The organism is Absicoccus intestinalis (genome assembly GCF_033971885.1).
Lineage (GTDB): Bacteria > Bacillota_I > Bacilli_A > Erysipelotrichales > Erysipelotrichaceae > Absicoccus > Absicoccus intestinalis.
Window position 1 is genome coordinate 1 of the sequence record NZ_JALBUS010000005.1, and the last position, 56635, is coordinate 56635.

General features: G+C 39.1%; 68 protein-coding genes, 5 pseudogenes and 1 riboswitch. Of the genes and pseudogenes, 16 read left to right on the forward strand and 57 right to left on the reverse strand.

Features of this window, described 5'->3' with window-relative positions:
• The 13 genes and pseudogenes from MOZ64_RS04205 to MOZ64_RS04255 form a co-directional block, all read right to left on the reverse strand.
• On the reverse strand, positions 1–1093 hold a 1093-nt coding region (locus tag MOZ64_RS04205), incomplete at its 3' end, for a Cna B-type domain-containing protein (RefSeq protein ID WP_320325357.1).
• Positions 1057–2133 carry a hypothetical protein gene (locus MOZ64_RS04210; protein WP_320325358.1) on the reverse strand — a complete coding sequence of 359 codons (1077 nt, stop codon included), beginning with the start codon at positions 2131–2133 and terminating at the stop codon, positions 1057–1059. The genes MOZ64_RS04205 and MOZ64_RS04210, both read right to left, overlap by 37 nt.
• Before the next feature lie 494 nt (positions 2134–2627).
• Positions 2628–3353: an NAD(+)/NADH kinase gene (locus MOZ64_RS04215; protein WP_320325359.1), complete on the reverse strand. Its 726-nt coding sequence runs from the start codon at positions 3351–3353 to the stop codon at positions 2628–2630.
• A 124-nt stretch (positions 3354–3477) separates the two neighbouring features.
• Entirely contained in the window at positions 3478–3663 is a 186-nt protein-coding gene (locus MOZ64_RS11605; protein ID WP_370659453.1) for an aldehyde dehydrogenase family protein, read from the reverse strand.
• Positions 3594–3983: an aldehyde dehydrogenase family protein gene (locus tag MOZ64_RS04220; protein WP_320325503.1), complete on the reverse strand. Its 390-nt coding sequence runs from the start codon at positions 3981–3983 to the stop codon at positions 3594–3596. The genes MOZ64_RS11605 and MOZ64_RS04220 overlap by 70 nt, the downstream gene beginning before the upstream one ends.
• Positions 3984–4122: 139 nt before the next feature.
• On the reverse strand, positions 4123–4362 hold the full coding sequence (locus MOZ64_RS04225; RefSeq protein ID WP_320325360.1) for a hypothetical protein: 240 nt from the start codon (positions 4360–4362) through the stop codon (positions 4123–4125).
• 10 nt (positions 4363–4372) lie between these two features.
• Positions 4373–4924 (reverse strand): SDR family NAD(P)-dependent oxidoreductase, encoded by a 552-nt coding sequence (locus MOZ64_RS04230; RefSeq protein WP_320325361.1) that lies wholly within the window; start codon positions 4922–4924, stop codon positions 4373–4375.
• Positions 4925–5334: 410 nt separating this feature from the next.
• Positions 5335–5562 (reverse strand): nuclear transport factor 2 family protein, encoded by a 228-nt coding sequence (locus MOZ64_RS11675; protein ID WP_502547940.1) that lies wholly within the window; start codon positions 5560–5562, stop codon positions 5335–5337.
• The gene (locus MOZ64_RS04235) at positions 5496–5699 is read right to left on the reverse strand and encodes a hypothetical protein (protein WP_320325362.1); all 204 of its coding nucleotides are present in this window, start codon (positions 5697–5699) and stop codon (positions 5496–5498) included. The genes MOZ64_RS11675 and MOZ64_RS04235 overlap by 67 nt, the downstream gene beginning before the upstream one ends.
• A 47-nt stretch (positions 5700–5746) precedes the next feature.
• Positions 5747–6718 (reverse strand): alpha/beta hydrolase, encoded by a 972-nt coding sequence (locus MOZ64_RS04240; RefSeq protein ID WP_320325363.1) that lies wholly within the window; start codon positions 6716–6718, stop codon positions 5747–5749.
• An 8-nt stretch (positions 6719–6726) separates the two neighbouring features.
• A pseudogene (locus tag MOZ64_RS04245) lies at positions 6727–7131 on the reverse strand (cupin domain-containing protein); the annotation flags it as partial.
• Positions 7132–7157: 26 nt separating this feature from the next.
• Positions 7158–7526 carry a cyclophilin-like fold protein gene (locus tag MOZ64_RS04250; RefSeq protein ID WP_320325365.1) on the reverse strand — a complete coding sequence of 123 codons (369 nt, stop codon included), beginning with the start codon at positions 7524–7526 and terminating at the stop codon, positions 7158–7160.
• Positions 7525–7842: pseudogene (locus MOZ64_RS04255) on the reverse strand (carboxymuconolactone decarboxylase family protein); the annotation flags it as partial. The gene MOZ64_RS04250 and the pseudogene MOZ64_RS04255, both read right to left, overlap by 2 nt.
• 143 nt (positions 7843–7985) lie before the next feature.
• On the opposite strand from MOZ64_RS04255, the gene MOZ64_RS04260 reads away from it, so the two are divergent.
• The 5 genes from MOZ64_RS04260 to MOZ64_RS04280 all read left to right on the forward strand — a co-directional run bounded on the left by MOZ64_RS04260 (position 7986) and on the right by MOZ64_RS04280 (position 11227).
• Positions 7986–8564: a TetR/AcrR family transcriptional regulator gene (locus tag MOZ64_RS04260; protein ID WP_320325367.1), complete on the forward strand. Its 579-nt coding sequence runs from the start codon at positions 7986–7988 to the stop codon at positions 8562–8564.
• Positions 8561–9076, forward strand: a complete 516-nt coding sequence (locus tag MOZ64_RS04265; RefSeq protein WP_320325368.1) for a nitroreductase family protein — start codon at positions 8561–8563, stop codon at positions 9074–9076. The genes MOZ64_RS04260 and MOZ64_RS04265 overlap by 4 nt, the downstream gene beginning before the upstream one ends.
• 41 nt (positions 9077–9117) lie before the next feature.
• On the forward strand, positions 9118–10044 hold the full coding sequence (locus tag MOZ64_RS04270; RefSeq protein ID WP_320325369.1) for a YARHG domain-containing protein: 927 nt from the start codon (positions 9118–9120) through the stop codon (positions 10042–10044).
• A 152-nt stretch (positions 10045–10196) separates the two neighbouring features.
• The gene (locus MOZ64_RS04275; protein ID WP_320325370.1) at positions 10197–10637 is read left to right on the forward strand and encodes a hypothetical protein; all 441 of its coding nucleotides are present in this window, start codon (positions 10197–10199) and stop codon (positions 10635–10637) included.
• 233 nt (positions 10638–10870) lie between these two features.
• The gene (locus MOZ64_RS04280) at positions 10871–11227 is read left to right on the forward strand and encodes a hypothetical protein (protein ID WP_320325371.1); all 357 of its coding nucleotides are present in this window, start codon (positions 10871–10873) and stop codon (positions 11225–11227) included.
• On the opposite strand, the gene MOZ64_RS04285 is transcribed toward MOZ64_RS04280, so the two are convergent.
• The 10 genes from MOZ64_RS04285 to MOZ64_RS04330 form a co-directional block, all read right to left on the reverse strand.
• Positions 11199–11375: a hypothetical protein gene (locus tag MOZ64_RS04285; protein ID WP_320325372.1), complete on the reverse strand. Its 177-nt coding sequence runs from the start codon at positions 11373–11375 to the stop codon at positions 11199–11201. The genes MOZ64_RS04280 and MOZ64_RS04285 overlap by 29 nt on opposite strands.
• Positions 11376–11489: 114 nt before the next feature.
• Complete coding sequence (locus MOZ64_RS04290) at positions 11490–12626, reverse strand: tyramine oxidase subunit B (RefSeq protein ID WP_320325373.1); 1137 nt, start codon at positions 12624–12626, stop codon at positions 11490–11492.
• Positions 12627–12628: 2 nt separating this feature from the next.
• Complete coding sequence (locus MOZ64_RS04295; protein ID WP_320325374.1) at positions 12629–14038, reverse strand: APC family permease; 1410 nt, start codon at positions 14036–14038, stop codon at positions 12629–12631.
• A gap of 5 nt (positions 14039–14043) precedes the next feature.
• Complete coding sequence (locus tag MOZ64_RS04300) at positions 14044–14391, reverse strand: P-II family nitrogen regulator (protein WP_320325375.1); 348 nt, start codon at positions 14389–14391, stop codon at positions 14044–14046.
• 117 nt (positions 14392–14508) lie between these two features.
• A complete protein-coding gene (locus tag MOZ64_RS04305) occupies positions 14509–15351 on the reverse strand; it encodes a helix-turn-helix domain-containing protein (protein ID WP_320325376.1) in 843 nt (280 codons plus the stop codon).
• Positions 15352–15353: 2 nt separating this feature from the next.
• Complete coding sequence (locus MOZ64_RS04310; RefSeq protein ID WP_320325377.1) at positions 15354–16484, reverse strand: NAD(P)/FAD-dependent oxidoreductase; 1131 nt, start codon at positions 16482–16484, stop codon at positions 15354–15356.
• Position 16485: 1 nt separating this feature from the next.
• Entirely contained in the window at positions 16486–16815 is a 330-nt protein-coding gene (locus MOZ64_RS04315) for a (2Fe-2S)-binding protein (RefSeq protein WP_320325378.1), read from the reverse strand.
• A complete protein-coding gene (locus tag MOZ64_RS04320; RefSeq protein WP_320325379.1) occupies positions 16808–18397 on the reverse strand; it encodes an FAD-dependent oxidoreductase in 1590 nt (529 codons plus the stop codon). Before MOZ64_RS04320 ends, MOZ64_RS04315 begins: the two co-directional genes overlap by 8 nt.
• Complete coding sequence (locus tag MOZ64_RS04325; RefSeq protein ID WP_277633746.1) at positions 18394–18723, reverse strand: (2Fe-2S)-binding protein; 330 nt, start codon at positions 18721–18723, stop codon at positions 18394–18396. Before MOZ64_RS04325 ends, MOZ64_RS04320 begins: the two co-directional genes overlap by 4 nt.
• Positions 18724–18881: 158 nt before the next feature.
• Entirely contained in the window at positions 18882–19040 is a 159-nt protein-coding gene (locus MOZ64_RS04330) for a hypothetical protein (protein ID WP_320325380.1), read from the reverse strand.
• A 72-nt stretch (positions 19041–19112) separates the two neighbouring features.
• Here MOZ64_RS04330 and MOZ64_RS11610 point away from each other — a divergent pair, with 72 nt between their 5' ends.
• Positions 19113–19187, forward strand: a complete 75-nt coding sequence (locus tag MOZ64_RS11610) for a hypothetical protein (protein WP_370659458.1) — start codon at positions 19113–19115, stop codon at positions 19185–19187.
• A gap of 26 nt (positions 19188–19213) precedes the next feature.
• Here MOZ64_RS11610 and lon read toward each other — a convergent pair whose 3' ends face one another.
• A complete protein-coding gene (gene lon, locus MOZ64_RS04335) occupies positions 19214–21487 on the reverse strand; it encodes an endopeptidase La (protein ID WP_320325381.1) in 2274 nt (757 codons plus the stop codon).
• A gap of 183 nt (positions 21488–21670) precedes the next feature.
• On the opposite strand from lon, the gene MOZ64_RS04340 reads away from it, so the two are divergent.
• A complete protein-coding gene (locus MOZ64_RS04340) occupies positions 21671–22357 on the forward strand; it encodes an AzlC family ABC transporter permease (RefSeq protein WP_320325382.1) in 687 nt (228 codons plus the stop codon).
• Entirely contained in the window at positions 22350–22676 is a 327-nt protein-coding gene (locus MOZ64_RS04345) for a branched-chain amino acid transporter permease (RefSeq protein ID WP_277634224.1), read from the forward strand. The genes MOZ64_RS04340 and MOZ64_RS04345 overlap by 8 nt, the downstream gene beginning before the upstream one ends.
• Here the strand turns inward: MOZ64_RS04345 and MOZ64_RS04350 are convergent.
• The 4 genes from MOZ64_RS04350 to MOZ64_RS04365 all read right to left on the reverse strand — a co-directional run bounded on the left by MOZ64_RS04350 (position 22673) and on the right by MOZ64_RS04365 (position 25227).
• The gene (locus MOZ64_RS04350; RefSeq protein ID WP_277634223.1) at positions 22673–23041 is read right to left on the reverse strand and encodes an alpha/beta hydrolase; all 369 of its coding nucleotides are present in this window, start codon (positions 23039–23041) and stop codon (positions 22673–22675) included. The two genes, MOZ64_RS04345 and MOZ64_RS04350, sit on opposite strands and share 4 nt — an antisense overlap.
• 29 nt (positions 23042–23070) lie before the next feature.
• Positions 23071–23406: a hypothetical protein gene (locus tag MOZ64_RS04355; RefSeq protein ID WP_277634222.1), complete on the reverse strand. Its 336-nt coding sequence runs from the start codon at positions 23404–23406 to the stop codon at positions 23071–23073.
• A gap of 106 nt (positions 23407–23512) precedes the next feature.
• Complete coding sequence (gene cysK, locus MOZ64_RS04360) at positions 23513–24445, reverse strand: cysteine synthase A (RefSeq protein ID WP_320325383.1); 933 nt, start codon at positions 24443–24445, stop codon at positions 23513–23515.
• 41 nt (positions 24446–24486) lie between these two features.
• Positions 24487–25227 carry an MmcQ/YjbR family DNA-binding protein gene (locus tag MOZ64_RS04365; RefSeq protein WP_320325384.1) on the reverse strand — a complete coding sequence of 247 codons (741 nt, stop codon included), beginning with the start codon at positions 25225–25227 and terminating at the stop codon, positions 24487–24489.
• A 123-nt stretch (positions 25228–25350) separates the two neighbouring features.
• Positions 25351–25465, forward strand: a riboswitch (FMN riboswitch).
• Positions 25466–25557: 92 nt separating this feature from the next.
• Between MOZ64_RS04365 and MOZ64_RS04370 the strand changes: the two genes are divergently transcribed.
• Positions 25558–26175 carry an ECF transporter S component gene (locus tag MOZ64_RS04370; protein WP_277633644.1) on the forward strand — a complete coding sequence of 206 codons (618 nt, stop codon included), beginning with the start codon at positions 25558–25560 and terminating at the stop codon, positions 26173–26175.
• Positions 26172–26927: a creatininase family protein gene (locus MOZ64_RS04375; protein WP_320325385.1), complete on the forward strand. Its 756-nt coding sequence runs from the start codon at positions 26172–26174 to the stop codon at positions 26925–26927. The genes MOZ64_RS04370 and MOZ64_RS04375 overlap by 4 nt, the downstream gene beginning before the upstream one ends.
• 19 nt (positions 26928–26946) lie before the next feature.
• On the opposite strand, the gene MOZ64_RS04380 is transcribed toward MOZ64_RS04375, so the two are convergent.
• The 7 genes from MOZ64_RS04380 to MOZ64_RS04410 form a co-directional block, all read right to left on the reverse strand.
• Positions 26947–27852: an ABC transporter permease gene (locus MOZ64_RS04380; protein ID WP_277633642.1), complete on the reverse strand. Its 906-nt coding sequence runs from the start codon at positions 27850–27852 to the stop codon at positions 26947–26949.
• An 11-nt stretch (positions 27853–27863) separates the two neighbouring features.
• On the reverse strand, positions 27864–28763 hold the full coding sequence (locus MOZ64_RS04385) for an ABC transporter ATP-binding protein (protein WP_277633641.1): 900 nt from the start codon (positions 28761–28763) through the stop codon (positions 27864–27866).
• 85 nt (positions 28764–28848) lie between these two features.
• Positions 28849–29271 carry a DUF3021 family protein gene (locus MOZ64_RS04390; RefSeq protein WP_277633640.1) on the reverse strand — a complete coding sequence of 141 codons (423 nt, stop codon included), beginning with the start codon at positions 29269–29271 and terminating at the stop codon, positions 28849–28851.
• The gene (locus MOZ64_RS04395; protein ID WP_277633639.1) at positions 29271–29705 is read right to left on the reverse strand and encodes a LytTR family DNA-binding domain-containing protein; all 435 of its coding nucleotides are present in this window, start codon (positions 29703–29705) and stop codon (positions 29271–29273) included. The genes MOZ64_RS04390 and MOZ64_RS04395 overlap by 1 nt, the downstream gene beginning before the upstream one ends.
• A 9-nt stretch (positions 29706–29714) precedes the next feature.
• Entirely contained in the window at positions 29715–30704 is a 990-nt protein-coding gene (locus MOZ64_RS04400; protein WP_320325386.1) for an NAD(P)-dependent oxidoreductase, read from the reverse strand.
• 60 nt (positions 30705–30764) lie between these two features.
• Positions 30765–32009: an AI-2E family transporter gene (locus tag MOZ64_RS04405; RefSeq protein ID WP_277633637.1), complete on the reverse strand. Its 1245-nt coding sequence runs from the start codon at positions 32007–32009 to the stop codon at positions 30765–30767.
• Positions 32010–32044: 35 nt separating this feature from the next.
• Complete coding sequence (locus MOZ64_RS04410; RefSeq protein ID WP_277633636.1) at positions 32045–32401, reverse strand: DUF1304 domain-containing protein; 357 nt, start codon at positions 32399–32401, stop codon at positions 32045–32047.
• Positions 32402–32829: 428 nt separating this feature from the next.
• On the opposite strand from MOZ64_RS04410, the gene MOZ64_RS04415 reads away from it, so the two are divergent.
• A complete protein-coding gene (locus MOZ64_RS04415) occupies positions 32830–34011 on the forward strand; it encodes a hypothetical protein (protein ID WP_320325387.1) in 1182 nt (393 codons plus the stop codon).
• A 75-nt stretch (positions 34012–34086) separates the two neighbouring features.
• Here MOZ64_RS04415 and MOZ64_RS04420 read toward each other — a convergent pair whose 3' ends face one another.
• From MOZ64_RS04420 to MOZ64_RS04455, 8 genes are all read right to left on the reverse strand, one after another.
• Positions 34087–34602 (reverse strand): pyridoxamine 5'-phosphate oxidase family protein, encoded by a 516-nt coding sequence (locus tag MOZ64_RS04420; RefSeq protein ID WP_320325388.1) that lies wholly within the window; start codon positions 34600–34602, stop codon positions 34087–34089.
• Positions 34603–34720: 118 nt separating this feature from the next.
• Positions 34721–36760, reverse strand: a complete 2040-nt coding sequence (locus tag MOZ64_RS04425) for an FAD-dependent oxidoreductase (protein WP_320325389.1) — start codon at positions 36758–36760, stop codon at positions 34721–34723.
• A 159-nt stretch (positions 36761–36919) separates the two neighbouring features.
• Positions 36920–38311: a rubredoxin gene (locus MOZ64_RS04430; protein ID WP_320325390.1), complete on the reverse strand. Its 1392-nt coding sequence runs from the start codon at positions 38309–38311 to the stop codon at positions 36920–36922.
• 115 nt (positions 38312–38426) lie between these two features.
• On the reverse strand, positions 38427–38993 hold the full coding sequence (locus MOZ64_RS04435) for a TetR/AcrR family transcriptional regulator (protein ID WP_320325391.1): 567 nt from the start codon (positions 38991–38993) through the stop codon (positions 38427–38429).
• A gap of 28 nt (positions 38994–39021) precedes the next feature.
• Positions 39022–39387 carry an ACT domain-containing protein gene (locus MOZ64_RS04440; RefSeq protein ID WP_320325392.1) on the reverse strand — a complete coding sequence of 122 codons (366 nt, stop codon included), beginning with the start codon at positions 39385–39387 and terminating at the stop codon, positions 39022–39024.
• A gap of 27 nt (positions 39388–39414) precedes the next feature.
• Complete coding sequence (locus MOZ64_RS04445) at positions 39415–40425, reverse strand: NADP-dependent oxidoreductase (RefSeq protein WP_320325393.1); 1011 nt, start codon at positions 40423–40425, stop codon at positions 39415–39417.
• A complete protein-coding gene (locus MOZ64_RS04450; protein ID WP_320325394.1) occupies positions 40422–40871 on the reverse strand; it encodes an Rrf2 family transcriptional regulator in 450 nt (149 codons plus the stop codon). The genes MOZ64_RS04445 and MOZ64_RS04450 overlap by 4 nt, the downstream gene beginning before the upstream one ends.
• A 2-nt stretch (positions 40872–40873) precedes the next feature.
• Positions 40874–41686 (reverse strand): nitroreductase family protein, encoded by an 813-nt coding sequence (locus MOZ64_RS04455; RefSeq protein WP_320325395.1) that lies wholly within the window; start codon positions 41684–41686, stop codon positions 40874–40876.
• A 280-nt stretch (positions 41687–41966) separates the two neighbouring features.
• Between MOZ64_RS04455 and MOZ64_RS04460 the strand changes: the two are divergent.
• A pseudogene (locus MOZ64_RS04460) lies at positions 41967–43511 on the forward strand (IS3 family transposase).
• Between the two features lie 64 nt (positions 43512–43575).
• Here MOZ64_RS04460 and MOZ64_RS11680 read toward each other — a convergent pair.
• A complete protein-coding gene (locus tag MOZ64_RS11680; RefSeq protein WP_502547941.1) occupies positions 43576–43686 on the reverse strand; it encodes a hypothetical protein in 111 nt (36 codons plus the stop codon).
• Positions 43687–43910: 224 nt separating this feature from the next.
• Between MOZ64_RS11680 and MOZ64_RS04465 the strand changes: the two are divergent.
• Positions 43911–45150 (forward strand): annotated as a pseudogene (locus MOZ64_RS04465) (IS256 family transposase).
• A gap of 123 nt (positions 45151–45273) precedes the next feature.
• Here MOZ64_RS04465 and MOZ64_RS04470 read toward each other — a convergent pair.
• The 3 genes from MOZ64_RS04470 to MOZ64_RS04480 all read right to left on the reverse strand — a co-directional run bounded on the left by MOZ64_RS04470 (position 45274) and on the right by MOZ64_RS04480 (position 48008).
• Positions 45274–45711 (reverse strand): flavin reductase family protein, encoded by a 438-nt coding sequence (locus tag MOZ64_RS04470; protein ID WP_320325504.1) that lies wholly within the window; start codon positions 45709–45711, stop codon positions 45274–45276.
• Between the two features lie 60 nt (positions 45712–45771).
• Positions 45772–46932, reverse strand: a complete 1161-nt coding sequence (locus MOZ64_RS04475; RefSeq protein WP_320325396.1) for an iron-containing alcohol dehydrogenase — start codon at positions 46930–46932, stop codon at positions 45772–45774.
• Positions 46933–47045: 113 nt separating this feature from the next.
• Positions 47046–48008: a helix-turn-helix transcriptional regulator gene (locus tag MOZ64_RS04480; protein ID WP_320325397.1), complete on the reverse strand. Its 963-nt coding sequence runs from the start codon at positions 48006–48008 to the stop codon at positions 47046–47048.
• 145 nt (positions 48009–48153) lie between these two features.
• On the opposite strand from MOZ64_RS04480, the gene MOZ64_RS04485 reads away from it, so the two are divergent.
• The 3 genes and pseudogenes from MOZ64_RS04485 (at position 48154) to MOZ64_RS04495 (ending at position 50722) form a co-directional block, all read left to right on the forward strand.
• Positions 48154–48765, forward strand: coding sequence for a sugar O-acetyltransferase (locus MOZ64_RS04485; RefSeq protein WP_320325398.1), 612 nt, complete (start codon positions 48154–48156; stop codon positions 48763–48765).
• Positions 48766–48805: 40 nt separating this feature from the next.
• Positions 48806–49327 carry a sugar O-acetyltransferase gene (locus tag MOZ64_RS04490; RefSeq protein WP_320325399.1) on the forward strand — a complete coding sequence of 174 codons (522 nt, stop codon included), beginning with the start codon at positions 48806–48808 and terminating at the stop codon, positions 49325–49327.
• Between the two features lie 208 nt (positions 49328–49535).
• Positions 49536–50722, forward strand: a pseudogene (locus MOZ64_RS04495) (IS256 family transposase).
• A gap of 292 nt (positions 50723–51014) precedes the next feature.
• On the opposite strand, the gene MOZ64_RS04500 reads toward MOZ64_RS04495, so the two are convergent.
• From MOZ64_RS04500 to MOZ64_RS04545, 10 genes are all read right to left on the reverse strand, one after another.
• Positions 51015–51638 carry a sugar O-acetyltransferase gene (locus tag MOZ64_RS04500; RefSeq protein ID WP_320325400.1) on the reverse strand — a complete coding sequence of 208 codons (624 nt, stop codon included), beginning with the start codon at positions 51636–51638 and terminating at the stop codon, positions 51015–51017.
• Positions 51639–51842: 204 nt separating this feature from the next.
• The gene (locus MOZ64_RS04505; protein WP_320325401.1) at positions 51843–52271 is read right to left on the reverse strand and encodes a DMT family transporter; all 429 of its coding nucleotides are present in this window, start codon (positions 52269–52271) and stop codon (positions 51843–51845) included.
• Between the two features lie 82 nt (positions 52272–52353).
• On the reverse strand, positions 52354–52671 hold the full coding sequence (locus MOZ64_RS04510) for an EamA family transporter (protein WP_320325402.1): 318 nt from the start codon (positions 52669–52671) through the stop codon (positions 52354–52356).
• Between the two features lie 124 nt (positions 52672–52795).
• The gene (locus MOZ64_RS04515) at positions 52796–53182 is read right to left on the reverse strand and encodes a VOC family protein (RefSeq protein WP_277633603.1); all 387 of its coding nucleotides are present in this window, start codon (positions 53180–53182) and stop codon (positions 52796–52798) included.
• A 352-nt stretch (positions 53183–53534) separates the two neighbouring features.
• Positions 53535–53813: a nucleoside triphosphate pyrophosphohydrolase family protein gene (locus tag MOZ64_RS04520; protein WP_277633604.1), complete on the reverse strand. Its 279-nt coding sequence runs from the start codon at positions 53811–53813 to the stop codon at positions 53535–53537.
• 25 nt (positions 53814–53838) lie between these two features.
• The gene (locus MOZ64_RS04525) at positions 53839–54666 is read right to left on the reverse strand and encodes a PrsW family intramembrane metalloprotease (protein ID WP_277633605.1); all 828 of its coding nucleotides are present in this window, start codon (positions 54664–54666) and stop codon (positions 53839–53841) included.
• Positions 54667–54674: 8 nt separating this feature from the next.
• Positions 54675–55535, reverse strand: a complete 861-nt coding sequence (locus MOZ64_RS04530) for an ATP-grasp domain-containing protein (protein WP_320325403.1) — start codon at positions 55533–55535, stop codon at positions 54675–54677.
• 30 nt (positions 55536–55565) lie between these two features.
• Positions 55566–55913: a DUF2200 domain-containing protein gene (locus tag MOZ64_RS04535; RefSeq protein ID WP_320325404.1), complete on the reverse strand. Its 348-nt coding sequence runs from the start codon at positions 55911–55913 to the stop codon at positions 55566–55568.
• 13 nt (positions 55914–55926) lie between these two features.
• Positions 55927–56211 (reverse strand): DUF1905 domain-containing protein, encoded by a 285-nt coding sequence (locus MOZ64_RS04540; protein ID WP_277633608.1) that lies wholly within the window; start codon positions 56209–56211, stop codon positions 55927–55929.
• The gene (locus tag MOZ64_RS04545) at positions 56208–56621 is read right to left on the reverse strand and encodes an iron chaperone (RefSeq protein ID WP_320325405.1); all 414 of its coding nucleotides are present in this window, start codon (positions 56619–56621) and stop codon (positions 56208–56210) included. Before MOZ64_RS04545 ends, MOZ64_RS04540 begins: the two co-directional genes overlap by 4 nt.
• Between the last annotated feature and the right edge of the window lie 14 nt (positions 56622–56635).

The following is a 56635-nucleotide window of genomic DNA, read 5'->3' on the forward strand; positions in this document are numbered from 1 at the left end:
ATGTATATGTCCAGTCCCCAGCTATTTCTTTGGATTGCACATCTTCTCCGTTAGCCATCAAAGTAACGGTGATCTTATCTGGACGTTTGCCATCCTGGTTGTCGTTATCTTTCCAGGTCTTTGTTCCGCTGATATCTACCGTTTCCGTCTTATGCGTATTTGTGATAGTAAATCCATCTGTCGCATTGCCACTAATGGAAGCATCGTACCCATCTACTTTGTCTTCTTGTACAGTATAGGTAATGGCTTTACCACTCTTTTTACTATCAAGATCAGTAAAGGATCCATTCCAATTATTGTCTGCATTCAATTCAACTGTCTTGTTCGTATCTTCACCATCCGCAAATAGATGGACAGTAACGCTATCCGGGCGTTTACCATCTTTGTTGTTGGAATCGTCCCATTCTTTCTTGACAGATACACTTGTTTTTGTCTTCGGCCGATTGGTTGGAGACACTAAATGGTGATTATGATAATGCCATTCACCGCCTTTGGAATTATACGAATTGGCAACCAAGATTCCTGCACAAGTTTTATCTTTTGTTATGGTTGCATTTGGAAAAATGAATACACCGGCTGTACTATTACTACTACCAATTTTAACAGATGTTGCATTTGGTCCATAGAAAATGACTGAATTGATGATACCATCTGCACTAGGGTTTGTATCCGCAACATAATTGGCCATTTGAACCCCGTTGATTTGATAATCGTCTATTTCTAAAGACATACTTGTACAATAAATGATGATATTTTGATCTGCATTCTTTTTGATATTGAATCCTTGATTTCCATTTCTAGAAAAGGAAGAATCATCAAATTGAAGTACATAGGTACCAGGACCTTTATTTGTGATATCAACGGCAACACCGTCATTACCAACCGTTTCCTTGATGGTTGGAATATTGGATGGTAGTGTGCTACTTACATTACTGCCTATGGCATTAATGATACCGCCTACATCCATTGGCTGATGAACGATTTCTGTTTTTGGATCCAGATGATCTTTCGCAAAAATATCGTTATTTTTTTCATAACTTGCCCATGCATCATCCCCTAAATAAATATGATCTGGTGGCAGTTTGAAACGCAATGGTGTTCCAGAAACAATACGACCGATGTAATCATCCCCACCCGCATTGGCATAGTTAGCAGATGCACCTGATCAAGCGCATTCGATGCATAACTTCCTACCATTAGGTTTGTTTCCGTATCACCATCTTGAGAATAAGTATTGGCAATCACACCATAATTGTTTCCTGCTCCCAATACGGTTTCTAAGTTAAACCCATTGGCAGCAACCGGATCTAAGGTTTCTCCAGTTTTTGTGACGGCAACCACGCTAAAGCTGTTCAAGCTAAACGTTAAAGCCTCATTACCAATCGAGGCATTTGCGGCAACATTTTCTACCTGTACATCATGCGCACTAATTGCCGTTGCCTGTGCTGTCGAATCCACACTTTCCTTTACCGATGGGGTCAATGGCAAATGTTTTACTTGGACATCCGCATCATCTTTCGCTTTGATTGCATCAGCCAATTGTGCATTCTTAAAAGATACATTGATCGTTACCGCTCCATCGGCAGGCTGAACTTCCACTCTTTTCTTATTTTCATCCTCATGATAGAAAGCGATATCATACAATAACGTATTTTTCTCTGAATGTTCTTTTTCTGCATTCGCATTCAATGCATCCATATACGCTTGATAATTATAACCATTTGAATGGTTGGTTACCGGGGTAACGACAAACTCTGCATCATCAGGAATAGCCGATGCATCCGATAACGTAGCCGTTACTTTCACCGCACCATCTTCATAATCATACGTTGTCTTTGTATCGGCTTGTTCTTTGTCTTCGGTTTCCGTATCGGTTGTATCCGCTTTTTCGGTTTCCTCTGTTTCTGCAGTCTTACTTGCATTACTTGTTTCACTCGATGCATTTTCATCACCCGCATCCGTTGTGGCCGTGGTCTGCTCATTTGCAGCATCTTCACCCGTATTTTCAGTCGTCAAATCAATGGGTGTCGAATCTTGGGCAATGGCAGAAACTTGCATATTGCCAAACACCATACCAAAACAAAGGGTAATACTCGCAAATCGTCGTACCATATCTTGCCATCTTGTTTTCATGATTTTCTCCTTTTTCTCTCTCAAAATAAACAAATTGAATTAAACATTTAATTTATTTATTGTATACAATCATTTTACCATTATCTAATAAAATGTTAATTATGTTTTTCATTTAATCACAGTGAATATATGATACACATAAAAAATATTGTTTTCTTAATAAAGAATAGAGCAAAAAAAAGAAGGAAAGGAACATCCTGAGATTCCAGCAACAAATCACTATATGCCATTCTTCAAATAACCAAGAAAAAAATATCATTAAGGCATCTCACCAACATCTTTTCTTAATTTTTTCTCAAATGGTTTCGGCAAAATTCATTTGGTGCTCGTGTTGTGCCATACAGATAGGCTCAAGACAAGAGTTTGCTGGTAGCATCCTCAATTTTCTAAGCGATCATCCCCAAAAATAAGTTTGGCCATCCTTACACGATTGGTATGATCTTGTAGAAGATTACCCATTTTTTTCTATTTTTCATTTTTTCCTCTAGGATCCATCAAGACAGACGTGCCAATCTTTCAAAATATGAAATCTTGCGACCTCTTAAAATACGCAAGATCTTTTCTTTTGACTCCTGAATCTTGATTTCCTTACATTCGGAAAGTTGTGCCACATGTACATCGGCACCAATGATTGCCCCTTCAAAATTGTCGGAATCAAGACGTATCTTGGTATTGTCCACAATCACAAACGGCGCCCCCAATGAGCGAAACTGACTATGGTGAATACCTGCCATTTCGGTAATCTCAAAAAGGGGCAATCCCTTCTGTAATACCGCTCCACCCAATGAACGATTAAAAGCTGTACTCCCAAGCTGGGTACAGACACATAATCCGGTTCCACGAAATTGTTCAAAAGATACATTATCCAGATACAAGTTCAAATTCTGGGTTCGCATAGGATTTTCAATACGGATTTCATTGACCGCATAAAATGTTTGTACTCCCACTTGTGCTTCCAAAATGGGATACTCTTCTACAGGTAGATTACCTGGAATGATATCCGTAAGAAATTCACTAATTTCGGTATCACGATAATCCATATAAAAGCCAAGTGTACCTGAGTGTATGCCAATAAATACCGTTTCTTTCAGAATATCCATATATTGATGCACAGCGAATAGAAAGGTTCCATCTCCACCAATGACAATGACGCCATCTGGATGTTTATTTTCTTCCCTAAATCCACAAGTCAATAGGGCATTGCGCACACCTTCTGCCAATTTTTATGATCGTGCATCGGGCCTTGTAACAATTGAAAATGTCCTCATCGAAGTTCTCCTTTATAAAAAGAGCCGATCGTTTATATATACCAACGACCGGCAAAACAGGATTTCATCTACTGGCTCAGCAATATTGTACGTATACTTCATCCATATCGATCTGCGCACTATTGATGTACTTCTGATTTGTGAATTCACGAATACCTTCTGGCCCCATTTCTCTACCAAATCCGGAAGTCTTCACCCCACCAAATGGAATGGCTGGACTAGCCATGGTTGGCTGATGGATTGATACAGCACCCGATTCCATCCAGAAGCTACCCAGGCAGCATGTACTGGATCTTCGCTATAGACCGAACTGCCCAAACCAAAATCCGTTCCATTGGCAAGCTTGATGACCTCTTCTTCGGTCTCATAGGAGAAGAGCATCAAAACCGGTCCAAAGATTTCTTCATGGAAGATTGGATTGTCTGGTGTCACCCCAGTCAAAATGGTTGGTTGTACAAATGCGGAATCTTGTGGTACTTTCGGTCCGACTTCGGTAGCGGTTGCCCCGTTTGCCACGGCTTTTGCGATTTGGCAAGCTTGCTCTCTAATTCCTCTTGAATTCTTTCGTAACTTCTTGTGTATAAGGGTTTGTTGTTTTGTAAGCCATTTTCTTTTCCTCGCTTTCTTTTGTGTTTAAATAGCGTTTTTACATCATTATTGTAGATAATGGAACTTTGATAAAGAACATCTTCATATACCAATTGACAATCACTTTATGCCATCAAAGCATGTGATGCTTTTTCATCCGTTCTTCAAATATATCGTTTCCGATCTTTCGCATCTGGTCTTTGGCTTCATTCGATATCTGCTCCTTTTCAAATTCTGCATAGATATCCGGAAATTCCCTTTCGATCCAACGACAAGTATTCCCTGTCGCATGAGACCGAACAAACAATGAAATCTTTTTTATGTACTCTGGATCGACCAGTTCCAAGATCTTTTTGTCTGCGCTTGTTGACATTGTGTTCCTCCTACTTGTTGGCACTGCCACGAAGCTGCATACCGTATACATTATTCATCAACATCTTCTTTGGCATCATTGGTGAAAGTGGCATGAAGATCTTTTGTGCACCAACTAGACTAGCAGTCACATTCAATTCGCCTTTTTCCATGCCTTCATAACCCGCTTTGGCGACTGGCATCAATGTTGTTACGGTGACACCCGTATCTTTCAATTCACACCATAACGCATTGGAAAAGATGGTCATGTAAGCTTTTGTCGCATAATAGACAGCCTGTAATGGTCCAGGCATCACGGCTGCGGTTGAGCTGACATTCAAAACCTTGCTACTCCCTCGTTGGATCATATCTTTAAGGAACAACTTCAAGATACGAGTTGGTGTTTCGACATTGACCGCAATCTCCGGAATCCAATCCTTTTTCTGGCAGGTATCATAAATGATCTGTGCTGCTTCGGGTTTGGATAGATCTACCACAATCGTGTGGATCTCTACATGATATTTGGCTGTCGCTTCCTTCGCTTGCGCATCCAATTTGTTCTGGCTTCGACCGACAAGGATCATGTCTCCCCTTTTTGTCCGTGAATATTTACAAAGCAAGTTCCAAGTCCGCCATACGATCCGGTAATCAATGCTACATTTTTCATTTGTGTTCTGCTTTATGAGAGGAAAGAAATCATACATTTCTTTCCTGTCCTCTTTACAGGGATAAGAATACAAAAGAAAAGACCACAAATGAACATCATAAGATTCCATCTTTCTATCACTTTGTGCCAAACAATAAAAGCCCTTTGCAGGGCATATCCCACAAAAGGCAACTCTGATTCAATCATCAACTGGTTTTTCGTAGAACTGAACCATTTCTTTTTTTCAGTAAATTATGGAAAGAACAAATACCCGAATCACTCCTCCATATTTAAACCTATTCAACAATGCATTCGCTATCAATCTTTTTGACACAAATGGTAGACCGCTTATTCCCCTTCCCCATAGGTTTCAGATTTTGACCACATTATATTTGCCTGTCGCTTAACGATCAACCACTTTTCATCCACTTTTTCATATTGATCCTGATATACGATTCCACTCGTTGTCAGGATATCAATGCCTTGTTCATTGTTGCCAACACATACAGTTACAACATAAACCGTTCCGGTGGCATGGGTGGCATATAACCTTGATCCACCACATCTTGAAACGATCCTATATAGGGTTGAATGGTATCTCTGTTTGCCAAATTCGCATTCGTTTCTTTGGCAACCTTTTCAGCCATTTGCTGCGTATGACCATGAATAATAAACAACCAAAACTTGACGCATTTTTTTCCTTTCGCAATCATTTTTTTACTGATTCCATGGATTTAAGATAGCTTCTTCTGCCCTTCGTCTATTTTAAATATTGATGCAAGAAAGCTTCTATTTTATCAAAGGGAATCACATCCAAATTGTCATACAAATCCGTATGTACAGCATTGGGAATGATCACCAATTCCTTATTGTCACCTTTCAATTTTTTGAACGCATCTCTTGAAAAGTAACAAGAATGCGCTTTTTCGCCATGAATAACCATTACCGCATTGCGAATCTCACTTGCATAACAATGAATAGGCATATTCAAGAAAGACAAAGAAGATGTTACATTCCATCCACCATTGGAATTCAAAGAACGAGGATGATAGGCACGATGTTTATAATATGCCACATAATCTTTCACAAAGAATGGTGCATCTTCATCCGCTTCTTCCGGTAAGCCACCAGCCAATGCATACGTGCCTGTCTTATAGTCTATGGTACGTTGGGCATTCAATTGTTCTCTTAAAGCATAGCGATCTTCTTCGCTCATCGCATCAAAATAACCATTGGCCGTCACCCGGCTCATATCATACATCGTCGAAGTAATGGTCGCTTTGATTCGTGTATCCATAGCAGCGACATTCAAGGCCATACCGCCCCAACCACAAATACCAATGATACCAATCTTTTCTGGATCGACATTATCTTGTACCGATAAGAAATCAACAGCCGCACTAAAGTCTTCCGTATTGATATCTGGTGAAGCAACATAACGAGGTTGTCCACCACTTTCACCCGTATAAGAAGGATCAAAAGCAATCGTTAAGAAACCGCGTTCGGCCATAATTTGGGCATACAAACCAGAAGCTTGTTCTTTGACAGCGCCAAAAGGACCGGCAACCGCTAATGCCGCAAAGGGTTCCTTTCCTTCTTTAGGAATGTACATATCAGCAGCTAAAGTAATGCCATATCGATTATGAAATGTGATCTTTTTATGATCGACTTTATCACTTTTTGGAAAGGTTTTATCCCATTCTTCAGTTAACTTCAATTTTTCGTTTTCCATGTTTCCTCCTAAAGTGCTTCATAAGCATCGGCATCGACAGGTTCTAACCATTCATTCGAAGTATTTTCACCCGGTACTTCCAAAGAAATATGAGAGAACCAACTATCTTTTTTTGCTCCATGCCAATGTTTCGTTTCCGCTGGAATCACAACAACCGTTCCTGGTGTTAATGATTGAGCAGGCTTGCCTTCTTCTTGGTACCAACCTTCACCAGCTGTACAAATTAAAATTTGTCCACCACCTTTCGAAGCATGATGAATATGCCAATGATTTCGACATCCGGGTTCAAATGTGACATTTGCCAAAAATAAAGGCGATGTCTTTGGATCCACCAATACATTCAAGAATGAATTTCCGACAAAATATTGTGCAAATCCATCATTAGGTTCACCCGTTCCAAACATATTCATCTTTTCAAATTCTTCTTTGTTTAAAGTTTTCATTTTGTTTCCTCCATTTTAATTTTTAAACTCACTTTATTCGGTAAAGCTTTTACCTTTTCTAATGCATCTTCTTCTAAATGACCAATGATCATCATATTTCGATACGAAGAAGATATTTCTTGTCCACCATACAATATCGCAAACCATCCATCACAAAGACTAATATCGCCATTGTGCCAACCATCTTGGGTTTCTAAAGGATCATAGATACCATTGGCTGCCATACAACAATAATCCATGCCCGAATCTGCTCCACTCAGACATAAGGGCAATCGCTTTTTAAAATCCTTTGCAGCCAATGTATCATTTAAACGAGCATATAATATCGTATCGCCTATATGAATAGATATCCGATTATTCTCCATATACTTCTTTCGCTAAATGGAATACTGCCCATGCTTTTGGCCAACCAGCATAGAAAGCCACATGGGTGATGATTGCCACCATTTCCTTTTGAGACACACCCTGTTTTTTCGCATTCTCAATATGATATTTCAAAGAATCATCCGTGATTCCCTGTGCCATCAAAGCAACCACAGTAATGATGCATCGTGTTTTTATATCGATATCTGGATCGTTCCAATTTTCACCAAATAATACATCATCATTAAAATGCGCAAACGCAGGCGCAAATTCACCCAACGCTTTTCTACCAGCAGTTTGTACAATTTTTTCTGCCATATGGCCACCTCCTGTTTCTATCCATGTGTTGATTATTTCTTGCAAGGATATTATTATTTATTTGATAGAAGAAAACAATCTCCAGATTTTTGATCCTGGTGTTTATGCCACACATTCAATAATGTGGATAGAAAAGAGGTCCCATGCCCCAAAGAAAACCTGATCTTCGTGTCATAAAAACACGTAAAGCCATCAAAAATGCCTTTAAAGAAATGGTCATGGAAATGGATGCGTCCAAGATCACGGTGAAAGAATTATCCGAACGAGCCCAAATTCATCGCAAAACCTTTTATCTTCATTACACGACCATTGAAGCTCTTTATGAAGATGTATTAAAAGAAGTTTCTGAAAGCTATTATCAAGCCATTGATCAAATCGCTCCTGATGCTCCCTTTTTTGAAGTCAATCGTGTCTTTTTTACCTTTATGTCCAGACAAGAACCGTATGTAGAAAAAATGGTTTGTGACCCAAGCTATCGGGATTTTGCCGATAAACTCTTTCTCGCTACCCTTTCGCATAATCGCCATCGGTATAATCCGTATCAAAACTATTCACGACCGGAACAAAATATCATCAATACCTTTTTAGCGTTGGGATCGGTCAATATTTATCGTCGCTGGGTCGCCGATAAAAAACAGGTTCCCTTAGAAAAGTTGATTGACCTAACCAATGAACTATTCATGCATGGAGTCGCATCTATACGCAAGGAGGAAAACAAATGAATTTCGAAGATCTCTTATTCCAACGTCGCAGCATTCGCCAATATACACATGAATCCATTCCTAAAGAAAAACTACAAAAAATCTTGCAGGCCGGTTTATTAGCTCCATCCAGTCGAAATAAAAAACCTTGTCAATTTTATGTGATCCATAAGAAAGACATCTTAGAACAATTAGGTCAAATCAAACCATCAGGTGCTTTTATTGGTGATGCCAATGCCGCCATCATCGTAATGGTCGATACCTCCCTTTCTGATGTTTGGATCGAAGATTGTTCCATTGCGATGAGTTATATGCAGTTGATGGCTACCGCATTAGATATTGGTTCTTGTTGGGTTCAAATGCGCAAACGCAAAAACGAACATGGAAAAGACGCTGAAGAAGTGGTTAAAGAAATGATTGGTGTTCCCAATACCTATCATCTTGTCGGTATACTATCTTTGGGCATACCTGCACAAACGGTATCCCCACATACAGAGGCTGAATTGGATATTTCTAAAATCCATGAAATATAGTACATTATTATTGATATTATAAAAAAATCAGGAAAGAGAGAATGAAGAAATTACTAACAACCTTTTTTGGATTGGCTTTGGTTTTTTCAATGATCACCGGTTGTTCAAGTGCCAGTCAACCATTGAAATCCATTGCGATTTATCCCAAAACATTGAATTTAAAACCTAAAGATACCAAACAATTAAAGACGGTATTAACACCAAAAGATACCGAGGATACATCTCTGATCTGGTCAAGCAGTGATGAAAATGTAGCCAAAGTGAGTGACAAAGGCAAAGTCACCGCAGTCGGTAGTGGATCTTGTACCATTACAGCCGCATCTTCAAAATATTCCAAGATATCAAAAGACATTGCAGTGACTGTCAAAGCAGAAGAAACAACAAATACGAATAATACCATTACCACTACAAGTGATACAAGCAATGTCATTACCTATGTTGCTCCAGCCGATACAACACAAGTGTATCCATCGTATTATTTATCCGAAGCCGAAGTATCCGCCATGGATAAACAAACGATTCAATTTGTGATCAATCAAATTTATGCCAAAAATGGTTATATTTTCCAAACCCAAAGCTATCAAGATTACTTTAGTCAAATGTCTTGGTATAAACCAATATCTCATAATATTTCACCATCCGATATGTCAGCCATGGATCGAGCTAATGTGAATTTATTAATCAAATATCGTGATACTTCCATTAATGATGTGGGTTATATTTGGACATATTATGCAACAAATAGTCAATTAACGGAAAGCTATGTCCGTCAATTATCACAATATGATATTCAATTATTGATCAATACGATCTATGCGAAAAATGGCTATTTATTCCATACACCAGAAATCTTGGCCATGTTTAATAGTCAACCTTGGTATCATGGTACACAATCGGATCAAAGCAAGATTTCTCTCTCATCACTTGATCAATCCAATTTAAATCTATTAGTTGCCCATCGACAATAGATATATAAACCAGAATTTCAAAACAATTCTGGTTTTTTTGTACATTGTTTTTATCAATCTTTCAATTGTTGTTTACAACAACATTGACAAGAATTCACATTTTCCTCCTAGACTATGAATAGAAGGGATTCTTAGAGGAGGGTAAACACAATATGAAGAATTCACACATAACAACATTTTTTCTTGCAACAACCTTGCTCATACCAAATGGTATGGTCAATGTAGCTGCGCAAGAACCTACAACCGAACCAACAGCGGAACAAACAAATACAACAGAAACCGCTCAAACAACACAACAGGCCAATACGGTAGATACCACACAACAAGCAACCGTAACCTATGGAACTCCTACATGGACCTGGGCCAATGACTATAGCTATGCCTATGCAACACAAACAAGCAGTAATGGATCACAAAAAACAACCAAATTCACAGCCACTTCACAAGTTATCAAACCCGTTTTATGTATCCAAGATGGTACCACTCGATATACAGTCAAACTTTCAAATGGCAATGGCGGATACTATGTCGATCAAAAAACGGTTACCATTTCGAAAAATACAGCTACCCATCATTTTGGAAACCCGGTTTAGACTTGGAAACAAAAGAGTGATGGATCTTATAGTGTGACTTGCCAATTAACTTGTTCCCTTTGTGGAAAGAAAGAATATGTGGCACCAAAAGTAACGAAAATGGTGACAGAAACAACTTGTGAAAAAGAAGGTAAGATCACATATACAGCCACTTCCAAATTTGATGGTAAAACTTACACTGATACAAAGACCGTTACTACACCAGCAACCGGTCATAATTGGAAAGCACAATCATGGAATTGGAACCAGCAACATGTACGGATGAAGGAAAAGTTCAATACACCGCAAAAGTTGCGAATCCAGATAAACCAGGTAGTACTTTTGTAACCTTTAAGACAGTTAAGACACCAATTGATCCAAATGGACATGCCTTTGATGTTGACGAAAATAAATGGGTATGGAGCGATGATCATCAATCTGCTACCTTGATCAAGACTTGCTTCTTTTGTGGTAAAGAAATCTCTTATGAGGCAAAAGTGACAAAACAAGTCACAAAAGAACCAACTGCTTCATCAAATGGTGAAAAGACATTTACAGCTACTGTTTCTTTGGATGGAAAGACTATACAGAATCGAAAACGATTACTCTAAAAAAGAAAGCTTCGTCTACTACATCAACAATAAAAACGACATCGGCAACACCAACAAAAGCAACCGTTACTAACACAACCAAAAAGACAACGGATGTCAATACCGGAGTCAATCGAATGACTGGGCTCTTTGCTGGACTTGCCGCCATTTCTAGTGGACACTTTGTTGCATTCAATAAACGTAAAGACTAATTGTATTTTGCCAGGCAATATGCCTGGCTTTTTTGTGCACTAAAAACTAAAAAAAGCTCGATTTCTCGAGCTTAAACCATTTGAGGCGTATCCCAAAGATTCAATGTTTGACCAATGCCTTTTGCCAATGCATTTCGATAGACGATTGTTCCCCACGCAATATCTTCAATGGGCATACCACCAACTGAATAAATAATGACTTCATCATCTTTTCGATGCACAGGAATATTGCCTAATAAAACATCACCCAAATCATCCACTTGATCAATTGACATCTTGCCTTCGGCAATTAGATCCATCACATGCACGGCCGGAATCGGTACCGTCTTATACGCATCGGGTTTCATTTCTTCTTCCCAGGCTTCATATAATTTAATATTATCGGTTACCGTTCGGGCACGATTGATCACAAAATCATCATCGAATCGTAACGCGGCGGTGGACTCAATCACTGCACCTGGCTTGATCCAGTCTTCGGCAATATATGGATAAATCGATGTATCCCCCGTTGTTGGTGTGGAAGTGGAAACCGAAACAATATCGGCATCCTTAACAGCTTCTTCGATCGTTTCGACAGGATATACATCCACATTTGGATAGGTGTCTTTGACATGTTGTACAAACCGATCCAAAGAAGCTTTTCCACGACCTTTGACCTTGACCGTTTGTAGACTTGGACGAACTGCCATCGCTGCTGCTAATGCCGTCTTGCTCATGACACCTGGCCCGACAATACCAATTACTTTGGCATCGTCTTTCGCAAAATATTTAAAGCCAACTCCAGGTACCGCACCCGTTCGATAAGCGGATAAAATATTGGCTGACATGAATGCTTTGGGCGCTCCCGTATCTTTATCATTCAAGATCAAAGTCAAGATGGAACGAGGCAAGCCCTTCTGCTTATTTTCCGTGTTCGATCCATACCATTTCATTCCGGCCATATCAAATTTGCCACCTAAATAAGCTGGCATTGCCATGAATCGACGATCCGGTCCATCCACCGGCATTTCTGGGAATGGTGATTCTTTTGGAAACATGACCATACAACCATGGGAGTTGCCATTGGCACCACCCATTCGATAGTTTCCAATCTTCAATAATTTAAACATCTCTTCCATGGTTTCCACACAAGATGCCATATCTTTGACACCCGCTTTCACCATATCTTCTTCATTTAAATATAAGAAATCAATTTTCGGATACGCCATGATCATTCTTCCTCCTTTTGTTGTTTTTGTCGATGAGCAACCAAATACAACGGATGCTCCATTGCCATGACTTCGGATATTTCTAATGGCTTGAATAAAGGTCTTTTAAAACGTACTTTGCACCAAACCACCGAATAAATAGCTAACAGTACAAAGATCAAACCATCAATTTCAAAAATTAGATTGCGTGTAACTGGATTTCCATCAATATTCCAGATCATCATTGTTGTCCCAATCGCAGAAATGATGGGTAGAAGAATACCGCCTGGCACTTTGAACGTACGTGGTGCCTTGGGCAATCGAAATCGGAAAATGATGACATTGATATCGGATACGATATAAGAAACCATCCAGAAAACGATGGCAACGGAAATCATGAATGTCAAAGAAGAACTTTCCGATAAGCCAAACAAATTGGCACATATTTCCAAGATTCCAATCAACAGCACCCCAATGTAGTACGATCCATGTTTGTTGGTTCGTAAAAAGAAGGTGGGCAACAAATTGATCTTGGCCATACCTGCACACATAAAGGAAAACGCATTGATGGCTGAATTGACGGTGCTAATAACAGCCAAGGCCGAAACCAAGATCATCCAATAAGAACCCAACATGCCCAATAAGGCATGGCCATACAAGATATGTGGTGCAGCACTTTTCCCTAACTGGGCATAGGGCACATACTTTGTCATGCCCACAACAACCAAGATTTGCATCACCAAGATGATGACCAAACTTAATACCATCCCAAGCGGTACATTTCTTCTTTCGTTCTTGACATTTTTCGCAATGGGAATGACAAACTCACAACCAATAAATAAGAAGAAGGCCAAACCTAAGAACCCAAGAATATCTGATGGCGAAGTCGCCAAATTGGCAGGCTGGGAAACCATGGGATGGTTCGATAAACCAAAAGCGCCAACGAATCCCATGATCATCAAGGATCCAATCAATACATAAGCAACCACATTTTGCACTTTCGCAAAAATGTCGACACCATGTAAATTGGTAATGATCAATACGATCAACATTGTAATTGAAAATGCACTACCAGGAATATTGGTTGAAAAGACGGAGATGATGGCATTGCCAAACATCGCACTTTCCACCGACCCAGCAATCATCTGACAAACCAGATAACCACCAACCATGGTCAAGATGGTCACAAAGGGTCCCATACCGGCTAATGTATATTGGGCCAATCCACCGGTTAAGTTTGGCATCAATGCATTTAATTCAGCCATAGATAAAGCGGTTAGAATATTGATGGCACAAGCCAAGACCATCGCCACAATAAAACCGGTACCCAAAGCACTTGTTCCTTGGCCAAGTGACATTAAGCAACTGGTCGCAACGATCAGACCCACACCAGTCGCAATCGCACTTGGCAAACCTAATTTTCGTTCTGCCATAAGCGTTACCTCAATGCATCGATACCTTCTTCACCTGTACGCACACGAATGACACGGCTTACAGGTGAAACAAAGATCTTTCCATCGCCGATATGACCGGTATACAATTCTTTTTTGATCAATTCGATGACCGGATCCACTTGCTCATCTTCAACAATGACCATGATCATCTGTTTCGGAAGTAGTTCCATTTTTTCATGAATTTTTGGCTCATATTCACGTGTACCTTTTTCTACACCACATCCAATGACTTGATAAACCGTCATTCCACTGACTTTTTTCTTGCTTAAACCTTCCTTTAGTGCACTCAAGTCACTACGCGATGTAACCACTTCAATTTTTGAATAATTCATAGGAATTCCTCTCCTTCTATCTATGCAAAAAACGTCTATTCCCAAAAGAATAGACGTCTTTGTCATATAAAATATAAACTTATTGTATGCAGTGAAAACACGAAATACTTGTAAAAATCAAAACGATAAATAATTCGTATCTTTAATTCGGTTTTTATACTGTTCCTGCTTAATTCGCTTTAAATATTGCTTCGGCGTGATGCCTGCATATTTCTTAAAATCACGAATAAATTGCGATTGATCATAATATCCCAAATTGACGGCTGCCTCCGTCATTTTATTTGGTTGCCCATAATTTAAAAATTCCAAGGCCCGCTGAAACTGAATGATCTTACAAAACGTTTTGGGCGAAAATCCCATTTGTTCGTGAAACACCCGATTGATATAACTTTCACTATATCCGGTTTGTTCCGCTATGGATGAAATACGAATCAAGCCATCGGATAGATAAGCCCTTTTGGTGATATCCATCACCAAGGCACGCTTGCCATATGGCTTTTCCTGTTGCTTCTCCAATTTGACATATTCCTGTAAAAAGATGCGAATCCGCTGATAAAAATCCGTTTGTGTCACCATTTGATCGATCAAGGCTGTCGTTTTCATCAAACGATCCAAAGGAATGCGTTGGCCAATCAGATCCTTTAAGATGATATCCACACCCGCTGGATGATAACCAGGAATAAAACGAACACCAAATACATCTTGATGGCTATCCCAATGTTGCATCTGACAAGATAAAACTGGTCCACAAGCATAGGCAAGCATTTTATTTTGGGTATATTGAAACACCAAATCGATACATGCATCTGGTACCACATCAAACGTCCTTGCTTCATGAAGACCAAATGTGTAAAAATGCGAAATCCCCTGCGTCCAATAGATTTCTTGTTTAAAGTGATCAGCCTCTAAGACAAAATACGGTTGCGTTGGTCTTAGAAACTGTGCTTTCTGCCAAGTCATAATTAAATTTTAGCTTTAAAACGATCATAACGTAAAGCATGAATATCAATTTCAGTACGATCTTCATCAATCAACTGAGCAAGTTGATGACCGATGGCCGGCGCAATCCCAAAACCATGACCATTTAAGCCACAGGCCATGATCAATCCCGGCACTTCATCGACTTTTCCAAGTACCGGCACACCATCCACCATATGATCCATCCAGCCGGCCCATGTACGAACAATTTTCGCATCGGCTAGATCCGGAAAATATTTCATGATTCCTCGACAAATACAAGATGCTGTCAAACTATTACACATCTGCATGCCCTGATCATCTTTGGTGAATCCTTCCAATCCAGAAGATCCGCCAAATACAAACGAACCATGCTTGGTTTGATGACCATAAAAATCCGCTTCAGCTGTACCTAACATTTGATCAAACATTGGTGGTTCGGCTTCGGTTACCAAAGCCTCCAACATGACCGGTTGCATCGGCACATCAATTCCTACACTGGCCGCCAATTTACGACTGCCCAGACCAGCTGCTAATACGATCGTATCGGCTGTATATACATTATTTTCAGTGATGACTTGGGCTAATCGACCATGGATCTTCTTTAATTCGATGACCTTTTCACCCGTGATAAAACGAGTACCCAATTTACGTGCAGTCTTATAAAAACCTAAAGTTGTGGTCAGCGGATTGGCATGTCCATCCGTCGGACACCAACTTGCACCTATGACCTCATCGGATAAATATGGATTGATTTTCCGTACTTCATCGCCATCGATCATACGAACATCCAAGCCAACCGCTACCGCACGATCGGTTAGACCTTGGAGGATTTCCAAATGTTTTGGAGTCTTACCCAAGCGCAAGTTCCCATCTTGATGATATTCACAATCCACTTCCAATTCTTCCGATAAATGCGGCCATAAATTTTTGATACCAAACATCACCAATGGCAATTCTCGAGGATCTCGACCCGATTGACGAACTCCGCCACCATTTCGACTCGAACCCCCATTGCCAATATGATCACTAGCCTCTAAGACAATGACACGTTTGTTTCGCTTGGAAAGATAATACGCTATCGAAGAACCAATGATTCCCGCACCAATAATGATGACATCTGCTTTGTTTTCCATATCAAGCATCCTCCTTTGCTTCATCGGCAAGAATATGCATTTCGGTTGGACGCATCGGAGCTCGTGAGGTAGCCGGTTCCAACTCAGCTGGAGATATGCCTAATTCTTTGGCAATGATGTTTTTTACCAAACGCCCACAAGTTTGTCCTTGGCAAAGGCCCATACCCGTACGTAAATAACGACGAACTTCCGTCATTGTAAACATACCTTCATGAACGGCTTTACGAATTTCTCCCTTGGTGACTTCTTCACAACGACAGATGATCAAATCATCATCGGGTCGTGGAACAAATTCACCAATATCTCTGGATCGATCATTGACACTATGCATTTTCTTGACCTCCCTGAAAGAATCTAGCTTTCATGGCATATTCTTTTGGCACTTTGATCGTTAATAAATGGGTCTGATCAAAAGCTGGTGAAGATTTCACATCAATGACTTCGGCTTCACAAATGGGTTTGCCACTTCGGGATAAAGCCATGCCTTTATCGCCCGTAGTTGGTAATGGTAAAAACTCATAAGGAAGGGTAATGGATGCATATTCTTCTTCAAAACTTTCATCAACTAAGAAAATGGCTTGACCGGAACAAGATGCAACACACATACCACAACCAATACATTGTTTATCTTCATCCACAACCGGCAAGGAAGTAATTTGTTCGCCAATTTTGATACAATGCATCGGACAAGCATCTTGACATGGATTGCAAGGAATATTCTGGGTACATTCCATGATGGGATGAACGCCCACACGATGGGTGATGCCCGGGAATCGTTCAATTTCATCATCCGCTACATATCCATGTTTCAAAAGATTTTGTGAGATATCGATACCTTCATCCGTCTTTTCAATTTTCTTTCCTTTATTTTTCGGAGCAAACATACCTTGACGCAAAGAATCCAATGCCGAATCCAAAGCTTCTAAGGAAGTATCTCGTTCTGCTTTGTCGATAAAGCCAAGATATTCACTCGCAGCAAGACCGGCCATACGACCTTCGATCATGGCTGAGCTCGCCTCTTCAATACCCGATACATCACCGGCTACATAAATACCTGGAATCGAGGTTTGCCCCTGTTTATCACAGATTGGAACTTGTCCTCCTCGTTTCGGATTGTCTTCCATTTTACATCCTGCCATCTTCAACAATTGCGACATGGGTGATAAACCAACAGCCAAACAAATGGTATCGACATCAAAATGTTTTTCGGTTCCGGGAATAAATTGAAAATGAGAATCCACTTCCGCAATGGTGACCCCGGTTACATGATCTTTGCCTTCGGCTTTCACAATGGTATGGGATAAATAGAAAGGTACCCCGGTTCGAGCGACTTTAGCAGCATGTACTCCATAACCACCAATTCTTGGAGCAGCATCCACTAGCGCAACTACATCACAACCACATTGCAACAATTGGAAACTAACAACCAAACCTACATTGCCAGAACCTAACATCAATACCTTGTTTCCTGGTTTAACACCATGCAGGTTCATCATTGTTTGCGCTGCTCCGGCACCAATCACACCAGGAAGGGTCCATCCATCAAATGTGACCATGTTTTCACTGGCTCCTGTCGCAATGATGATGGCATCTCCTTTATAATGATGGATCTGATCATGGATACGAACGGTCAATTCCTTTTCTTGATACAAGCCACAAACCGTTGCATTCAAGACCACTTCGACACCGGCTTCATCGGCTTCGGCTAATAAGCTTTCCCCAATCTTAAATCCTCGAATCTTGGCTTTATGTTCCTTGGAACCAAAGAATTTATGAATTTGTTTAAATAACTGACCGCCTGGTTTTTCATTTTCATCAAATACCACAACGTGAAGGCCTTTTTTGGCGGCTTCGATCGCAGCGGATAATCCAGAAGGCCCAGCCCCGACAACAATGAGATCATATCGTTTCATTTTTGGTCACCTTCTTTCATAGCACGAACCCCATATTGTGTTTGTACTTGCATGCCGGCTTTCAATGGAGTGACACAAGTACGAATATTTGGTTTTCCATCAACAACCATGACACAATCGGTACATCGACCAATGGCACAAAAGATACCTCTAGGTTTATGTTGTTTATTCGTATAGCGATGCACCATGACACCTTGTGCTTTCAAAGCCATGGCAATGGGCTCTCCTTCATAGCCTTGCATGGGTTTGCCATCAAAATAAAATGTGATCAAATTTCCCTTTTCTTGTTTCCCTAAAATCGGATGTTCTGCAATTCTTGCATCCATTGTTCTCATCCTTTCTACAAAAGAAAAAGGCGTCTATGAATCTTTCCTTCTAGACACCTTTATCTATAGGCTTATAATACATAAGCGATTGGCTTAAAAATTGTAAAAATCAATACTAATGGATGTTTTTTATGAAAATTCAAATGATTCGGTTTTTTCTATGCGTTCATTTCACCAGCTAATTCAAATCCTTTCTTGGCAACCAAGACCGCAATAAATTCATTGATAATGGCAGCCGCCGCAATCGTACCTTGTACAATATGTACTAAGTTTGGTTCTTGGGATAAAGTAGCACAAATGATGCCAGTAAAAATCAAAGAGACACCGCTATGGGGTAATAAGGTCAAACCCAAATATTTTTAGGAAAAAATGATCGTTTTATTCAATCGATGGTGCAATTTGCACAGGCCTATGCCAATCAAAATGAAGATGATTATCAAACTTTTCTACAAGCGCTAAAATAAAGCTGTAACGATTTCGCTACAGCTTTTTATGCAATATGATTGGCTTTTAATACATCTGATACTTCTTTGACCCCAATAATTTGTAACTGATCTTTTACTTCTTGAGGCACATCTTTTAAATCACGAATATTTTCTTCCGGAATATAAATGGTCTTTAATCCGGCACGAGCCGCCGCCATTAACTTTTCAGGCAAACCACCAATCGCGCTAACTACCCCGCGTAAAGAGACTTCACCAGTCATACCAACCGTAGGATCTACTTTTTTACCAGTGACTAAGGAAGCTAAGGCCGTCGTTAGAGTAATACCCGCCGAAGGTCCATCTTTTGGTACCGCTCCTTCTGGCACATGAATATGTAAATCATTTTCTTCAAACAATTCTTCTTTTTCCGGGAACATAGATTTCACAATACTGATGGCAATTTGTGCCGACTCCTTCATGACATCCCCCAACTGACCCGTAATGATGGTCTTGCCTTGACCTTTGGTAAATAAAGTTTCAATAAATAAAATTTCTCCACCAGCACTTGTCCAAGCAAGACCAGTCACGATACCCGGCTTGGTTTCCGTTAGTTTTCGACCATGACGAATCGGTTGCATATCCAATAGTTCAGGTAGATCTTCAGATAAGACCGTAACTTTTTTATCATCGTCTTGTTCTACATGAACAGCAACGGAACGACAAAGTGTATCCAAACGATTCTTTAAACCACGAACACCACTTTCCATCGTATAACCTGAAATCATTTCTTCAATGGTTGGATCTGGTACTTCCAACATATCCTTTGTGATGCCCATAGATTCCATGGCTTTTGGCAACAAATGTTTTTTCGCAATTTGTAACTTATCCGATGCAGAATAACCAGAAAAACGAATCACTTCCATACGATCCAATAATGGTTCAGGAATCGTATCCATCGTATTGGCGGTACATACAAATAAAACATCCGATAAATCATAAGGTACATTCATATAGTGGTCGGTAAAGGTAGAATTTTGTTCAGGATCCAATACTTCCAATAAAGCACTGGCTGGATCGCCATTATAAGAAGAAGATAATTTGTCCACTTCATCTAAGACCATGACTGGATTGGATACCCCACTTTTTTTGATTCCATCCACGATTCGTCCAGGCATCGCACCAATATAGGTCCGACGATGACCACGAATATCCGCTTCATCACGGACACCGCCTAAACTGACGCGCACATATTTTCGATGCAAAGCATCCGCTATACTTTTGCCAATGCTTGTTTTCCCTGTACCTGGTGCACCGACAAACAAAAGAATGGAGCCCGATTGCTGCTTCTTTAAATTCATCACCGCAATTTGTTGGATGATCCTTCGCTTGATCTTCTCCAAACCAAAGTGTTCGCGATCCAAAACGGCTTCGGCTTCTTTCAAATCAATCTTTTCCGGTGCTTCCTTTCGCCATGCGAGTGAAGTCATAAAATCCAAATAGTCATAAAGCATACCATATTCAGGACTGTTGTTGCCTTCTTGTTTTAAACGATTCAAGGCTTTTTCCGCTTCTTTTCGCGCATCTTCATTCATACCCGATTCTTCAATTCGCATCTGTAAGCGACGAATATCCGTTACATTTTCCGGGTGCATATCATCCAATTCTTTTTGCAGATAATCCAATTGTTTTTTAATGGCTTGTTCTTTATACAATTTTCGATAATCTTCCTGCTGCGCCCGAGCAGCATCATTTTGAACTTGTGCGGTCTCACTAAATTCATACATGATCTTTTCAATGGCTTCGGCTCTTTGAGCACGACTATCCATTTCCAATAAATGATATCGCTCTTCATTGGTAATCGTTAACCAAGGCGAGGCCGTAACGACCATTTGCTCCAAAGAATCAAATCCTTGAATAAAGTTCTTTGCGTCCCTGCCCCAAGGGGTATTTTCACTAAACTCTAAAATAGCTTCTTTGATGCCTTCAACTTTCTGTGCTTCCGTTGCACTATCGAGATCATCAATATCATTCAAACGTGTTAATGAAAAATCGAATGTTTGATCCGCTACTTTATAAATATCATTTAAGCGAACGCGATTATTGGTTTCAATAGCCACATATCCTTGGTCATTGACCTCCGTAATTTCCCCACGCACACCAATTGGATAAAAACTATTTTCATCCAAATCTTCGGGTGCTGTCTTTTCCTTTTCCATTAAAAATAAAACACGACTTCCTTGTGTCGGTTCATGGTTGGTGACTTCTTTAAAATCTTCCGTTTGAAAATACACTCTTGTATTGGGAAGAATCAACGTGTTATAAATCGGTAAAAGTATCATAAATAAACACCTCCGTTTTTAGCACTGTAGTTTGTCAAGTGCTAATCATGGGCTAAATATACCCCTGGCTCGTATAAATGTCAAGCCATACAATCAAAAATAAAACGATCTTTTGATATCTTTCTCATAAAATTCACATTCTTGGTATAATAATTCATATGTCCAATTTGGGGAGGAATGTACATGACATTGAAATATGCCTGCAAACAATCATTGCCCGTGATGGCTGGTTATATCGTTCTTGGTCTTGGTTTTGGCGTGCTGCTCGAAGCCAAAGGATATGGTCCAATCTGGGCACTTTTGATGAGTTTATTTATTTATGCCGGTTCCATGCAATATGTAGCCATTGATCTGATCACTTCTGGTGCTAGCCTGATCACCACGGCCCTGATGACCCTGATGGTCAATGCTCGCCATCTCTTTTACGGCTTATCCATGATCGATCGATATCGAAATACCCAACCCTATAAACCGTATTTGATCTTTGGTCTGACCGATGAAACCTATTCTTTGGTCTGTAGCGGTGAAGTGCCTTCCGGCATTGATCAAAATAAATATTATTTTTTTGTGACCCTGCTTGATCAAATCTATTGGATCATCGGTAGTGTACTTGGTGGTCTGTTAGGCAGTGTCTTCACATTCAATACAACGGGCATTGATTTTGCGATGACAGCCCTTTTCCTAGTGGTTTTTACCCAACAATGGCTAGACACCAAAAATCATATCAGTGCGATCATTGGTGTTTTTTGTTCCATTCTGTGTCGATGGCTTTTTGGCCCGGATCAATTCTTGATTCCCACTATGATTTCGATCACCTTCCTTTTGACTATCTTTCGAAAGCGCCTAGAAAGCGAGGAAACCCATGACTGATTCACATACCTTACTTTTGATCATTATCATGGCTATTGTGACCATTTTTTTACGCTTTTGCCCTTTTCTTGTTTTTGGCAATAAAAAAGAAACCCCAACATATATAACCTATTTGGCATCGGTATTACCTTACGCCATCATGGGTATGTTGGTGGTTTATTGTCTTCGTAATATTCAATGGGTAGAAACGCCTCATGGCTTACCCGAGTGCATCGCAACGCTCGTTGTCGTTGGCTCCTATGTTTGGAAACGAAATACTCTATTGAGCATTGCCGGGGGAACCATTTTATACATGTTTTTGGTTCAAGTGATCTTTTAATGTTTTTGCCAAAAAGAAATCGCTTTTTCAAGCCATCCTTGGGCAACCGTACCTTCACCCAAACCAAAGCCATGCGATAAACCAGGAAATATATCGATTTGCGCATCGGTTCCATTCGCTTTGATCTTTTGAATACGTCGAGTCATCGCTTGATACGATGCGATCCAATCATTGGTGCCAACACAAGCAGCCATTCTTACGCCAGCTGAACCACCCCATAATGAATAATTTGCCATCGGAATCCCCAATTCCTTTTGATGAGTAAATAAAAAGGCGATGGCACAAGCCAAGTCTTCACAAGCTGTTTGTGCCCCGGGACGATAAATCAACGCAAACGCATTGTATCCTTTTTTTGATAATTCCAAAGCAACGGGAAAACTATCTTACATCGCTCCTACATACGCAAACCTGCATTCACAATAGCGGTTGGTACCTTTTCTTTTCCTGGAAAGAAAAAGAGACCCGTATTGCGCTTTCTTACATCCCTCTGCTTTTCTTCTTCTGAATAGATATCATAAAAAATGGTGTAGCCATTTTCTTTCTGATCATGTAAAAACTGTACGATCTCTACGGTTTTATCTGGATTGATATTGTTGTACCAAGTCAAGCTAAGATCACCTAGGGTACTACCATTCATATATCCTGGATCGACAGGAAATAATAACTGACCATAGTTCTCAAAAAGGGAATCTTCTATTACATCCCGGATTGGTGTTTGTTTTGTATACATTCCATCACTTCCCTACTTCATTCTATGGATTCCTGTTCTTTTGTACAATATCGAATACCTATGGCACCATACATCTATTGAATACTAAAAAAGAGCTGTATCAGCTCTACTCTTGATCAAATAATGCCGTCGAATAATACCGTTCGGCTGTATCAAGAAGAATGGTCACGACCGTTTTTCCTTTTCCTAATTTTTTGGCTAATTTCAATGCAGCCGCTACATTGGTCCCACTGGAAATGCCACAAAGAAGACCTTCTTTACAAGCAAGCTGTTTAGCCGTTTGTATGGCTTCTTCATCGGAAATGATACAAATATGTGAATAAATGTCTTGATCCAAAATCGGTGGGATCAAACCATCACCAATCCCCATTTGTAGATGTGTACCCACTGGCTTACCCGAAAGAATGGCTGCTTTTTCTGGTTCGACCACCCAAATTTCAATATTTGGATTTTTGGCTTTTAATACTTCACCAACACCAGTGATCGTACCACCAGTACCAATACCGGAACAGAACCCATCAATCGGACCATCCACTTGTTCTAAGATTTCTTGTGCGGTATAGGTTTTATGTGCCAAAATATTATTTTCATTCTCAAATTGTTGGGGTACAAATACACGTGGATCTTCCTTGGCCATTGTATTGGCTTTAGTGACACAAGCTTGAATGCAATCGCCAATATTGCCAGCATCATGCATTAAAATCACTTCGGCTCCGTATTGTTTGACCAATTTTCGTCGTTCTTCACTGACAGAATCGGGCATGATGATGATCGTCTTATATCCTTTCACAGCAGCTACCAAAGCCAATCCCACGCCTTGATTGCCTGAGGTTGGCTCAACAATGATGGTATCTTTATGGATCTTTCCTTGTTTTTCAGCCTGTTCGATCATCGTCAATGCCGTTCTTGTCTTGATGGACCCACCAATATTCACACCTTCAAATTTCACCAATACTTGCGCATCTTCTTCATTTGTCAATCGTTGTAAACGAATCATCGGTGTATGCCCCACCGCTTCTAAAACTGTATGATAAATCATGTATTTACTTCCTCTATGTACAAGTTTTAGTATAGTACAGTCTACTTTTCATAAACATCCAATGCTTCAAATAAAGCATGTGGCAGACCTCGAGGTCCACGGATAGCATATACGCCAAATTCATTCTTTAATCGAGAAAAAGAAAATGCTTCAGGTGGATATCTTTTTAATAATCGTATTTTCATCAATGCGGATATGTTTAAATTCTTATCTTTATACAGATAAGGAATATGCGTTTGGATTACTTGGCATTCATAAAGGATGGCGGATATAGGTGCACCCACATACATAAACACAAGATCACCAACTTGGATGCCGCGTCCTTGTTTCCAATCGATTGTTTGAACATCATCAAAAGCATGTTCGATATCATAGTATTTCGGATTGGCTGGTATGATCCATTCTTTCAATCCACGTTTTTTTGATTTCTTGGATTTTGAGCCAGCCACACGATAACTTTCATCAATCCAACGATATATATCTTCTAAGTCAATGGTGCCATCCAATTGAATCGATAGCCAATTTCCTTTCTGATGATTTCGATCATAGCCTGGCTCATCCACCATGATATCCACTAAAAAAGGATCACTGACCTTCACATCCAAAATGTCTTCTTCCGTCCCATAAAGACCGAGTTGTTTACTCGGTACACGCAATATCCGTGCAAAACAAGCATGATTGTCTTGGCGGTTCCATACTGGATCGGTTGGTGCATTCACAAAAGGATAGTCTGGATCAATGCCATATTGTTTTTGTATATACTGGATGATTGCTTCTTTCATTGTTATCCTCGTTTATTGAAATATATCATAAATCGTCCATTTTTCCTATTCATCTGTTTTTTATATACGAACAAATTTCCGGTTGACACAAATAAAAATTATGATATGGTTGTAACAGATAAAAGAATTCTTCGGGGTTGGGTGAAATTCCCTATCGGCGGTAGAGTCCGCGAGCCGTACGGCATGATCTGGTGCAATTCCAGAACCGACAGTATAGTCTGGATGGTAGAAGAAAGATGCTTTTTTATATGCATGCATACCAGTACCCGAACGGTGCTGGTTTTTTCTTTTTCGAAGATCCTTTTGTCCAAAAGAAAAAGGAGACGTATGATGAAAAATTGGAATGTGAAAAAATTAGTATTTACTGCGATGTTGACTGCCGTTGCCGGCGTTTTGATGTCATTGGAAATCTCTGTGCCATTGATGCCGGTATTCTACAAAATTGACTTTTCGGATGTACCAACTGTCATTGCTTTATTTACGATGGGACCATTATCGGCAACCATGGTCGAAATCATCAAGATTCTCATCAAAGTATTGACCGTAGGTACAAATACAGCTTATGTCGGTGAATTGGCCAATGTGCTTGGTGTTGCCGTTTTTGTGATCCCAACATGGATCGTTTATACCAAGATGGGAAAAACCAATAAAGCCATTTTTGCTTCTTTGGTCATTGGCGTATTGGTTCGAACGGCTTGGGCATGTTTCTGTAACGCGTATATCACTTTGCCTCTCTATGCGAAAGCGATGAGCATGAATTTAAACGATGTGATCAAAGCGGTTAGCTTTGCGAATGGCAATATTACCAATCTTCGTAGTTTTATCATGTTGGCAACCATTCCATTCAATATCATTAAGATCTCATTGAATTATATTATTGGCTATGTCGTTTATGATCATGTTGTCTTGAAACATACCGCCTTCAAAGTAGAAAGACATACCGCATGAAACAGTATTATGCGAATGGAACACGATTGGAAATGGAACAAATCAACAAAGAAGAAGCCATCGTCCTTATTCCATTGGGTGCTTTGGAACAACATGGTAATCAAGCCCCTTTGGGAACCGATTACTTCATTGCCAACACCATGGCACAACGTATCTTTGATCAATTCGAAGATACCTTTCCCCTTCTTGTTTTTCCAACCATACCCATTGGATTAAGTACTGAACATAAGCATTTTTGTGGTTCGATCACCTATAAACCCATGACCTACTATGCGATGTTGTATGATATTTGTGCAAGCTTAGCCCATCATGGTTTTCAAAAAGTCGTCTTGTTGGTGTGTCATGGTGGTAATGCCCCTACAGCTCAAATGATATCAAGAGAAATTCGCTCCGATTTTGGGATGAATGTCTTTGTCTTGCAGTCCGGTGCTTTTGATGATCCACGCGTGCAAGCAACCATATCGAAAGGAAATACGTTTGATTTTCATGGCGGTGAAATGGAAACGTCCATGGTCATGGCTATCGATGAAAACTTGGTTCATTTAGAAACCTGCGAAAAAGGGCATATAAAAAATCAAGCATTCGAAACCCATCTATCTTGGCTAGGGGAAGACTTTGTCACAGAGGATGGAAAGCCCATTGGTATCGGTGGTGATCCAAGCGGAGCAACCAAAGAAAAAGGCGAAATCATCTTCCAAGTTTCCGTAGAACATCTAATTGATGCTTTAAGACAAATTCGCCAATTTCATTAAGCCACAATTTGTGGTTTTTTTATTTTCTTCGATATGTCTTGGCATAGACAAAAACAATCGCAAAAAGAGATAACACAAAGAGAATGCCAATATAAGAAAGAGACTGATTCATCGAAATCTCATGATCAAACATTGTTGCTTGAAAAGAAAATACGTTCTTTATTTCTTTCACAAATAGATTTCCTCCGAGGATTGACTTTTTTATATGAGTCAAGAACCCTTTGGTCAATAAATTACGCATCATCACCGTAATATGTGTGGCCGGCAAAAGATTACAGACCGTTTGGATCGACTTGGAAAATTGCGACAAGGGAATATAGGCACCAATCACAAAGCCACAACCTGCTGATAATAAGCCATAAAAAGCATCACTGGCTGCAGTGCTTCTAAAAAACAAAACAAGGACCATCAGACAGGCTGTTGCGGAGATCGAACCGATGCCAATCGTGCCATACAATCGCAAGATCGTATCCGTTGCTAGGTATAAATGACCGACACTTTGCATAAACAACAAGCCAATGGTAAACAAGAGAGATGTCATCACAAAAGCAGAAATGGTCGCACTGGTGTAATAGGCCAACGCAATTTGATAACGTTTCATGGGGGTTGTCGCAATATCTGCATCGACCTTGCTTTCTTTATCTTTCACAATGGTACTTAAACAACTATAAGGAATGGTGATCAAAGAAGAACCTGTAATTCCTGTCAGTAACATAGTGTACACGATCAAATCGATGGATCGTTCTTGGATTGAAAGATGCATGGCTTGCACGATTTGTTGGATGCTATCGACATAATTGTTTTTTAGAAATAAAAGATAGAGCATAAATACGATAATGGGTGTCAATAAAGAAAAAATAATGGCTTGTCGATCTTTAAAATATAACAGTAAATTTCGTTTTGTGAGTCCAATATATCCATTCATACGCTGCCTCTCTACTCTAATGTATGCCCGGTACAATGTAAAAAAACATCGTCCATGCTCCCTTTGATAATTTCATAGTCTACGATTTCGTTACGATATGTATATAGAAAAGAAGTGATATTGCCATGTATTTCTACTACATAATGATCTTGTTCATAGTGACACGTACCCAGCTGGGATACGATCGTTTCTGCTTCGAGACTTGGTTGGGTGTACCAAAGAAAATGGGTTGGAGCAAAACGATCTTTTAATTGCGATGGCGTTCCCTGTGTCATGATCTTTCCTTGATCTAAGATCACGACATGATCAGCATGAGTGGTTTCTTCCATATAATGGGTGGTCAAAAAAATGGTCATCTTTTTTTCTCTTTGCAGAAAATGAATATATTCCCAAACCAATTTTCGATTTTTGGGATCTAAGCCTGTTGTTGGTTCATCTAAAAATAAAATGCGTGGATCGTGGATCAAGCTTCGGCAAATATCGACTCGTCGTCTTTGTCCACCCGATAAGGTTCCATAGGGCTTTTTCCATAAGGATCGCATGTCAAAAAAAGTTTCAAATTCAGCCAATCGCTGGTTGATCTCGGCTTTTTTCATGCCATAAAAAGTCCCTCGAGTTATGAGATTTTCTTGTACGGTCAACTTGGGATCCAATACGGAATTTTGAAAAACAATACCAATATTTTTACGAATCGCACTATCTTCTTTTCCCAGTTGATACCCGCAAATACGAATATCTCCTTGGTTTTTTTCTAAAATCGTACATAACACATTGATCGTGGTTGATTTTCCCGCTCCATTCTCACCAAGAAAAGCGAATAGTTCTCCTTGTTCAACGTCAAAAGAAATATCATCAACAGCGAGAAGGTCATTGTATCTTTTCGTTAAGTGTTTCACTTCAATAATTTTCATATTGAATTCTCTCTTTCTAAATCGAAAATAGCACATCAAAAATCATAAAAAAAGGGTTTGGCAACTAAGTTGCACAAACACCGAACTAAGATGCATCTTTGTCTTGAATTTCTTTTAAGGCTTCATTGATTTGTTGGGCATCATTCTTACCCATCCAGATCATGATAAACCAAACAAAGATGTAGACAATAAAATAACCAATGGAAATAAAGAGAGCACCTTCTCCATCCGCATACCAACCACAAAGCGATCCCATATACATAACGATGGCATAGACACTCGAAATATGAATGATCGAAGATAGGATCGGATGGAGTTGCAAAATATCTAAAACGAAATAAGGAATGGTACACAAGAAGCCACAAAGCACAAAAGAGATGGGGTGATACCACGACAAATGAAAGGAATAGCCTTGCATATGTTCAATCACACCTTGTATCGAAACCAGACACAAAATGCCAAAGGAAATGGAAATGGCTTGCAGCAATATATCTTTGAAACGCTCCATTACAGATCCAACCTCCTTTTGATTTCTTTGACATAACTTCGGGAAATGATGATTTCTTCGCCATTTAACAATTCAGCACGCATGCGACCACCGATTTCATACTGTACTTGTTTGACCTTTCTAAGATTAATGATCATGGCTTTTGAACAACGTGCAAACAATGGATCGAATATCTTTTCTAACTCATACAATCGATTTTTTGTTTCATAACAAGTATCTTTCAAATAGACATAGGTATGTTTGTCGACGGATTCCACATAATAAATTTGATGCAAAGGAATACGAATGGTTTCATTTCGATGCCGACACCAAATGGTTTGACCACCATTTTCTAACAAATCGATGGCTTGTTGGATCGTTGCTGTCTTTTGTACTGCTTTGATATGAGCCGCTTCTTCTTGGCTTTTTTGAACTTGTTCATAGATGACTTTCATGATTGATTCCTATAAGCCATTAACAATATTGACCGGTCTTTCTCCTTGCGCAATGTGCCTTGCATTTTCCCATTCCAATTGATTGGCACGATGGAAAAAGCCACTCGTACAACCACCAATATGAGGAGAGATGATCACTTTTTGCTGAAGATCGATAGGTAGATGCAACAATGGATTGTCTTTTTGGACGGGTTCTGGAGCTAACGTATCCAGGCCAACACCAGCTAATTTACCGGATCCTAAGGCCTGCACCAAAGCTTGATTATCAACAATTTCACCACGTGCCGTATTGATAAAGTAAGCATTATCTTGCATATTTTCAAAGAATGTCTGATTGCACATATTGGTTGTTTTGGCTGTCACAGGTACATGCATGCTTATGATATTACATGTTTTCAATAATTCATCCAAGGATAGATAAGAAACCGAATATGCATTTTCTTGTTCCTCAGAAAGTCGATGGCGTTTGTAGTAATAGACCTCTGGTGCAAAGGGTTGAAGCAGTCGAGCCACTTCCTGGCCAATATGACCAAACCCAATCAGTCCGACTTTCATTTCGTTGAGTTCATAAATACCATGTGACATTAGATACATCTTTGTTTCAATTTGATGACCTGCCTTAACACTGTCATATCCAGGGATCAGATGGCGTAAAAGAGCCAACATCAATAACACGGTTTGTTCAGCTACAGCAACGGCATTGGCTCCTTTTTGGTTACAAACATAGATACCCTGTTCTTTTGCGGCTTGCGTATCAATTTTATTGTATGCAACACCTTCTGAATGAATCAGTTTTAACTTTGGCATATGTTCGATTTCATATCGTGTTAATGGCTTGATTGCATCCACAACGACAACATCTGCATCTTTTCCCGCGGCAATAATTTCATCGGCAGATGCATCGATGCCAACAACTGCATAGTCTGTGTGTTTCACAAATTCCGTTTTGGGTTTGTATTTTTCAACACGAACTGGATCACTAATAAATAATATTTTCATACTTGCCCTCGCTCAATCTATGTCCATTCTATTATAAGAAAAAAGGCTACTCGCAACAAGTTAGCCTTCTTCTATCACTTTACGACGTTCTTTGATCTTGCGGATACCACGTTCAAACCATATCTTCAACAAAGCGGTGATAGGTACAGCAATCAACATACCAATAAATCCACCGGTCTTATTTCCAGCAATGACGCCAAGTAAAACCAACATCGGATGAATTTGCACATTTTTACTTAATAAACGAGGATTCACCACGGCACCATCCACGCCTTGAATGATCAAAAGGATGATACATCCGATGATGATCACTTGGACATTTCCCGATAAGATCCCCGATATCAAGGTGAGACCATAACCTACGATTGGACCTAGATAAGGCACCATATTGCCAATGCCTGTTAATACGCCAATGACTATGCCATAAGGAATGTGAGCTATGGAAAAAGTGACACTGACCGCTATCATCATAAAGATGGCATCGGTCATTTGACCACGAATATATCCTGCAAATACCGTACTGATATCTCTCCATATGTGATTCAAATGTGGTGTTGTCTTTTCACCAAACAGGACTTCGGCCACATTTTCCCAATAGGTATGAAGGCTTGGCCAATCAAGCATAAAATATACCGAGAAAATGATTGAAAATAAAATCGTTGATCCCACGGATTTGATATTGTTCAACGTATGACCAATACCTTGTACCCCTGTTCCAAAATGGGAAGTCAACCCATTTCGGATCGCATCCACAATTTGTCTGGCTTGTTCCGATTTCACATTCATTTTTTCCAACCAAGTCAAGAGGCCTTGATACATTTGATTGAGACTTTGTGTAAAAGCTTGAATGATCTGAAAGAGACTGGCATCATGAAGAGAACTAAATTGTTGGGTGATCGTAAGGATCAATAAACTAATCAGAACAAGGAGTCCTAAAATAATGCCACCAATTGTAATCACAACCCCAAAATAATGGGCACTTTTGGGTCGTTCTTGAAAAAAGGGTCGTTTTTTACATTGGGCTTCAACCTTTTCACAAAGTGGATACAACAAATACGCAAAAACAAAGCCAATCGCCATTGGTTTTAAGATACTACCAATCCATGCAAGCGTATTACCGAGTGCAGCAAAGAAGTTGCCTGCCGAAGATAAGATACCATATAAAATATATAAAATGACACATGTGCCAATCACATAGAGTGATATTTCCGTATATTGCTTATTCACTTTTAGTCGATCACGGATCCGATTTGGTTTTATGATTTGTTTATTACGATCCGTACTATCGTTTCGATGATCTTCCATGTTTTCTCCATCTTATTTTTTTTGTTTTCAAAACGCTAAAAAAGACAAGACAACAAAGTCAAGATTGCCAGTCCACCCTGCATGAGGATAATCTTGGGATTGCTTGTTAGACTACCATACAATGCAACGGCAACAATATAGCTCATTAAACAGATCACAGCAGCCTTGCTTGAAAAAACCAAAATGGCTAATACGATCAGTATCGAAAGCAAGCCATTGTATACACCTTGATTCTTGAATAAGACATTCACATTTTTTTGACTTAGTTCCTGTTTGGTCATTCCAAAAACTTTTGATGTTTTTGCCGACGTTGTGGCGATGGTTTCTAGATAAAAGATATAAAGAAACTCTAAAGCAACGCATATTGATAAAATTTTCGTTACAAGATTCATATTTTTCAATTCCTCCATTCATTTCAATGGGTTCAAATAGCAATTGAAAACCCCGGATGATAAGAACTATCTTCTTATTCCCACTTCATTGAAACAATATGTTTATCATACCATAAATAGTTCCTTTTCCACCACTTTCTTCTAATACCTATGGACAGATTTCTAATGAGGAACGACAAAAATAACGATCAATCCAATGCATTTGGAAATCGGCATATGAATCGAATCATCGTGGATGATGGTATAATCAAACAGGAAATGCATATTCCTCCTGATTTTTTCCATTGTCGCCTGTTTTTTGGATATGCACAATTTTGATTTGACAATGACTGTATGATTCATTACGTCCATTTTAACAGGATACGAAAGTTTTCTTACAAATCTTTTTTATATTGAGTTTAGTAAAATACTTTGGAGGGATTCAAGCAATGAAAAAAAATCGTATTTTAGCAGCCGTTACTGCAACCCTATTGTGTATGCCGGCTACAAGCAGTATTTTTGCAGCGGGACACCAACAACATACTTGGAATCAAGGCGTATGGACCTGGCGTTCCAATACAAGTGCTTATGTAACCTTAACTTGTACAGAAGATGGTGCAAAACAATTGAGTGCAGGAAAGATCACCGTCAGCCAACAACCGGCTACTTGTACAGAGCCAGGCAAAACCATTTATACCGCAAGCACACTCTTTGATGGAAAAACCTATACGGATTCTCGTGAAGTCGTTACTTCACAAGCAACCGGTCATAACTGGAAAGTCAGTGGATGGACATGGAGCGATGATAACACGCAAGCTACGGTAACCGTTACTTGTCAAAATAATACCAGTGAAGTTCGTACCTTGAATGCCGAAATCCGTTCGGATGTTGTCGACGAACCAACTTGTGTGGATGAAGGAAAAACCATGTACACGGCAACGGCAAAAGATCCAGAAACGGGAAAATCCTATGTTACTTTCAAGAATGTAACAACACCAGTCAATCCAGATGGACATGCTTTTGAAGCCGGAACTGGAACATGGAAATGGAACGATGACGATAGCAAAGCGCAATATATCGCAACTTGTCTATTGTGTGATAAAGAAGTGCCTTTCGATGCCACCATTACCCAGACCGTTACCAAAGAACCAACTTGTACCGAAGCTGGAGAAGCCAACTTGAAAGCAACCGCTATTCTGGATGCAGCCGATCCTGAAGATACAACCGTGCAAGATGAAACAACAGGTACCATTAAAGCATTAGGACATGATTGGCAAAAACCAACATTCACCTGGAATGCAGATAAGATCAAAGCAACCGCTACCTTTGTTTGTGCAAGAGATAAGAGTCATACAAAAGTCGTCGATGCAGTGGTTACTTCCAAAGTCACAAAAGAACCAACTGCTTCTACAACGGGTGAAAAAGTGATCATGGCTACAGCAACCTTCGATGGTAAGACTTATACCGACGATCAAACCATCCCTTTAGCGAAGAAAACAGTTTCGGCAAAACAAACAAAAGTGAAAACTGATAGCGTGGATACCGGCATCCATGCATGGACTGGTGTATATGCCAGTGCAGCCGCTGTTTCTGCAGGACTATTCCTAACTGTAAGAAAACGTGAAAAATAGCTATTTCTACTTGTTTTGATCAATAGAACCGATGGTTCCGAACGTATGTTCAAGTCATCGGTTTTTTTGATCATTTCATTTTTTGGGTTTCCAAATTTGTCGACTTTGAAATCCTTCTTTTTTAAAATGAGAATTCAAGCAAGTGATTTCTGTAGGAATCAGCTGCAGCAACCACATAGGCTCAGACAGACTTTGTAAAGTATGAATTGGGATATGACGAAATGCAGCTTCTTTTTTATAAGCATCACTAAATCGCTCTGGTATTTGGATTTGTCCTTCAATCTGAATGGATTTCAATTCGCCAAAGGAAAGATTCGTATCAAAAACGGCAGCAGCTACATGTCTATTTTCACGTAATCCACGAAATTTTAAACCTCCCTCGGTAAAGATCCATAGTGCATCATCATGCCATGTGTATTCCAATGGAGTACAACGAATAAAATCCTTTGCACCGGTAGCTAATGCTAGAATTTTATGCGATGAAAGATACGTATGAATCCATGAATAAAGAACTTCTGGATTCATTTGTTTTTCTGCTTCCTCTTTACGTGTCCAAAATGAAATGGCTTGTTCATATTCTTGATTTGTCATAAAGTTTCCTCTCTTCTCTTGATTAATAATACGACAACAATATATTTTTTATAAGATATTCCCTGTGTAAGCTTTTGCCAAAAAAAGAGTCTACTCCTATAAAGTAGACCCTGGATCATTAGATATGCAATGCGGTTGTATAAGCACCCCAAATAGCGCTCATCAAATTGCCTGGATGCACCGCATCACCAAGCAAGTGGACATGCTCATCTTTGATTTGTTCGTAGAGATCTTGATCCGCTCTATAACCAACCGAAACAATGATCGTATCGGCTGGAATTTCTTGTATGGTTTTGTGAACCCCTTGCAAGCTCATCACCATGGCCCGATCATTGATATTTGGTACATTGAGTGAGGTTGTCTTTACAAAAGCCTTACCGTTTTCATATTTCTTTACGGTCGAATATTTCAAGACATCCACATGATAGAATCGCAACAATTCTTTCAAGCAATTATAATTGGCAGCAGACAGACCTTCGACATTTAGAATTTCTGGCAGAGCTTCCACGATCGTGACTTTTTTATTGCGACGGGCCAGATCATAAGCCAGTTCACATCCAGTCAATCCACCACCGATGATCACAACATTTTGATTCTTGATATTTTGATGAGTCAATGCATCGATCGCATATCGAACGTGTGGTGAATCAAAACCTGGTGTATCTAATTTTCTTTCATGGGCACCGGTAGCTACAAAGACCTCATCATAGTTAGCACGATCTTCGGGTTTAAATTCGGTATGGAACAAAACATGAACGCCTGTATCTTTGATTTGTTTACGATACCATTGGAGCAATTGGCGATCGTCCTCTTTAAATTCAAATGCAGAAGCGGCAATGAACACACCACCCAATTGATCGCTCTTTTCATACAGATCCACCAAATGGCCACGTAAAGCCGCCACGCGAGCGGCTTCCATACCCGCAATACCGCCACCAACCACAGCAACTTTTTTCTTGGTTTCGGCTGGCGTGATATTATAATGATTTTCCATTCCACATCGAGGGTTCAAAGCACAACTGATATCTTTTGTTGCATGGGTCTTTGCATCATATTGGAAAATCCGTGCTAAACATCCAAAATGACACGAAATACATGGGCGAATATCATCTTCTCGACCTTCTTTGAACTTATTGGCACGATCGGCATCCGCCAATAATGGTCTTCCCATTCCCATCATATCGATGCGTCCTTGCGCAATGGCTTGGTCCGCTAGGGCTGGATCATCAAAACGACCACCACAAATGACCGGAATGTTTACATGCTTGCGTAATTCCGCAACATCGTCCAGATTCAATGCTTTTGGCATATATACAGGTGGATGTGGCCAATACCATGCATCGTATGTTCCATTATCACAATCCAGCATGTCATATCCAGCTTCTTCCAACATTTTGGCAACCTTGAAGCTTTCTTCATAATCACGACCAAATTCCTCAAATGTTTCACCCGGAACAGCCCCTCGATTAAATCCTTTTGTATAACTCTTTACCGAATAGCGAATCGATACGGGGAAGTCTTCGCCACATTCCTTTTTGATGGCTTTGACGATTTCACATGGGAAGCGCAAACGATTTTCTAAACTACCACCATATTCATCTTGGCGATGGTTGTAATTGCGAATCGTAAATTGATCCAATAAATATCCTTCATGTACGGCATGGATTTCAACTCCATCAATGCCAGCATCCTTAGCTGCTTTGGCACCAATCGCAAAACCTTGGATGTATTCTTCGATTTCCGCCTTTGTCATTTCCCGATTGTTTCGTTTTGGATTCCAAACATTCGGAAGCGCGCTCGGAGCGGGATCATCTGGATTTGTGCTGGATCGTCCAGATAGCGCCGAAATCATGATAAATACTTTGGAACCATATTTATGGATCCCGTCCGCAAGATATTTTTGCCTTTTCACATAGCTTTCGGGATCATTCAGAATGGATGCCATCGCATTCTTTGGCAGGGGTACAAGCCCGGTAATGATCAAACCAGTGCCTCCTTTGGCGCGTTCAATGTAATAGTCTGCACCATCTTTTGTGTAGCTACCATCTTTGTTCATCAAACGTGGGGAAAAGACACCCATGGGCAAAAGGGCAATACGATTGGGAACTTCTACCTTTCCGATTTTCACCGGAGAAAAGAGATGTTCATACTTTGACATAAATTTTCCTCCTATTTCTCCGAATTCATTCGGTTAATCCTTTACTATTATAGTACTCATTTATGTAACCGCTGTCAATTATTGAATTTTTACATACGAGATGGTAATAAAACACAAAAAAACGCAGATTTCTCTGCGTAAAAAGACCGATGATCGAAATCATTCCTCGATCTTCTTAAAGGCACTCTTTGGCAGACCACAAACAGGACATACCCAATCGGCTGGAACATCTTCCCATACCGTTCCAGGGCGGACACCATGGTCTGGATCGCCTTTTTCTGGATCATAGACATAGCCGCATGGACATTGCCATTTGGAAAAAGAAGCAGAATTCTTTTCGGTGTTTTGCGTATCTACTTCCGAAAGATCAAGCAAAGATCCTACCAAAGCAGGCACCTTGGCATAGTCGCCTTCTTCTGGATTCCAAGAAGATTTCACTTCATCCGATACCACTTTAAAACCAGCTTCTGTCAACATTTCCCGTAGGACTTTGCAGCCTTCACCGCTCCATCCATAACAACCAAATACAGCGGCTTTCTTTCCCTTTAATTTTAAGGATTTCAAATAATAAAGAAAACTTGCCATACTTGCCAAGATACCATTTAAAATGGTTGGTGAACCAACCGCGATGGCTTTGGATTTAAATACTTCATAAAGAATATCATCTTTTTCTGTATGATCAACATTAAATACCTTGACGATCGTATCTGGGGAGACACGATGGATTTCTTCCGCAATCGCATGCGCTATTTTTTCTGTACCATGCCATTCTGTCCCATAAACAACCGTCACTTGATTTTCCTGATAAGTATCTGCCCACTTCGCATAGGCTTCCACAATTCGCATGGGATCCTCTCGCCAAATCGCTCCATGACTCGGTGCGATCATATCAACAGGCAAATTCATCGCTGCCAATTCTTTTACCTTTTTTGTGACCATTGGTGAAAATGGTGCCACAATATTGGCATAATAGCGCATGGCTTCTCGCCAAAGAATTTCTTGGTCGGCTTTATCCGCAAACATTTCTTCAACGGCATAATGTTGTCCAAACGCATCCATCGAGAATAAAATGTTGTCGCCAGTTAGATACGTTGCCATGGAATCTGGCCAATGCAAGAAAGTCATTTCAACGAATACTAATTTTTTTCCATTTCCAATTTCTAGACTATCTCCCGTATGGACCACATGGAAATTCCAACCTTGTTTTCCATATTGTCCTTCCAATGATTTTACAGCGTTAGCCGTACAATAGATGGGTGTATTGGGAATCAATTTCATCAAAGCTGGAAGGCTTCCAGAATGATCATTTTCACCATGATTCACCACAATATAATCAATCGCATCCAAATCAACTTCTGTCTTCAGATTTTCAATAAATTCAAACTGATGCGGTGCCCAAACCGTATCCATTAACACTGTTTTTTCTTCTTGGATCAGATATGCATTCTGTGAACTGCCAGAGTGGATCGTATAATCATCTCCATGGAAAGTTTGCAGATCCCAATCCATATAACCAATCCAATACACATTATTCTTTACCTGTTTTTTCATCTTTGCCTCCAATCAGAAAGTTGTTTCCTATAACTTTCCTTCTATATAAATCGTAACACATGTTTCCATACAACTTGGTTGCGAAAACAACAGAATGGAAGAATACACTCCACATCTAAATTTGATAATACGCAAGAATGATATCTACTTGTTCTAAGGTGGCACCTACCAAATCAAAAGACCCCTTTCGACAACACCAATCATACACATATCCTCTAGCTGTACGTAAAAGGGCTTCGGCCACTTGTTTTTGTTTCGCTTCATCCAAGCCCGCTTTCTTTAGATTCGCAATCAGTTGTTTGGTTAGATAGCGATCTTCTGAATATCGATAATGATTTTCGGCATTGATTTGATTCCGAAAGGTAATGCTGATGATTTCTACACCTGTATCGACACACGTTTGCATCTGGAATCGAATCAACGCTTCGATTCCTTCTCGAGGACTTTTGAATTTTTGCGTTTGATATTGTTCTTCCAATTGTTCATCAAAGGTAAAATAGCCAAAATCAATGATATCCGCTTTGGACCGATAATGATGATACAATCCACCAATGGAAATCCCAGCGGCTTTTGCGATATCCTGTACTTTCACATTGTCAAATCCCTTTTTTTCAAACAATTGAAAAGCACAATCATAGATTCTTTTCTTTGTTTCTTCCCTTTGCCGATCTCTTGTTGTCATATATCCTCTTCCTCAATCATCCATCTTGTTATTCGATCGAATAGCCAGCTTCTTCTAGACACTGCATGGCAAGATCAAAATCCGTAGCTTTCACAAGAACATAATCGGTATTGTAAGTGGATAGTGCAAAAATACTGATCTGATTGTCAGCAAGTATATTCGAAATTTTCGATAAGATCCCGATCAATGAAAATTCCAAAATGCCTTCCAGGCGAAAGCCTTTCCATCCATCTTCTCGAGCAATTGTTTGTAAGGGTGTATCTTTCGTATTGCATACAAACGAAATTTCTTCATCGGTTTTGCCAATGAAATAAAAATTTTTCGTTAAATCAATGACATGAATATCATTCACTTTACATACTGTCAAATCATAAGGTATTTTTTTTAAATGCATCTTTATCCATCTTCCTCTATAAATTTTTTATTCTGTGGCCATACGAATAATCGTTTTTCCCTTTGATCGGCCCCGTTTCACCTTATCCAACGCTTGATTGATCTGATCTAAAGAGAAGATCTCATCGATCGAGGTATCCAAGGGATGATCTTTATCAAACAAATGGTTGATCATTTCCAGTTGTTTGCCGTTTTCATGCACAAAGAGAAAATCATACGTTTGGTCTTTGGCTGCTGCCATTTTATCATATTTTCTTCCGGCAACTTGAAAAAGTACACGTTTCAACCAGGACATATGATTTCGTTGGGCAAATCGACCATTGGGTAAACCACGCAATGAGACCAGATGGCCCCCTCGTTTCAGTATCTTAAATTCATTGGGCAGTTCTCGATCTCCTAATGTATCCAGCACGTAATCCACCGAATCTAAGACATCTACATAGTTTTCTTTTTTATAGTCAATAAACTTCTCAACCCCCAATTTTCGCACTCGTTCTTCGTTTTCTTTATTACCACTGGTATAAACATGCAAACCCAGGGCATGGGCAATCGGTATAGCCATAGCGCCAAGGCTTCCTGTCCCACCAGAAATAAATACGGATTCGCCGGCTTGTACATGCATCAATTCAAAGGCTTGCATGGCTGTAAGAGCGGTTAAAGGAACCGTTGTGGCTTGTTCAAACGTGAAATAATCGGGTATGGTCGCAAGAGCTGATTCTGGCACAGCAGCATATTCGGCAAAAGCCCCAATCTTATGAAGCGGAAGACGTCCATACACGCGATCCCCTTCTTTAAAATGCGAAGCATTCTTTCCAACTTTTACCACGACACCGGCCAATTCATTGCCCATGATCAGTGGCAATGAGTAAGGAACAATGAGTTTCACTTCTTTACGAATGATCATATTATCCAAAGGATTCACAGCGGCAGCCATGACTTTGACAAGGACTTCCTTCTCATCAGGTACAGGAATGGTAATATCACGAATTTCCAGATCTGTCCCTTTTTTATTATAATGCGTCAATATGGCTGCTTTCATTTCATCTCCTCTTCTTTCTCCTGATTTTCGTTGATATACATTCGCATATTTTCAATACAATCGGTAAGGGATATTTTCCTCAATTTTTCTTCGACATCTTCTTCGGTTTGGCGAAACATATTGCCAAGAACCGGACGAATATTATGTCCAACAATACACGCGTCATTTGGATTCTGATGGATGTCAAACAAATGCAACTGACTCGTTTCCGTCACGGCTGTATATACATCAAACAATGTGATTTCATTGGGACGTTTCTTCAAATGAAATCCACTAATGCCTCGTCGCCCTTCAATCATACCGGCCTTACGGAGTCGAGTCGTCAATTTGCGAATATAACTCGCATTAGTTCCGACACTATGTGCAATTTGATCGGAGTTCATTGGTGTTTCTGATTCCGCAATCAAGATCAAGGTATGTATTGCGGATGAAAATTTCGTATCCATATCTATACCTCCAAGACATAGGTTGCCATATATTCTGTATCCTCTGCCGTTTTGATACCTGGATCTGATTGAACAAATGACCCTTTTAAGCCTTTTTCTTTTGCTGCAATCTCAAAATGAGAAAGTGCAATTCCTACATCTACTTTTTGAATATCGCCATACGAGTCTTTTTCATACCCCTTTGTTTTCTTTTCATAAAAATGGACTTGATCTTTTTCTACAACAACGCGCCAAGGTTGTTTATTCGTAGCCGAAGGGGCCCATCGTACCATTTCCAAAGGAAAATGCCAAATATTTTCATCCTCATCGCGTAAAGGTGTGTCAAAAGTATCTTTATAAAACAAAGACTCAAATGGCAATCGACTATCGGACTTCATGCCTTTGCGCATCAACTTTTCTCGGACCGATCGTTTTTCTGCCGCATATCCAAGTGGTGTAACAACCGGCATTACTTCATCTGCTTTCAAATCAATTGCCTGTTCGAAAGATTTACGATCAATCGTAGCCGCCAACCATACAGTTCCAAGGCCTAATGAAGTGGCATAAAGAATAAACTTTTCAAAAGCATATCCAAAAGATAATTCTGCATTGTTTTGTTTCTTATACTTACCTGCAACATAAGTATGAGCCCCAAGAATAACGGGACTGCTCACATGATTTTTTTCCGCATCTAAAAGAATAAAATCAATGGGAACATCAAAGAGTCCTTTATCTTGATTTAGATAAGACCTTACTTGATCCATAATATCTTCGGCAATAGCCTCTTCTTTATACGTTCTTACACTTTTTCTTTTTTTTATCACGTCTGTATTCATAAGATTCTCCTATTGTATTTGTATTTGATACTGTTACATTATCAAAAATAAGTCCTCTTGGCAAGAAAAAAATCCACGTTACCTTCTCATGAATTTTATACATCTCCAAAAAAAGGAACCAATTTTAAGAATAATTTCCTTTTTAATAAATTACTTTAAACATCTTTTTGAATTTTATGAACGGAAAATGATAATGTCTCAATGATGTTAATGTCAATATTAAATTTACCAATTGGGGGTGTGGACAAAATCCTGGACCAAAGAATCCAAAAGGTATGTTATGTACTCATATGAAGAAAGATTAAAAGCCGTAGAATTGTATATTAAATATAATAATAACAGTGCTGCTGTAATTAGAGAGCTTGGATATCCAAATAGAGGGACATTAAGGCTGTGGGTCAAAGAATTCAATCAAGAAGGATCTCTTCATGAAAAATATAAAGATAAATCTAAGTACAGTGACGAACAAAGAAAATATGCAGTCAATTATTATTTGGAACATGGCAGATCCATTTCAAAAACAATTCGTGCAATTGGATATCCAAATAGATATACGCTATCATTGTGGCTACAAGAGGATGTTGAAGGATATCATACTAGACCAATCGCTAAATCTTCAAAAGCAATATATACTGAAGATGAGAAAAAAGAAGCTGTTATTCATACAGAAATAAGGGAAAAATCGGTAAATGATATAGCTGAGGATTATGGAGTAACAAGGGTTACTCTATATAAATGGAAAGAGGAGCTTCTTGGCAGCGAAAGTGAATGTACTATGAAAAAACAAGATCAAGACACAATTACGAATAGATCAACCAGTGAAGAAACGGACTAATTGAAGCAAGAGGTTGAAAGATTGCGAAAAGAAGTATATCGTTTACAGCTTGAAAAAGATATTTTAGAGAAAGCAGCCCAAATAATAAAAAAAGAAAAGGGCATCAATCTAAATGAGCTAACAAATAAAGAAAAAACTATCTTGATTGATGCCCTTAAGGAAAAATACCCATTAAAAGAACTGCTGATTGAATTAAAAATAAGTAAAAGCAGTTATTTTTATCAAGAAAACGCAATGAAACTTGGAGATAAATATAGTGAATTGCGCATAAGAATAGCCAACATCTTCAACTCAAATTATCAAAGCTATGGTTATAGAAGAGTCCATGCACAGTTAAAAAAGGAAGGAATATCAGTATCTGAAAAGGTAGTGCTTCGATTAATGAAAGAAGAAGGACTTATTGTGATCACAACAAAAGAAAAGAAATACTCATCATATAAAGGAGAGATATCTCCTGAGGTTGATAATATTGTAAATAGAGATTTTCATAGTGAAAAACCTAATGAAATTCTATTAACGGATATTACTGAATTTTCTATTTCAGCCGGCAAAGTATATTTATCTCCAATGATCGATTGTTTTGATGGATTCGTAACATCGTGGTCAATAGGTACCTCCCCAAATGCGGAATTGGTTAATTCGATGCTGGATACAATCATAGCTAATTTAAAAGAAGATGAACGACCAATCATACATTCTGACAGAGGATGTCATTATAGATGGCCCGGATGGATCCAAAGAATGGATGATAATAATCTGATCCGATCTATGTCAAAGAAAGGCTGTTCTCCTGATAATTCAGCTTGCGAAGGCTTCTTTGGGCGCTTAAAAAACGAAATGTTTTATAAGCGAGATTGGAAGGATATAACTATAGATGGGTTTATAAAAATAGTGAATGATTATATTGAATGGTATAACACAAAAAGAATAAAACAATCATTGGGATATAAGAGTCCAATGGAGTATAGAAAGGAATTAGGATTAATTTGAGAGTCCAGAAAAATGTCTTCACCCCCCATTCTACCAATATAAAAGTTACCAGTTTGACCAATGTCTACACACCATCTTCAGACGAATCATTGAGTTCTTTGGTAAGATCTTTTGTACGATAAGATTTACCAATGATCTTGACTAAATGATAGTGATGCAGCCATCGATCCAGTATAGCGACGGGAAAATCCTATGTTACTTTCAAGAATGTAACAACACCAGTCAATCCAGATGGACATGCTTTTGAAGCCGCCGTTTTGGCAGGACTAAAAAGAATCCGATTGATTCCTAAAAGGAGAGTGTAATCTAAACTGTGTAAGTTAGTTAGATGCGTACGGCTAACTAATGAACACAGTTTTTATTATGCATGGTAGAAGGAGAAAAAGGAAAATGAATGAAATGAGTAAAATTAAAAGAAATCCCGCCGCTGTCAAGATTGCCAATGAGATTCTCAATGAATATGACTGTGAATCAGTTGCCGATATGCAGGATGCTCTCAAAGAAATCTTTGGTCCATTGTTTGAAAGTATGTTTCAGGGAAAAATGGATAATCATCTTGGTTATAAATCCAATTCAAAAGAACCCAAATCTACAAAAAACAGAAGAAACGGATCCAATCCTAAAACCTTGAAAACTTCGATGGGCGAAGTAAAGATCAATACCCCTAGAGATCGGATGGTTCTTTTGAACCGGTAGTCATTCCGAAAAGAACGAAAGATGTCTCCGAGATTGAAGGAAAGGTGTTGGCCATGTATGCACGCGGCATGTCACAGCGTGACATTTCTGCTACGATCGAAGACATCTACGGATTCAAAGTATCCCATGAAATGATTTCAGATATAACGGATGCGGTCCTTCCTGAAGTAGAAGAATGGCGAAACAGGCCTCTTAAAAAGTGCTATCCATTCATATTCGTCGATTGTATGTATGTTTCCGTAAGAAGTGAATATGAAGCCAAGGAAGAAGCTGTTTATACGATATTGGGCTATGATCTGGAAGGACATAAAGAAATCCTTGGTTTATGGATGGATGCCACAGAATCTAAGAACTATTGGATGCAGGTATTTGACGAAATCAAATCCCGAGGCGTTGAAGATATCTTCTTTATTTCCATGGATGGTGTATCCGGACTTGAATCCGGTGCCAAGGCCATCTTTCCAGGAGTCGTTGTACAGCGGTGCATCGTCCATCTGATTCGCAATTCCATCAGATACGTACCATCAAAGGATTATAAAAAATTCACGGCCGATCTGAAGAAAGTTTATGGTGCTGTATCATTGAAAGCAGCACGAACAGCGTTTGAAAAATTCTGTGATAACTGGAACCAGTATCCCGGTGCCGTTGAAGTTTGGAAAAGAAACTTTGTCCATGTAGAACAGCTGTTTGATCATGGATCAGCAGTCAGAAAGGTGATGTATACGACAAATGCGATTGAATCCGTCAATTCATCATTTCGAAAAGTGACGAAAAAAGGATCATTTCCAAATCATGAAGCCGTATTCAAGTTGCTCTATTTACGGGTGAAAGAACTACAGAAAAAATGGGATAAAGGACATCTGAATATTGGTCGATGGTATTGAATCAATTGTTGGTCAACGATCAGTTTAAGGATCGTATCGAAAAGTACATTCAATACTGAATCTTGAAATGATATTTATTCCAAAACAGAATCGAGAACTTATCAAAATTGAATATAAAATGTTAATACACACTTGGCTTGACAAACCCGAGGGGCGAGATAGCCCTTCTGTTATGATAAATATTACATTAAATCAATTTTATCCCAAAGAATATTTCCGTTGGCATCAAGGTATTCTTCATCAACATGAATAGCTTCCACTTTTCCAATAAATAATTTGTGAGTACCAGGCATTGTGCTGTCTACAACGATGCATTCAATACTTACAGGGCAATCCGTAAGAATCGGTGCATCCACATAAGTTGCGTCTTCCCATTTGATAGCTGCCGTTTCAAATTTATCTTCATCTCTTCCGGAAGCGGAACCGAGATAACCATATTCTTTTTTATAGCTCTTTTTCGGGAAATTGATGACAAAGCATCCGGACTCCTTTATGATATGGTGTGAATATCTTGCAGGTGTGATACCGACCATGACCATAACAGGATCAAGACTTACATTTGCTACAAATCCAACCACTAAAGCGTTATTTTTTCCGTCTTTGTCACGACATGAAACAATTGTCTAAGGAAGTGGCTGTACACAAAGTACTGTATTAGTTGTTAATTTTTTTATTTAATTTTACCTCCATGCATTTTCAAATATTGTTAAATAGTCATCATCAGATAATGGCAGTGGATCAGCGGTAATATCACCACCTAAGACTTCATGAACCTTTGCAGGATATAATTTTAATTCGTCTTTGGTAATACCATCATCACTCATTTTAAGGTCACCACATCCGACGTCAGAAATCAGTTTATCTAAAGCGTTAATAAAATCTTTTCCACTGGTAGGATTTGCAACGCCCATTGCGGCAGCCATTTTTATCATATTTTCTTCGGATGCTTTTTTTTCGGCAAAGAAATCATAATAAGCATGTGCAATTTCAATCAATCCGGCACCATGAACAAGTGTGTCATGAAAGCTTCCCATTACATGTTCCATTGTATGTGCAGAAGTACACATCATATAATAACCGGCAAAAGTATTAGCAAGAGCCATATATGCACGTGCTTCCTTATCATTTCCGTCTTTTACTGCACGAGGAAGATATTTGGCAACATATTCAATTGTCTTTAACGCAAACATTTCTGCCATAGGATGGTGTTTGATGTTTACTACGGTTTCAGAAGCATGGAAAAATGCATCCATACCTTGATAAGCAGTAAGTTTTTCAGGAACACTCATCATCAGATCACTGTCAACAACAGAAAGCGTTGGGAACATGGACGGGAAGAAAATGCCGGTTTTTTCATGTGTTGTATCATTGGTAATAACGGAAGCAATATCAACTTCACTTCCAGTTCCAGCAGAGGTTGTAATGCATACAATAGGAAGTGCCGGATTTTCAGGCTGTTTTTTTCCACCGTTTGCTGATAATGAGTAATCCCAGATATCTCCGTCATTGGATGCCATGAGGGCAATGCATTTTGAACAGTCCATAATGGAACCACCGCCCAATGCAATTACAAAGTCACAACCATTTTCCCTGACTGCTTTAGCTCCCTCCATGACATTGATATCGGTAGGATTTGGGCGGATACCTTCAAATAATACATATTTAACGTTAGCAGCATCTAATTCTTTTTCGAGTCTTTCAAGATAACCATATTTCTTTACAGACTGACCACCGATTGAAATCAGTGCTTTTTTACCTGGAAGCTGTTCACTGTGTAATTCATTTAGTTTTCCGGGACCAAACAATACCTTAGTAGGCATATAAAAATTAAAATTATACATGGTTTATACCTCCTGTTTTATGACAATTCAGATGTACCTCTAAATTTGATTTGATTATATAATCAGGAGGTATGGCGGTCACTATCCTTTATTAAGAATTTTAGTGGTAATTTCTAAGATTTGTTACATGAGAGTTTTAGATATTCTCTCGGAGTCATTTGATAATACTCTTTAAAAGCTTTATAAAAATTACTATGATTGCTGTAGCCAAGCAGTACAGAGATTTCCTCGATTGTCAGGGAAGTATTTTTCATCAGAAGAACGGCACGCTCCATTCTCTTTTCAAGCAAAATTTCAGTAAATTTTCTGCCTGTTTCCCTATGAAGGAGTGCAGAAATATAATTCGGATGATAGGAAAAATGTGCAGCAATATCTTTTAGCGTAACTACATCAGAGTGGTCACCCATATAATTTATAATCTGTTCCGCAAGTGTTTTTGGGGCACTTCCACTTTTTTCAATCCGATATCTCCGGGCAATTTCAAGAAGAAGTGTTTGGAGCATGGACTTTAAGATGCGTTGGGTATCTTCACCTTTGTCAGCATATTCTACTACCATCATTTCAAGGAGCGTACGGATAGCATGCTCTTTGGTAACAGGCAGATGAATATATTCATCTGAAAATTTATTCGTCTGTGGTTCGACAAAAAAACGAAACAGGTCTGAATCGGTGTAAACTGTTGGGAGATATTCCCGGAAGAAGGAATCTTTGCGGATAAGTACACCGATAATTACAACATCTTCACTGCTATCGGCACGCAGAGCATATCCGCTGTATGGTTGTCCAATATAACATTCATCTTCATTTATGGTGATGAGATTATTATATTTTTCTGATAACGCCTGATAGCTGTCCTTGTATGCGTAGTTGATAAAGAAAAAATCCTGTCTGTGAAATGGTTCGTGAATCTGTTTTCCTTTGAACACACATATCAGTACATCTTCATCTTTGTTTCCAGGCCAGTAAGAGGTTACATCTCCGGGGACACCGGTATCCATTTGATGAAAGGTCAGGTCAAGAGAATCAAAAGCTATTCCCAGTTTGTTAATAGCAAGATCAATATAATTATTTCGCATAGACATACTTCTTTGAACAGTTCATATAATTAGACTATACAACAGAATATTAGAAAACACCACCAATATTATTAAGAAAAAGTAGTTACAGTTACTTAGATTATTTATAGTATAGGAGAAAAAAGATATAATTAGGAGATTTATCATGACAGAGGAAGAAAAATTAGATGCAGGGCTTTATTATGATTTTTGGGATGCCGGTGTAAATGGAAGAAAATTGAATGCAATCAAATTTTGCAGGGAACTTCGTCGGATGCAGGATGCTGATGCGACAGAGGAAGAACAGGCAGTATTGATTGGAAAATACTTTGGCTCCGTAGGACGGGATGTGTGCTTATGTCCCGGATTTATGTGTGATAGCGGGAAAAATATCCATGCCGGAGACCAGTTTCTGGCAAACTACCATGTGACAATTCTTGATATTATGCCGGTTCATATAGGCGATTATGTGATGATTGGACCCAATACATTGATTACCACAGTCAATCATCCGATAACTCCGAAAGGTCGCAGAGAACATCTTGGCATTGGAAAAACGGTTACGATTGGTAATGATGTCTGGATTGGTGGAAATGTAACTATTCTGCCGGGAGTAACCATCGGTAATAATGTAGTCATTGCAGCCGGTGCTGTTGTTACCAAAGATGTGCCAGATAATTGTGTGATTGGTGGTGTGCCAGCCCGGAAACTTAAGGATGTTGAGAATGATATTTTAGAAACTAATAAAGAAAAGGATGAAGATAATGACAGAATATGAAAAATAACAACTTGGTTTACCCCATATATTTGATGAACCAATGACCAGAATGTATGATAAAGCAACAAAACTGTCTGACGAATATAACAGAACTTCCTATGACAATACAGAAAAGTTGTCACTGTTGCTATCGCAGTTATTAAAACATGTAGGTGAAAATGTAAGAATTATGCCTAATTTCCACTGCGAATATGGTCATAACATAACGATAGGCAATAATGTATTCATCAACTTTAACAGCATCATAATGGATAATGCAGAAGTCATTATTGGAGATGATGTGAGAATTGGACCAAATGCAGGTGTTTATACTGTAAATCATGCGATTGTTCCGGATGAACGGACAAAAGGCATCTGTATTTGCAAACCTGTTCATATTGAAAATAAAGTATGGTTTGGTGCAGATGTAAAAGTGTTAGCAGGAGTAACAATAGGTGAAGGATCAATTATTGGGGCTGGTAGTGTTGTGACAAAAAGCATTCCAGCAGGTGTTATTGCAGCCGGTAATCCATGCAAGGTAATCCGAAAAATAGATGAAAATGACCGAATAGAAATCAGGTGATGAGAATAATTCTTATTTAGCTAATATATATTGTTTTATGCGGTCATGATAAGATATAATCATGACCGCCATTTTTAACATAATTATATTTCTAAGGAGTCTTCTGCATCTATCCACATCTGCAAATGAGAGTGTATTCTAAACTGTGTAAGTTAGTTAGATGCGTACGGCTAACTAATGAACACAGTTTTTATTATGCACTTATGACATGGCTAAAATAAAAAGAAACTCTGCGGATATGCAAGATGCTCTCAAAGAAATCTTTGGGCCATTGTTTGAAAGTATGCTTCAGGGAGAAATGGATAATCATCTTGGTTATAAATCCAATTCAAAAGAACCCAAATCTACAAAAAACAGAAGAAACGGATCCAATCCTAAAACCTTGAAAACTTCAATGGGCGAAGTAAAGATCAATACCCCTAGAGATCGGGATGGTTCTTTTGAACCGGTAGTCATTCCGAAAAGAACGAAAGATATCTCCGAGATTGAAGGAAAGGTATTGGCCATGTATGCACGCGGCATGTCACAGCGTGACATTTCTGCTACGATCGAAGACATCTACGGATTCAAAGTATCCCATGAAATGATTTCAGATATAACGGATGCGGTCCTTCCTGAAGTAGAAGAATGGCGAAACAGGCTTCTTAAAAAGTGCTATCCATTCATATTCGTCGATTGTATGTATGTTTCCGTAAGAAGTGAATATGAAGCCAAGGAAGAAGCTGTTTATACGATATTGGGCTATGATCTGGAAGGACATAAAGAAATCCTTGGTTTATGGATGGATGCCACAGAATCTAAGAACTATTGGATGCAGGTATTTGACGAAATCAAATCCCGAGGCGTTGAAGATATCTTCTTTATTTCCATGGATGGTGTATCCGGACTTGAATCTGGTGCCAAGGCCATCTTTCCAGGAGTCGTGGTACAGCGGTGCATCGTCCATCTGATTCGCAATTCCATCAGATACGTACCATCAAAGGATTATAAAAAATTCACGGCCGATCTGAAGAAAGTTTATGGTGCTGTATCACTGAATGCAGCACGAACAGCGTTTGAAAATTCTGTGATAACTGGAACCAGTATCCCGGTGCCGTTGAAGTTTGGAAAAGAAACTTTGTCCATGTAGAACAGCTGTTTGATCATGGATCAGCAGTCAGAAAGGTGATGTATACAACAAATGCGATTGAATCCGTCAATTCCTCCTTTCGAAAAGTGACGAAAAAAGGATCGTTTCCAAATCATGAATCTGTATTCAAGCTTCTATATTTACGAGCAAAGGAACTTCAAAAGAAATGGGATAAAGGCCATCTAAATGGCTGGTCATTGGTTCTCAATCAATTGCTTGTCAATGACAATTTTAAAGACAGGATCACTAAATACATCAAATATTAAAAATCAAAATAAAATGTCAATCTTGAAATCGGCAATTAAAAAGACTAGTCAGAAAATAAATATTTCAGCTAGCCATTTTAAACATATATTCAAATAAATCAGGATATTTGAATTGAAAATTCCCATTTCAAATAGACATGAACAAAGGAAAAAACAAATCTAAAATTTAATTACACACTTTTCTTGACAACCCCCCTAAAAGAGGAAACATCTTAGCAAGCCGCTCCATAACTTCATAAAAAACTCTGTCTATAATTGTTTATCCCTTTGAAAATGGATAGCATGTCCTGTTTTATGGCCTTGTTATTTCTTGACCAAATTCATTCTCCCGATCCCAATTTCTTTCTCTTTCATCTGCAGTGATAGAGCGTATGACACGGCAAGGATTTCCTGCTGCTAAACAATGATCTGGAATATCGTGCAGGACAATGCTACCACCACCAATCACTACATCATTGCCTATGGTAATGCCTGGCATGACTTGAACACCAGCGCCGATCCAAACATTATTGCCAACCGTAATCGGATAGGCATACTCTAGTCCCTTATTTCTCCGTTCATGATCCAATGGATGACCAGCAGTATAAAATCCACAATTGGGACCAATGAATACGTTATCGCCAAAGATTACTTTACCTCCATCCAAGATCGTTGTGTTATGATTTGCAAAAAAGTGAGAACCAATTTCAATATTGTATCCATAGTCACACCAAAAAGGGGCAACGATCGTAAATGATCCTTTTGTTTTTCCTAACAACTTTTTCATGATGTCTTGTTGTTTTTGGATTTGTGATGGGTGCAATAAATTGTATTTATAGCACAACGCTTTTGCGTTTTCGCGCTCACGCAACAAAGTCACATCATGATTCGCATCATAAAGCATCTGATTGAGCATCTTTTCTTTTTGTGTTGGCATGTGCCACCTCCCCAGCAAATCATTGCTTTTGCATTCCTTGTACTTTTCTTTCTACCATTCTATCTTCTTTTCATGTACTGTAAACCATAAAATCGGTATCCGTTCTTTCGAATGACTACACTATATAAGATAAGCAATCGTGAATCATCGCAAAACAAAATATATCCATTCAAGTGATATCTAGTATCTTTTTATCCAACCCTTTTAACTAGAGTGGTCTATCCATTCACCTAAAATGGCTCCCCCAATGATCAAAGCAGCACCACACAATTGCAGTGGTGTCATGACTGCATTCAACAAGAACGCTGAAAAACAAAGGGCAGAAACAGGATCTAGATAACTAAGCAGTGCAACCGATTGGCCAGATAGCTTCTGTAGACCAGAAAAATACAGAAAATAGGCCAAGCCTGTATTGACGACACCAATCGTAACAAGATATGGAATATCGTTTTCCATGATCGATGGAATGCTTGATATCCAAAACACATATACACATGTAACAATGGCAGCCACATCCAACTCAATCGATGCGGTTTGCATGCCTCCCGTATAGATGATTTTTTTATTTACCACGATCAATGCAGCATATGAAAGGGCCGACATTCCGGCAATCAGCAATCCCAATGCATGCATTCCATTTGCCACAATGTTTTGACTGATGCAAAGAAGTCCAATCGCTACAACACAAGATAGTATTTTCCTTTGATTTAGCTTCTCATGAAAAAGAATAGGTGAGCACAATAACAAGGATGGGTCCCACATAATAAATCAATGTGGCCAGACTCACATTTAAAAGTTTATACACCTCAAAAAGCAAGATCCAATTCATGGCAAGCAGGATACCACCAAGCATAAGCCAAATCCATTCTTTACATACATGTGCTTTATCAAAGCCCCCTTTGATGAATACCAGACAAGTCAATATCGCACCACCAATCCATGTGCGCATCAACACGATCTGACTGCTTCCCAACGATATAAAGGAAGCGAGTATACCATTTGTACCAAAAATCAACAAAGCAAGCAAGTACATGATATAGGCCCCATTTTATTTTGCTTATCATTTTTTCTCATTTTCTTTATTTCTCCACCCAAATCGAATCTGCGAAATATTTCCTTATTTCAACCTTCATCGTCTTATTTTCATACAATGCAATTCACCTTGCTGCTTGATAACTACAAAGCTCAATTAAATTGCTGTCTGGATCACGCAAATAAATGCTATTCATTGCCCCCAATGCCCCATGACGACACACCGGTCCCTCTTCGACTGGATACCCTTTTGCCTCAATCACATGTTTTACACTTTGGATGTCCTCATCAACGACAAAACACAAGTCAAGACATCCATAAGTCGGATGAGCTGCTGCTAGTAAGAACTCCGCTTTTTTAGTATGGATATTCAACTTCTGATTTCCAAACTGTACGGCATATCGTCCATGAACATGAACAATAGACATACCTAAAATTTCGCCATAAAAAGCAAGGCAAGCCGACAAATTTTGTGTTGTGATCACAAGATGATCCATTCTGATAATATGCACGAATTGCACTCCTACCTATATTTCGCCGTTTTTTACTCATTCCACAATATACTGTTTAAGGAGATTTTTTGAAAATCCCCATCAAAATGGATCCATCATCTTGTATTTTCATCACTTTTTGAATGATAAGTGATTTTCTTTGGTTAATGATTTACCCGTTCGAATCAAAATCCATGTTTGATAAAGACACTGATTTCTTTTTGAAAATCAAAGTCTTTCATTTTAGAAGATACAAACCGTTTCCGATAAAGCTTCTTTCTCGAATGGAAGCATACAACACCTTTTTGGGTTTCAATTCCAATCTATCATGGATTTCAACTGAATCTAAAAAAAGACAGGTAGACCTGATCTTTTACTTAAGCATATCCATTTTTTGTGCAAGAAATTGTTCCACACACTCTTCAAAATTCAAGTCCATTCGTTGTGCCAGAACAACCAACCACCAAACACACTCTCCTATTTTTGAAGGCAATATGTCCTTATCCTCACTGGGCCAACGTCCTTGATCATCCATGGTTGCTCTGCCAATCAATCCAGCATCGGTCAAGAATGCCAGGGCATCCTCTTCCACAGACCAAATGGAACCATGCAACTCTTTTTCGAATTGATGATACCGATTTCTTATTGCCATGGATTGTTGACTCACTTCTTTCGATTTATCCTTTTCCCTCCCTATGGATATTTTCATTCGCCATTTTAGGACTTCTAAGAAAAACAATCAACGGTAAGAGAATGGCTACACTCAGCAAGGCACTAAAGAGTGGAACATTTCCGATGGGTGTATCATAGAGAAAATGATCGACCATCACAAAGAAGATCCAGAATAAGCCTTTTTTCTTATGATGATCCTCACAAGATCGAACAATCAAATAAAGGCCGATTGCCGTTATTCCCGTATAGACCCAATGTGACCCAAGAGATGCAACGACTCGATCCAATGCGGTTGGAAAGGCACTGTTTACATGTTTGAATCCACTCTGGGTAATATACGAAAGATCTTCATCAATCTGAAATCCGATTCCCACACACATGCCCATGCTCAAATAATCCTTCCATGTTTTTCGATGAAATAGATACACAAGCATGGCCACTATACCCAATTTTAAAAGTTCTTCAATGATCCCGGCCTCGGCCGATCCCATCCATGCATCCGAATAGAATCGTCCCATCAAACGGGTCATCGCATCGGTAAATCCATCATTGATTTCACCCGCCAATGGACTTGAAATAAAAGCTCCACAAGCACCTGCAATCAGCATTTCATAGCCACAAATTTTGTATTGTTTGGCCAATTGTTTCATTAAGAGATAAAATGGCACGATATAAACAAGAAGCAAAAGAAATGCACTATAGACTTGTAAATACATCGTGACACTTGTATGTTTTCCACCTAAAAAATCGCCTTCATTGATGGTCATTCCTAAAGCAAAAAGCAAGATCAGCAAACCTGTTACGACCATTCTTTTTTTGTTTTGTTTATTCATCGGATTATCTATCCTTTCATGAATGCATGATAAATACTTTGAAAAAAGGTGGATGCATCTAGACCAAAAGGCAATCCCGAAACGCCTCCATCTCCTGCCTCAAGGATCTTCCATGTACCATTCTCTAATTCAGCATAATCAATGGTATAGAAAGGACTCGGCAAATTTCTGTATTTTTCAGCCAATTCCATTGGCAATGCATTTGTGGATCCTGGTTGATTGGAATTTTGGTTTACACTAATGATATTGCCATTGGCATAAAATACCCGAAATTCATTGGTCACATCCCCATAATGTTTCAAATGGAGATATTCTTTGATGCAAATCCCTCCTGTTAAAAGATCACCACGATACTTATTGAATATTTTCATTTTATCATCGAATTCAGCTTGAGTGATCGATGAATCAAAAAAGGATGGAAATTCAGTCCCCTTCGTTGATTTGACACTATCTTTGACCATGAAACGTTGAAAATGATGTTTTATCCGTTCAATATCAACCTTACCATCCGGAAAATAGATGATTTTGGCCGTATCATCTTGGATCAATGGATAGACATTGGGAAACAGATGCATCTTTTCATACGCTTGCGGATTGGTCAACAAACGAATACCTCTAGAATCTAGCTCTTTATACAATTTCTGATATTGTTCTGGTTTTAGCATCCAACCACGATACAAAACACAATCTGAAATATCAATTGCATCCGTTGTTTTTAATTTTTCATTTATGAGCCAACGATCATAATTAAATAATATTGTGTTAAATAGGCCTGTTTCGATTGCAGCTTGATATTCTTCCACCATATCCTCATCGATCCTTCGATGATTCCGATAACTAGCAGGAAACAATATTGTCATTTTTTTCATTTTTCCATACCTATGCAGTCAGCATTCCATTTATCTCATAATTTTTTCGATAGCTTTTCCTTTTGCCAATTCATCAACCAACTTATCCAAATATCGAATTTTTTGCATCAATGGATCTTGAATTTCCTGCACCTTGATTCCACAAACACTTCCTGTGATCAAATGACAATGGGGATTCATTTGTGGTGCTTGTTCAAAGAAAGTTCGATAATCCACTTCATTGTTTAGCTGTTGTTGTAATTGGGGTTTGGTGTATCCAGTCAACCAACAAATGATAGCATCTACCTCATCTTTGGTTCGCCCTTTTCGTTCCCCTTTTTTCACAAGCAATGGATATACCTTTGAAAACTTCATAGAAAAGACTTTTTCATTATTCATACGTTTCCCCACTTTATACGATTGGAATCAGTGCAACATGGATCCTATCGCCAATTCCTTTTCCCATTTGTTTTTGTATATCTTTTCGCACACCAATGATATAACAAATAGATCCATCTTCATTCTTGATTCCCATATTGACGACACTTCCATTATAAGCCACGCCATTGAACGTAGCATGGACTTTTATTCGTCCTTTCCCAAATTCACTTCGAAGATCGATTGGTACGCGAACATAGGCACCGCCTTTCTCCTTTACCGGTTCGATGATCGCATCAAATTCATATTTTTCTTTCATACAGGATTCCTTCTTTCATAACACCAAATCGCAATCTCTTTGATGAGATCACAATGTATTTCTTCATAGGGTATCTGAATCGATCCTTTGCCGTATGCATACCCATAGGTATCCAGTTTATCGGCGAAATGAAGGACAGCTTCAGCTCCTGGATACAATCCAATATGCTTTTTATTGGCAGCAAAATGAATGATATTATGTTGATTCCAATAGGTTGGCATGCCCCACAAAATTTTTTCGGTGGCATCTGGCAAAGCTTCTTTGAGACAATTCCTTACAATCGATAGGTGTTTTTGAATGGGTTCATCCCAACCTAAGATGTATTCATCTACGGTTTTTGGCTTTTTTCCACAAGTATGCGATTGATTCTTTTTTGAGAATTCTCTTCCACATTTTGGACATTTCCACATGTCGCTCATCTCCT

Bases quoted from the DNA above. Each gene is read 5' to 3' on its own strand.
- MOZ64_RS04210 (WP_320325358.1), bottom strand. From the start codon at position 2,133: ATGAAAACAAGATGGCAAGATATGGTACGACGATTTGCGAGTATTACC.
- MOZ64_RS11605 (WP_370659453.1), bottom strand. From the start codon at position 3,663: ATGGAATCGGGTGCTGTATCAATCCATCAGCCAACCATGGCTAGTCCA.
- MOZ64_RS04225 (WP_320325360.1), bottom strand. From the start codon at position 4,362: ATGTCAACAAGCGCAGACAAAAAGATCTTGGAACTGGTCGATCCAGAG.
- MOZ64_RS04230 (WP_320325361.1), bottom strand. From the start codon at position 4,924: ATGATCCTTGTCGGTCGAAGCCAGAACAAATTGGATGCGCAAGCGAAG.
- MOZ64_RS04235 (WP_320325362.1), bottom strand. From the start codon at position 5,699: ATGATTGCGAAAGGAAAAAAATGCGTCAAGTTTTGGTTGTTTATTATT.
- MOZ64_RS04240 (WP_320325363.1), bottom strand. From the start codon at position 6,718: ATGGAAAACGAAAAATTGAAGTTAACTGAAGAATGGGATAAAACCTTT.
- MOZ64_RS04250 (WP_320325365.1), bottom strand. From the start codon at position 7,526: ATGGAGAATAATCGGATATCTATTCATATAGGCGATACGATATTATAT.
- MOZ64_RS04260 (WP_320325367.1), top strand. From the start codon at position 7,986: ATGCCCCAAAGAAAACCTGATCTTCGTGTCATAAAAACACGTAAAGCC.
- MOZ64_RS04265 (WP_320325368.1), top strand. From the start codon at position 8,561: ATGAATTTCGAAGATCTCTTATTCCAACGTCGCAGCATTCGCCAATAT.
- MOZ64_RS04270 (WP_320325369.1), top strand. From the start codon at position 9,118: ATGAAGAAATTACTAACAACCTTTTTTGGATTGGCTTTGGTTTTTTCA.
- MOZ64_RS04275 (WP_320325370.1), top strand. From the start codon at position 10,197: ATGAAGAATTCACACATAACAACATTTTTTCTTGCAACAACCTTGCTC.
- MOZ64_RS04280 (WP_320325371.1), top strand. From the start codon at position 10,871: ATGGAATTGGAACCAGCAACATGTACGGATGAAGGAAAAGTTCAATAC.
- MOZ64_RS04285 (WP_320325372.1), bottom strand. From the start codon at position 11,375: ATGGCGGCAAGTCCAGCAAAGAGCCCAGTCATTCGATTGACTCCGGTA.
- MOZ64_RS04290 (WP_320325373.1), bottom strand. From the start codon at position 12,626: ATGGCGTATCCGAAAATTGATTTCTTATATTTAAATGAAGAAGATATG.
- MOZ64_RS04295 (WP_320325374.1), bottom strand. From the start codon at position 14,038: ATGGCAGAACGAAAATTAGGTTTGCCAAGTGCGATTGCGACTGGTGTG.
- MOZ64_RS04300 (WP_320325375.1), bottom strand. From the start codon at position 14,391: ATGAATTATTCAAAAATTGAAGTGGTTACATCGCGTAGTGACTTGAGT.
- MOZ64_RS04305 (WP_320325376.1), bottom strand. From the start codon at position 15,351: ATGACTTGGCAGAAAGCACAGTTTCTAAGACCAACGCAACCGTATTTT.
- MOZ64_RS04310 (WP_320325377.1), bottom strand. From the start codon at position 16,484: ATGGAAAACAAAGCAGATGTCATCATTATTGGTGCGGGAATCATTGGT.
- MOZ64_RS04315 (WP_320325378.1), bottom strand. From the start codon at position 16,815: ATGCATAGTGTCAATGATCGATCCAGAGATATTGGTGAATTTGTTCCA.
- MOZ64_RS04320 (WP_320325379.1), bottom strand. From the start codon at position 18,397: ATGAAACGATATGATCTCATTGTTGTCGGGGCTGGGCCTTCTGGATTA.
- MOZ64_RS04325 (WP_277633746.1), bottom strand. From the start codon at position 18,723: ATGGATGCAAGAATTGCAGAACATCCGATTTTAGGGAAACAAGAAAAG.
- lon (WP_320325381.1), bottom strand. From the start codon at position 21,487: ATGATACTTTTACCGATTTATAACACGTTGATTCTTCCCAATACAAGA.
- MOZ64_RS04340 (WP_320325382.1), top strand. From the start codon at position 21,671: ATGACATTGAAATATGCCTGCAAACAATCATTGCCCGTGATGGCTGGT.
- MOZ64_RS04345 (WP_277634224.1), top strand. From the start codon at position 22,350: ATGACTGATTCACATACCTTACTTTTGATCATTATCATGGCTATTGTG.
- MOZ64_RS04355 (WP_277634222.1), bottom strand. From the start codon at position 23,406: ATGTATACAAAACAAACACCAATCCGGGATGTAATAGAAGATTCCCTT.
- cysK (WP_320325383.1), bottom strand. From the start codon at position 24,445: ATGATTTATCATACAGTTTTAGAAGCGGTGGGGCATACACCGATGATT.
- MOZ64_RS04365 (WP_320325384.1), bottom strand. From the start codon at position 25,227: ATGAAAGAAGCAATCATCCAGTATATACAAAAACAATATGGCATTGAT.
- MOZ64_RS04370 (WP_277633644.1), top strand. From the start codon at position 25,558: ATGAAAAATTGGAATGTGAAAAAATTAGTATTTACTGCGATGTTGACT.
- MOZ64_RS04375 (WP_320325385.1), top strand. From the start codon at position 26,172: ATGAAACAGTATTATGCGAATGGAACACGATTGGAAATGGAACAAATC.
- MOZ64_RS04380 (WP_277633642.1), bottom strand. From the start codon at position 27,852: ATGAATGGATATATTGGACTCACAAAACGAAATTTACTGTTATATTTT.
- MOZ64_RS04385 (WP_277633641.1), bottom strand. From the start codon at position 28,763: ATGAAAATTATTGAAGTGAAACACTTAACGAAAAGATACAATGACCTT.
- MOZ64_RS04390 (WP_277633640.1), bottom strand. From the start codon at position 29,271: ATGGAGCGTTTCAAAGATATATTGCTGCAAGCCATTTCCATTTCCTTT.
- MOZ64_RS04395 (WP_277633639.1), bottom strand. From the start codon at position 29,705: ATGAAAGTCATCTATGAACAAGTTCAAAAAAGCCAAGAAGAAGCGGCT.
- MOZ64_RS04400 (WP_320325386.1), bottom strand. From the start codon at position 30,704: ATGAAAATATTATTTATTAGTGATCCAGTTCGTGTTGAAAAATACAAA.
- MOZ64_RS04405 (WP_277633637.1), bottom strand. From the start codon at position 32,009: ATGGAAGATCATCGAAACGATAGTACGGATCGTAATAAACAAATCATA.
- MOZ64_RS04410 (WP_277633636.1), bottom strand. From the start codon at position 32,401: ATGAATCTTGTAACGAAAATTTTATCAATATGCGTTGCTTTAGAGTTT.
- MOZ64_RS04415 (WP_320325387.1), top strand. From the start codon at position 32,830: ATGAAAAAAAATCGTATTTTAGCAGCCGTTACTGCAACCCTATTGTGT.
- MOZ64_RS04420 (WP_320325388.1), bottom strand. From the start codon at position 34,602: ATGACAAATCAAGAATATGAACAAGCCATTTCATTTTGGACACGTAAA.
- MOZ64_RS04425 (WP_320325389.1), bottom strand. From the start codon at position 36,760: ATGTCAAAGTATGAACATCTCTTTTCTCCGGTGAAAATCGGAAAGGTA.
- MOZ64_RS04430 (WP_320325390.1), bottom strand. From the start codon at position 38,311: ATGAAAAAACAGGTAAAGAATAATGTGTATTGGATTGGTTATATGGAT.
- MOZ64_RS04435 (WP_320325391.1), bottom strand. From the start codon at position 38,993: ATGACAACAAGAGATCGGCAAAGGGAAGAAACAAAGAAAAGAATCTAT.
- MOZ64_RS04440 (WP_320325392.1), bottom strand. From the start codon at position 39,387: ATGCATTTAAAAAAAATACCTTATGATTTGACAGTATGTAAAGTGAAT.
- MOZ64_RS04445 (WP_320325393.1), bottom strand. From the start codon at position 40,425: ATGAAAGCAGCCATATTGACGCATTATAATAAAAAAGGGACAGATCTG.
- MOZ64_RS04450 (WP_320325394.1), bottom strand. From the start codon at position 40,871: ATGGATACGAAATTTTCATCCGCAATACATACCTTGATCTTGATTGCG.
- MOZ64_RS04455 (WP_320325395.1), bottom strand. From the start codon at position 41,686: ATGAATACAGACGTGATAAAAAAAAGAAAAAGTGTAAGAACGTATAAA.
- MOZ64_RS04475 (WP_320325396.1), bottom strand. From the start codon at position 46,932: ATGTATAATTTTAATTTTTATATGCCTACTAAGGTATTGTTTGGTCCC.
- MOZ64_RS04480 (WP_320325397.1), bottom strand. From the start codon at position 48,008: ATGCGAAATAATTATATTGATCTTGCTATTAACAAACTGGGAATAGCT.
- MOZ64_RS04485 (WP_320325398.1), top strand. From the start codon at position 48,154: ATGACAGAGGAAGAAAAATTAGATGCAGGGCTTTATTATGATTTTTGG.
- MOZ64_RS04490 (WP_320325399.1), top strand. From the start codon at position 48,806: ATGACCAGAATGTATGATAAAGCAACAAAACTGTCTGACGAATATAAC.
- MOZ64_RS04500 (WP_320325400.1), bottom strand. From the start codon at position 51,638: ATGCCAACACAAAAAGAAAAGATGCTCAATCAGATGCTTTATGATGCG.
- MOZ64_RS04505 (WP_320325401.1), bottom strand. From the start codon at position 52,271: ATGCATGCATTGGGATTGCTGATTGCCGGAATGTCGGCCCTTTCATAT.
- MOZ64_RS04510 (WP_320325402.1), bottom strand. From the start codon at position 52,671: ATGTACTTGCTTGCTTTGTTGATTTTTGGTACAAATGGTATACTCGCT.
- MOZ64_RS04520 (WP_277633604.1), bottom strand. From the start codon at position 53,813: ATGGCAATAAGAAATCGGTATCATCAATTCGAAAAAGAGTTGCATGGT.
- MOZ64_RS04525 (WP_277633605.1), bottom strand. From the start codon at position 54,666: ATGAATAAACAAAACAAAAAAAGAATGGTCGTAACAGGTTTGCTGATC.
- MOZ64_RS04530 (WP_320325403.1), bottom strand. From the start codon at position 55,535: ATGAAAAAAATGACAATATTGTTTCCTGCTAGTTATCGGAATCATCGA.
- MOZ64_RS04535 (WP_320325404.1), bottom strand. From the start codon at position 55,913: ATGAATAATGAAAAAGTCTTTTCTATGAAGTTTTCAAAGGTATATCCA.
- MOZ64_RS04540 (WP_277633608.1), bottom strand. From the start codon at position 56,211: ATGAAAGAAAAATATGAATTTGATGCGATCATCGAACCGGTAAAGGAG.
- MOZ64_RS04545 (WP_320325405.1), bottom strand. From the start codon at position 56,621: ATGTGGAAATGTCCAAAATGTGGAAGAGAATTCTCAAAAAAGAATCAA.